The sequence below is a fragment of the Ruminococcoides bili genome (assembly GCF_040093295.1).
In the GTDB taxonomy this organism is placed as follows: domain Bacteria; phylum Bacillota; class Clostridia; order Oscillospirales; family Acutalibacteraceae; genus Ruminococcoides; species Ruminococcoides intestinale_A.
Genome location: NZ_JBBNJY010000002.1, coordinates 1 through 57,671, shown reverse-complemented (window position 1 = coordinate 57,671; position 57,671 = coordinate 1). Strand labels below are relative to the sequence as shown.

Genomic DNA, 57,671 nt, shown 5'->3' with positions numbered 1-57,671 from the left:
TTTTGAATACACATTCGGGATTTTGCCCCAAAAGTTTGGCAACGCTTATGCCGTCAACAGCGTCTTTTCCGTGCGGATATTCGTGTGCTGCATAATCTATTTTTGCTTTTTCGAGAATACGCATTACATTAGTTTTAAATTCTGACATAACAGCCTCCAAATTACAAATATATAATAATGATTATAATGTTTAATAATATACACATATAATTTTATTGTGGAAATTTGTGTATGTCAAGTATTGTTATAAATTAGATATAAAACTGTGTTTTTGCTCAAAATTTTAAAAATATTGATAGATATATATTGACTTAATCACTGCAATAAAGTACAATAGATTAAAAATAAATTGTATATTTTTCGTTTTTTCGCATTTATTGGGTATGTTTAATTGATAATTGCCACAGCACAAGGCTTTGGCTTAAAGAATTTTGCGGTATATATAAAGAAAATTACGGAAGGATGATTGGCAATGCTGACTAAAAGCGAAGAAGAGATTATGAATTTATTATGGGAGGTGGGCGAGCCTCTGGCAAGTTCTGAGATTGTAAGCAAATCTGTAAACAGAACATGGCGCAAAAGTTACATTAACCTTTTAATCAATTCATTGCTTAACAAGCAAATGATTGAGGTTGTGGGTGTAAAACAGATGACAAAGAATTATGCCCGCACTTTTCAGCCTACAATGTCAAAGTACGCTTATTCCGTAAAGCGGATTTTTTCTCAAAAAGGTTTTAAAGAAGAGAATATTCCCGACCTTTTTGCCGAGATAATCGCAAATACGGAAAATCCTCAAATTCTTGAAAAAATGCAAAGTCAGCTTGACGAAAGAAAGCGAGAACTTGCATCGGATAAGAATAACCGTGACAGTTACAGCGCATAATTAAAAAGTAAAAATTATTATTACAATTGCCGCTTCAGAGCGGCTTTTGTATTATAGATTTATAGATTATCGGGTATAAAAATTACAGCCATCAAACTTATTTTAGTCTGATGGCTGTTTGCCCTTTGATGTTAAAGTCTTACAGGAATATTTTTTTCGTTAAGATATTTTTTTAATGTGGGAATCGGAATTTCGCCGAAATGGAAGAGAGAGGCGGCAAGCACTGCGTCTGCTTTGCCCTCTGTGAATGCGTCATAGAAATGCTCAAGAGCGCCTGCGCCGCCGCTGGCGATTACGGGAATTGAAACTTTTTCCGAGATTGCTCTTGTAAGTGCGATGTCATAGCCTTTTTTCTGTCCGTCCTCGTCCATACTTGTAAGCAGAATTTCGCCTGCGCCGAGCTGTTCACATTTTACAGCCCATTCAACCGCGTCAAGGCCTACAGGAGTTCTTCCGCCATTCACATAAACTTCCCAACCGTTTTCTTTTCGCTTTGCGTCAATGGCGGCAACTACGCACTGACTGCCGAATTTATAAGCCGCCTCGCTGATAAGTTCAGGTCGATGAACGGCAGCGGAATTAACGGAAACTTTGTCTGCGCCTGCTCTTAAAAGTAAATTGAAATCGTCAACACTTCTTATACCGCCGCCTACGGTGAACGGAATGAAAATTGAATTTGCTACTTTTTCAACCATATCAATTGTAATATTTCTTGAATCGCTTGAAGCTGTAATGTCGAGAAATACAAGCTCGTCTGCGCCTTCTTTATCGTATTGCTTTGCACATTCCACGGGGTCGCCCGCATCTACAAGATTAACAAAGCTCATACCTTTTACAACTCTGCCGTTTTTTACATCAAGGCAGGGTATAATTCTTTTTGCATACATATCTTTTCTCCTTACTTTCCGTTTACCATATCGGCAAAGTTTTTAAGAATTTTTAATCCGACTTCACCGCTTTTTTCGGGGTGGAATTGCGTTGCGGAAACATTTTCCCATTCGATTGCCGCATCAATTTGAACTCCGTAGTTTGTCCTTGCGGCAACAATTTCAGGGTTCTTTGCCGTTAAAAAGTATGAGTGAACAAAATATACATAGGCATTGTCTTCTATACCTTTAAAAATGCCGTCCTTTTTTACAATATCAAGACTGTTCCAACCTATGTGCGGTATCTTTAAGCCTGTATTGGCAGGAATTTTTGTTATGCTGCCGTCAAAAACAGATAAACCTTTTTTATTAGGGCTTTCTTCGCTTTCGGGAAAAAGCAACTGCAATCCAAGGCAAATACCTAAGAAATGCTTTTTTGTCTTTATAAAATCAAGTACGGTGTCTTTAATGCCGTAGCTTTCCATGGTGTCCATTGTATCTCCGAATGAGCCTACGCCCGGCAAAACGGCACCGTCTGCCTTTAAAATCATATCTTTATCTCTTGTAACAACACAGTCACAGCCGATATATTTCAAAGCCTTGTTTACGCTCTGAATATTTCCTGCGCCGTAGTCAATTATAGCAATCATAATCTGTCCTCCCGATTACATTTCAGCATAGTAGTATATTAGCATATTTGCTCGTTTTTTGCAAGAAAAACAGTGCGATAATTCATTATTTCAAAAAATAAAAAATTAACCCGTTTTTCGGTTGAATTAAAATAACTTGTGTGCTACAATTAAATATGTATGTAAAATTAAGAAAAATCCTGCGTTTGCAGGTTGCTCATAATTACAGAATTTTTAAAAGAAGGTTATTTGATGATCACTCATTTATTGACAAGAATAGATTTGAGTATGCACTCGCTTTCAAAAGGTCAAAAGCGAATTGCACTTTATATAGAGGAGCATTATGACAAAGCGGCTTTTATGACTGCCTCAAAGCTCGGCGAAACCGTCGGCGTTTCGGAAAGTACGGTTGTAAGATTTGCCACAGAGCTTGGTTATGACGGCTACCCAAAGCTGCAGAAAGCCATGCAGGAAATGATAAGGGATAAGCTCACTTCTGTTCAGCGAATTGAGGTTACTTCAAGCAGAATCGGCAATGACGATGTTTTAAACAGCGTGCTGAATCAGGATATTGATAAAATCCGCAGAACCATTGAAGAAACCTCGCACGAGGATTTTGAAAGGGCTGTAGACAAAATCTGCAATGCCGACAGAATCTATATTTTCGGTGTTCGTTCAACTGCCGCAATCGCAAGTTTTCTCGGCTACTATTTTGAACTTATTTTCGATAATGTAAGAGTAATCGACTCTACAAGCCATACAACAACATATGAGAGAATTTTCAGAATGACCGACAAAGATGTTATGATAGGAATTTCATTCCCACGATACAGCACAATGGCTGTTGACGCTATGAACTATGCCCGTTCGCAGGGTGCGCACGCTATAGCAATTACCGACAGTATGGTGTCGCCGCTTGTTAAATCGGCAGACTCCGTACTTATTGCAAGAAGTGATATGGCGTCAATAGTCGATTCGCTTGTAGCCCCGTTAAGCCTTATAAATGCGCTTATTGTTGCGACTGTTCTTAAAAAGAAAGACGAAGTATCCGAAAACTTCCGCAGACTTGAAACCGTATGGAACAGAGAGGGAGTTTACGCAAGCGGAGAGAAGGACGAGGAAGAAAAGACGGAAGCGGGAAAGAAGAATGGAAAGTAAAAAGGTAGTTGTGGTCGGCGCAGGTGCGGCGGGTCTTATGGCTGCATCGGCAGCGGCAATGTACGGCGCAAGCGTAACATTAATAGAAAAAAACAAGCGTGTCGGCAGAAAAATTATGATTACGGGCAAAGGCAGATGTAATGTTTGCAATAACTGCGATGTCGAAACTTTTATAAGAAATGTTCCTACAAACGGAAAATTTCTTTATTCGGCAATCAACAAATTAACTCCCGAAGATACTGTTGCGTTCTTTGAGGGACTTGGACTTTCTCTTAAAACAGAGCGTGGCAACAGGGTTTTTCCGCAGTCCGACAAAGCTGTTGATGTGGTTGATACATTGTATAACTATGTAAAAAACTGCGGCTGTAAAATTGTGGAAGACACCGCCGAAGAACTTTTGCTTGAAAACGGTGAGGCAGTCGGAGTTAAGTGTAAGAACAAAACATATTATGCGGACAGTGTGATTATATGCTGCGGCGGTAAAAGCTATCCTCTCACAGGTTCTACAGGTGACGGATACACTCTCGCAAAGCAGGCGGGACATACAATAGTACCGCTAAAACCGTCGCTTGTTCCGCTCGAAAGCAAAAATCTCGACTGTAAATCAATGCAGGGCCTTGCACTTAAAAATGTGGGTCTTAAGATTGTTGATACACAGAGCGGTAAAACGGTTTACGATGATTTCGGAGAAATGCTTTTTACCCATTTCGGAATGAGCGGCCCTATGGTACTCTCCGCAAGCTCACATATCCGTGATATTTCGGACGGCAGATACAATGCCGTAATTGACATAAAACCTGCACTTTCTTATGAGCAGCTTGAAAAACGCTTACAGCGTGATTTTGACGAAAATCATAATAAAGATGTTTCTAATTCATTTACTAAGCTGCTGCCTAAAAAACTTGTTGTACCTGTTTTAAAGCGTTGGGGTATACCTTTTGATAAAAAATGCAATTCTGTTACTAAGGAAGAACGCAGAACTCTTTGCGAACTTTTAAAGGCTTTTACCGTAGAAATCAGCGGTTTTCGTCCTATTGAAGAGGCGATTATTACTTCGGGCGGCGTAAAAACCACTGAAATTAATCCGAAAACTATGGAAAGCCGACTTGTAAAAGGACTTTACTTTGCAGGCGAAGTAATAGATTGCGATGCCTATACGGGCGGCTTTAACTTACAGATAGCATGGAGTACAGGTAATCTTGCAGGCGAAAGCGCCGCTTATTAAGAAAGGAAGAATAAAATGTCTGTTGCAATAGCACTTGACGGCCCTGCCGGCGCAGGAAAATCCACAATAGCAAAAAGAGTTGCAAAGGCTCTTGACTATATATATGTTGATACAGGCGCACTTTACCGCACAATCGGACTTAGCGCCATGAGAAGAAATATCGAGCCTGTTGAGTCAAAAGAAGTGAGCGATATGCTTAAAGAAATTAAGGTTGAGCTTGCTTTTAACGATAATTCAGAGCAAATTGTATTGCTTGACGGCGAAGATGTTTCGTCACTTATCAGAACACCCGAAGTATCTATGACAGCGTCAAAAATTTCAGCAATTCCCGAAGTAAGAGCGTATTTGCTTGATTTGCAGAGAGATATGGCAAAGAAAAATAATGTGATTATGGACGGCAGGGATATCGGTACGGTTGTTCTTCCCGATGCAAAAGTAAAAATCTTTCTTACCGCATCTCCCGAGGCAAGAGCCGAAAGACGATACAAAGAACTTTTGGAAAAGGGAATGACTGTAAGTTACAACGATGTTCTTAAAGATGTAAACGAGCGTGATTACAATGACTCTCACCGCAAAACCGCTCCGCTCAAACCTGCAGAAGGCTGTGTGATTGTAGATACTACAGAACTTGATTTTGAACAGTCGGTAGATAAAATAATTTCCGTTATAAAGGAGAATGCTTGATGGGACAGTCAAAGGTGCTTTACAGAGTGGGTCAGGCGGTTTGCCGTCCGATTATGAAAGTGTTTTACAGATATAAATTTATAAATAACAACTCTATTCCGCATGAAGGAGCATATATAATTGCAAGCAATCATATGTCGTTTTCTGACCCTGTGCTTTTAGGTCTCGGTCAAAGGCGCAGACTTTTCTTTATGGCAAAGCAGGAACTTTTTAAAAACAAGTTTTTTGCAGGATTAATCCGTGCACTCGGTGCGTTTCCCGTTGAGCGTGGCGCAGGTGACGGCAAAGCTATAAAAACAGGTGAAGACCTCATAAAAGAGGGCAATGTAATGACTATCTTTATTGAGGGAGGCAGAACAAAGACAGGCGAATTTATGCGTCCGAGAAGCGGCTGCGCACTTGTTGCTCAACAAATGCAGGTGCCGGTTATTCCTGCGTGCATCACAATTACGGGTAACCCGAAGTACCGCTTTGCAAAGAGAGTAATTCATTTTGGCGATCCGCTTACTCCGCAGCAGCTCGGACTTACACCCGACGGCGACAGACGACAGCTTAAAAATGCCACAAATATGATTATGGACGAAATCAAGAAGATGAGGGAGCAGGACAGAAAATGAGCATAACCGTTGCAAAATCTGCCGGCTTTTGCTTTGGCGTAAACAGAGCAATAAATATTGTGAACAGTTTGCTTGACAAGAATGTAAAAGTATCTACTCTCGGACCTATCATTCATAATATGGAAGTCGTAAACGAACTTGAAAGCCGTGGCTGTAAAGCGGTTGATAATATTGACGAGGTAGAAAAAGACGCTACTCTTGTTATCCGTTCTCACGGTGTTCCAAAATATGTTATTGACAAATTAGATGAAAATGGTGTAAAATATGAAGATGCAACATGTCCTTTTGTCAAGAAGATTCACAACATAGTTGCAAATCCCGACAACAAGGACGGCATAGTTTTAATCGCAGGCAACAGCGTTCACCCCGAGGTTGAGGGCATTATAGGTCATTGCAGCACCGAATGTCACACCTTTAAAAACAGTGAAGAAATTGACGAGATTTACAATATTGTTCTAAAAAAGAATAATAAACAGGTTTTTGTTGTCGCACAGACCACATTTGACACAAAAGAATGGAAAAAGTGTGTAAAAAAGATTAAAAAACTATGTACAAATGCAAAAATATTTGATACAATATGTAATGCAACGTCAGTTAGACAGACCGAAGCTGACTTACTTGCGGCTCAATCCGATTTTATGGTAGTAATAGGCGACAGGCACAGCTCAAACACGGGCAAGCTTTTTGATATATGCAAAAGGCAGTGCGATAACACAGTTCTTATTGAAACAGCGGATGAGCTTGATGCTTTACAAGTCAGCGTTGCTGAAAAAATTGGCGTTACTGCCGGTGCATCTACTCCGGCAAGGATAATAAAGGAGGTACTGGATACAATGAGTGAAATTAAATCCGGTGTAACAAATGGTGAAGAATCTTTTGAGGCATTGCTTGAGGAATCCCTCAAAAACTTAAATACAAATGAGAGGGTAATGGGTACAGTGCTCAGCATTGCGCCTAACGAGGTTCAGGTTGATGTCGGCAGAAAGCAGACAGGCTTTATTCCTGCCAGTGAGCTTTCTAACGATCCTAACGCTAAGCCGGAGGATATCGTAAAGGTTGGCGACAAGATCGAGCTTCTTATTATGAAGACAAATGATCAGGAAGGCACAATTATGCTTTCTAAGCGCAGAGTAGACGCAGCTAAGGGCTGGGAAATTCTTGAGTCTAAGGTTGACTCACAGGAAGTTCTTACAGGTAAGGTTACAGAGGCTGTTAAGGGCGGTGTAATCGTTATCTACAACGATGTAAGAGTATTTATTCCTGCTTCGCAGGCAACTGCTACTCGTGACGAGAGCCTTGAGGATCTCGTAGGTAAAGAAGTACAGTTCAGACTTATTGAGGTTTCACAGCGTGGCAGAAGAAAGAGAGCTATCGGCTCAATCAGAAGCGTACTTAAGGAGCAGAGAGCTGCTCAGCGTGAGGAGTTCTGGAAGAACTGCGAAATTGGTAAGAAGTACACAGGTGTTGTTAAGTCACTTACAAGCTACGGTGCATTTGTTGACCTTGGCGGTGTATTTGGTATGATCCACATTTCAGAGCTTTCTTGGACACACATTAAGCACCCAAGTGAGGTTGTAAATGTTGGCGATACTGTAGAAGTATATGTAAAGGACATCAACGAGGAAACAAAGAAGATTTCTCTCGGCTTTAAGAACGCTGACGAGAATCCATGGGAGATCCTCAAGAACCAGTATCCGGTGGGCACAGTTGTTAAGGCTACAATCGTTGGTCTTACATCATTCGGTGCTTTTGCAAACATCATCCCGGGTATTGACGGTCTTATCCACATTTCTCAGATTGCTAACAAGAGAATTGAAAAGCCCGCTGATGTACTTTCAGTTGGCGAAACAGTAGAAGCTAAGATTACTGCTATTGACTTCGACAAGAAGCGTGTAAGCCTTTCAATGCGTGCACTCCTTCCTGAGGACGAGCAGGCTCCTGCTGAGGCTACTGAAGAGGTTGCTGAATAATTTGTTATTAAACAGGGCATTCCATTATAGGGATGCCCTTTTGTTCTATTTTATATAATAAACCGCAAAAGGAGCGATAAAAAATGACTCCAAAAGAAGAATTTATTGAGATTTATACAAAGTACATAACACGCAACGGTGCAGAAGAATTACTTGAATGGCTCAAGCGCACAGACTTTTTTACTGCTCCTGCAAGTACGAAATATCATTGTGCTTGCGAGGGCGGACTTGTAATGCACTCTGTCAGCGTGTTTAATACAATGATGGAAAAGCATTATGACGAAGAAACCGATAATATTGAAAGTTTTGCAATATGCGGACTTCTGCACGATTTATGCAAGGCGCAGTTTTACAAGGTTTCGTCAAGAAATGTAAAAAACGAGCAGACAGGCGTATGGGAAAAAGTGCCTTATTATGCAATTGACGACCAATTCCCGTACGGTCACGGCGAAAAATCGGTTTTTCTTATTGAGCGCAAAATGCACTTAAAGATTGATGAGGCAATGGCAATCCGTTGGCATATGGGAGAGTTTGGTGATAAAAACAGCAATTCAATTTCTCTTGCATACGAGCGTTATCCGCTTGCCGTAAAGCTCCACCTTGCAGACCTTGAATCAACATATTTGAAAGAAAAGGGCACTTCGGCCGTAAACAAGTAATTTTCATTTTTGCTTTATTTTTGGCATATAACACCGCTTGTTTTATGGAATGTTAAATAAGGATGATTTTATGGATATAATTTTGGCAGAACAAAGAATAAAAGAGCTCACAAAGACGATTGAGTATCACAATAATCGTTATTATAATCTCGATAATCCCGAAATTTCAGACTATGAGTACGATATGCTTTTGCGTGAGCTTGAAAACCTTGAAAACGATTTTCCTACACTCAAGTCACCGCTTTCGCCGACAAATAAAGTAGGCGGCGAGCGTGGAGAAAAATTCTCTCCCGTAACTCACACAGTGCCGATGGAAAGTTTGCACGACAGCTTTTCTCACTCGGAATTGTTTGATTTTGACAGAAGAGTGCGTGAGGTTGCTCCGAATGTAAAATATGTTGTTGAGCCAAAATTTGACGGTCTTTCCGTATCTTGCGAGTATCGCAACGGTGTATTTGTTCGAGGTTCGACAAGAGGTGACGGAACAGTCGGTGAAGATGTTACGGATAATCTTATGACAATCCGTTCACTTCCGAAAAAGATTGAAAATGCGCCTGCATTTTTAGAGGTGCGTGGTGAAGTTTATATGTCTTTTGACAGCTTTAACGAACTTGTCAAGGAACAGGAAGATAACGAAGAAAAGCCGTTTAAAAATCCGAGAAATGCCGCCGCAGGCTCATTAAGGCAAAAAAATTCTAAGATTACCGCAAAGCGCAAACTTGATATTTTTGTATTTAATATCCAACAAATCGAGGGCGTTGAAATTACAAGTCATCATCAGGGTTTGGATTACCTTACCGAGCTTGGATTTCCGACTGCGTTTTATAATATTTTCGAGGATATGCAAGAGGCTGTTGAAGAAATTGAGCGTATAGGAAATATGCGAGGTACATTTGATTATGCGATTGACGGTGCGGTTGTAAAGGTTGATGATTTTGCAACAAGAGAATTATTGGGCAGTACCGCAAAATATCCGAAATGGGCGGAGGCATATAAATATCCGCCCGAAGAAAAGGCGACAAAATTGCTTGAAGTTGAAATAAATGTCGGCAGAACAGGCGTGCTTACTCCTGTCGGAATTTTTGAACCTGTATTTCTTGCGGGTACGACAGTAAGCCGTGCAACGCTCCACAACAAAGATTTTATAGATGAAAAAGGTATTTGCGTAGGTGATACGGTAATTATCCGTAAAGCCGGAGAGATTATTCCGGAGGTTCTTTCTGTAAAAGAACACGGCGAAAATGCGGTGCCTTTTGAGTTTCCGAAACTTTGTCCGTCCTGTCACACTCCTGTTGTGCGTGACGAAAATGAGGCTGCTATTCGCTGTACAAACACCGATTGCCCTGCCCAGCTTATGCGACACCTTATCCATTTTGTAGGCAGAGATGCTATGGATATTGACGGCCTCGGACCTGCTGTGCTTGAACAGCTTGTGAATGAGGGACTGATAAAATCTCCTGCCGACCTTTACAGATTAACGGTTGACAGCATAACCGCCCTTGACAGAAAAGCCGAAAAATCTGCGCAAAATCTTATTAATTCAATTGAAAAATCAAAACACAATGAATTATATCGCCTTGTTTTTGCACTTGGCATCAGAAATATAGGTCTTAAAGCCGCAAAACTTTTATGCGAAAATTTTGCGAATATTGATGACCTTATGAATGCAAAAACAGAGGATATTTCCGCAATAGAGGGCTTTGGCCTGATTATGGCGGAAAGCGTAGTGAATTATTTTTCTGCCGAAAGCACAAAAAATCTGATTGACGAACTGAAAGAACTCGGACTTGAAATGAAACCGTCCGAACAGAAGAAAAAGGGCGGAATTCTTGAGGGCAAAACCTTTGTTCTTACAGGCACTCTGCCGACTATGAAAAGAAGTGAGGCAGGCAAACTGATTGAGCAGAACGGCGGAAAAACAAGCTCTTCCGTATCTAAAAAAACCGACTATGTGCTTGCGGGCGAAGACGCCGGAAGTAAACTGACAAAAGCACAGCAACTCGGTATTGCAATTATTTCGGAAGAAGAATTATTAAATATGCTTGCTGAATGAATTTAATAAGAAATGCGCTAACCTAAAAATAAATTAACTATAGCTATTATCACGGGGACTGCACTGTCCGCAAAATATATGACTATAACACAAAGGACTATCTTACATAAGTAGGATAGTTTTTTGTTTTTGCTTACAATCTATCATTCAAAAAATATTTAAACCTTGTTCTTTTTATGTGCTTGTCTGCATACATATTAACAAAGCCAAGGAAAGGACGATAAAAATGACAAGTCTTAATAATGAGGGCAGGTTTGTACTTGCCATACGCTCGCTAAGTCAGAATATTTATCAGAGAATTTTACCGCTGTCGCAAAAATTCTGCGATACTGCGCAGGAAATAAGATTGCGTGTAAACAGACCTGTAGCGGTTGTTTGCCCGGATACTACATATTTTCTTACGGAAAAGGGCGGGCTTACCAACACTATACTTGACGGCTCAATGCTCACAGTCAGCCGTGGCGACCTTACGGATACTTTTCACAACATTTGCAATTACTCGGTATATTCAAAACAAAGTGAAATTATAAACGGCTTTGTTTCAATGCACGGCGGTCACAGAGCGGGTATCTGCGGTACGGCAATTTGTGAGGGTGACAAGGTAATAAATATCCGTGATATTTCGTCAATTAACATCAGAATTGCAAGAGAGCATAAAGAGTGTTCAAGAGCTGTTATTGACACTCTTAATCCCGACTTTGGCGGCGTGCTTATTTGCGGTGCGCCATGCACGGGCAAAACCACGCTCTTAAGGGATATGGCAAGAATACTCTCGACCGAATACGGCAAGAGAATTTCTTTGATTGACGAAAGGGGAGAACTTGCGGGCACTTCCTCGGGTATCCTGCAAAATGACATCGGACTTTGTGATGTGTTTGACCTTTACGATAAGCCGAGCGGAATTATTCAGGCTATACGCAGTATGTCGCCCGATATTATTGTTTGCGACGAAATCGGTACGCAGAGAGATATTGACGCTGTGGAATATTCCGTGAATTCGGGTGTATCTTTTATTTCTACCTTGCATTGTTCAAGCGTTGACGAACTTAGAAGAAAAGATAATATCCGTAAACTCGTTTCCTGCGGCGGCTTTAAAACCCTTGTTTTCCTTGATAACAGAGCGTCTGCCGGCAGAGTGAGCAAGATTATGAGAGTCGGTGATGTATTTGGTAATTAAAATTATCGGCTGTATCTTGCTTGTGAGCGCAACAACTCTTATGGGATTTAAAAAAGCCCAACGGCTGTACAAACGCAGAGATTTTATAAATGACTTTTTGGTTTTCCTTGATACTCTTGCGACAAATATTCGCTACAGTACAGATGAACTTTCGATTATTTTTTCCAAAAGCGAAGACAGATTCGGAAAAGCAATATACGGTGCGTACGAAAAATACGACGGTACATTTTTTAAAAAATGGAAAAATGCGGTAGCGGATATTTCCGACGGTTACGCTTTAAAGCACGAGGATAAACAGCTTTTATGCTCATTCGGAGAAAAACTCGGCATAACCGATGTAGAGGGACAGCTCAAACATATTGAGCTTTACAAAGGGCTTGCGAACGCTCATCTTGATGACAGTAAAAATGAAATAAAACAAAAATCACGGCTTTACAAAACTATGGGATTTTTTGTCGGCACGGCAGCCGCACTTGTTATAATCTGAAAGGATAGCTATGGATGTTGAACTGATTTTTAAAATAGCTGCAATCGGTATAATTGTAGCCGTGTTGTGTCAGGTGCTCATACGCAGCGGCAGAGAAGAACAGGCAATGCTTACGACGCTTGCGGGTCTTATAGTTGTGCTTACTCTGATTGTCACGCAGATAAGCGCCTTGTTTAACACGATAAAGCAGTTATTCGGCTTTTAGGAATAAAGTATGAATATTATTACTATAGCCGCTGTCGCAATTGTATCTGCAATTTCTGCCGTAGCAATAAAAAAGCATAACGGTGAAATCTCGCTTATGCTTTCAATTGCCTGCGGTGTAATATTGCTTACAGCCGTAATTTCGTTTGCGGCTACGATTTTGCAGACGGTAAATAAAATTGCGGCAGCATCTGATATGAATATTGAGTATATAAAAATATTGCTCAAGGTAATAGGAATATGCATTGTAACAGAGCTTGCTGTCAGTGTATGTAAGGAGTCGGGACAGCAGGCAATAGCAACAAATGTTACGCTTGCAGGTGAAATATTGATTATGGTAACATCACTTCCGCTTTATACGGAAATTTTAAATACAGTGGTGTCACTTGTAGAAAACTCCTGAAGGAGTGTTGATGTTGAAAAAAACAGCGGTGTTTTTAGTTGTGATTGCGGTTGTTTTTCTGTCGCAGATTACTGTATTTGCAGCCGATACAACAGCCAAAACCGGAAGTACAACAAATGATATTAACAGCATTTACGATACTTCTGCTTTATATGACAGCCTGTCTGACGATGTAAAGCAGAGCCTTGAAAATATAGGGATAAACGGCATAGACAGCAATGAGCTTTCGCAGATTTCGTTCGGAGAAGTTGTGAATGAAATTGTAAAACTTGCGGGCGAAAACAGCGCAGGGCCGTTAAAAGCGGTAATCTCACTTACCGCACTCTTGCTTATATGCTCGCTTTTATCTTCGTACAAAAATTCGCTTTCAAGTGAACTTTCCTCCTCACTTGGCATAGCAGCCGTACTGTGTGCTACCTGTACGGCTGCACTCCCCGTAATTGAAGTAATTTCAGATATGTCAACGGTAGTAAAAACGGCATCAAGTTTTATGCTTGCATTTGTGCCTGTAATGGTTATGATTATGTCGAGCACGGGACACGCCGTAAGCGGTGCGTCATATTACGCAATGATGATCGGCGCAGGAGAGGGAGTGGGACAACTAAGCTCAAAGGTAATAGTTCCTTTTCTTAATATGTTTCTCGGTGTATCAGTAACGGCAAGCGTATGCTCGGAATCAAAACTTACGGGTATAACTTCAATAATTTCAAAAGCCGTAAAATGGGTACTCGGGTTTGTTATGACTGTATTTACAGCTGTACTTTCTTTTAAGCAGATGATAACTACCTCGGTTGACGATGTTTCTACACGAGCCGTGCGATTTACTTTAAATTCATTTATTCCGATAGTAGGCTCAGCGCTTTCAGATGCATACAAAACCGTACAGGGCAGTGTAAACTTGCTTAAATCGGGACTTGGAATTTTTGTTATAGTATCTATTGCTTTTGTGTTTCTGCCTATAATACTTAACAGCCTTTTGTGGATATTTACTTTATCGGCAGGAAAGTTACTTGCGGAGATACTCGGCATAAATCAGGTAAAAGATTTGCTTGAGGGTGTCGGTACCGTGCTTTCAACCTTGCTTGCAATTGTATTGTGCATTATGTCGGTTTACATAATTTCAACTGCACTTGTGCTTTTGATGGGAGGCGGCGGAATATGAGCGGTATGATTTCTGCGGTTATAACAGTTTGTGCCGGTGCTCTTATTTGCAGTCTGCTGTCGGCATTTGTACCCGAGGGTACTACCAAAAAAACCGTTGCCCTTGTAATCGGTGCGTTTATGGTATGCTGTCTTATTTCGCCGATAACCTCGGCAATTTCTTCTATAGATTTTGATGCCGAACCTGTTGATTACAGCGAAGATCAAGTTTCCACTTCCGACGAAGCCTACGCAAATGTTGTGATTAAACAGGCACAACAAAATCTTGAACAAAGCCTTACCGACCTGCTTGCTCAAAACAACATAAAAATATCCGAATGTAAAATCGTACTTGCAAAATCGCAGTCAAACAGCATAATTATCGGTGACATCAGCATATATATGAGTAATGAATATAAAAGCCGGAAAGATAAAATCGGCTCAATTGTTTTTGAAAGCTTCGGAGCATATCCGAGAATAACTTTTATTTAAGGGTGCAAAGCTATGGAAGAAAAAACAAACGGAATAAAAAAGCTGTTTGAAAGTGACAAAGCAAGAAAAATTATAGTAATTATCGGTATTATCGGAATAGCACTTATTTTTATTTCTTCAATTTCGGGAATTAATACCGATAAAAAAACGGAAACCGAGGGCTTTTCGGTTACTACCTACAGCACGGAGATTGAAAGCGATTTGCAAAAAATCCTTTCAAGTATCAGCGGCTGCGGAGAAACAAAGGTGCTTCTTACCATAGAAAACTCGGTCGAATATGTATATCTTGAGGACAGTACCACCAAGACAAAGGAAATTCAGCCTGTTATCCGCGGTGTGCTTGTTGTGTGCGAGGGCGGAGATGATCCCGTCGTAACACAAACGGTCACACAAGCGGTAACAAGGGCACTGGATATTTCATCGGCAAAGGTATGTGTTACAAAATTAACAGAACGAAGGTAGAGGTATTATGAAAATTCAGAAGAAACATATTGTAATGACATCACTTGTACTTGCTCTGGCAACGGCGGTTTACATAAACTATCAGATTTCGCAGGCTCGTACAACTTCACCTGCAAAGGAGCTGGGGGCAGCGTCATATGTAAATGCAACAGTCGGGGAAACAGCAACCTCCGACGAGGCGGCAGCTGCAATGGCACTATCGAAGGAGCAGCAGGATTTCTTTGCATCCGAACGCACTAAAAGGCAGAACACGCAAGACAAGGTAATTGACGATGCGGAGGAGATACTCGATTCCGACTCGAGTTCAGACACGGAACTTACCGAGGCGCAAGAAAATGTAGAGCGAATCATCAGCTTTTTTACAACGCAGGATACCATAGAAACCATTGTGAAAGCGAAAGGCTTTTCCGATTGCCTTTGCTGTATAACCGATATGGGTGTAACCGTTATAGTTCCGAAAAACGAGCTTAACGAAAACACCGTTTTGTCAATATACGATGCCGTAACAACGCACTATGAAATTGCAAGTGACGCAATATCTGTTGTAGGTGCGTGAATATAGTTTACAATCAAAATTTTATGTGATATAATTATCCTGATAATTTATTGTAAAGTTGGGATAATATGTCTGAAGAGATAAATGTAACTTCTCAGGAAGTAGAAGTAACAGAAGAAAATGAAAACGAAGCAGTACAGATTAAACTTACACGCTCCGAACAGCGTGAGCAGGTATTTATGCTTTTATTTTCAAAGTCATTTACAAACACATCTGTCGACAATATGGTGCAGGACAGCTCGGAACTCTTTATGGGCGGAGTAAGCGCACTTGCACAGGCAGAAGTTGAGGGTATTGTATCGGCTAAAGAAGAACTTGACGAGATTATTTCACGCTATCTAAAAAAAGGATGGACTCTTTCAAGAATTTCAAAGCCGTCGCTTGCAATCCTTGAACTTGCAGTGTATGAAATCAAGTATCTTGACAATGTTCCCGCAAGCGTAGCAATCAACGAGGCGGTAGAACTTGCAAAGAAGTACACTATTGACGAGAGCGGATTTGTCAACGGAATATTAGGCTCATTTGTAAGAGATAACGGAGAAAACTAATGAGCCTTTTCCTTGGTATAGATACCTCTAACTACACAACTTCGGTTGCGGTGTATAACAGCGAAAACGGCGAAATGCTGCAGCGAAAGCAGCTTTTGCCCGTAAAACAGGGACAGCTTGGCTTAAGACAGAGCGATGCGGTTTTTCATCACACACAACAGCTTCATACTCTTGTTGAGGACATTGCAAAGGAAGTTGACTTGTCGGGTGTGTCTGCATTAGGCGTATCAACACGCCCCCGTCCGGTTGACGGCTCATATATGCCGTGCTTTACGGTTGGAGAAAACACAGCAAGAATTATATCGGCAGTAATAAAAAAGCCTCTCCTGACATTTTCACATCAGGAGGGGCATATTGCCGCAGCACTGTTTTCAGCCGCAAGAGAAGATTTGCTTGAAAAAGAATTTTTAGCATTTCATATAAGCGGAGGCACAACGGAGGCGGTGCTCGCAAAGGGCAGTACAAGCTCGTTTGCCGTTAAAGAGGCTGCAAAAACACTTGACTTAAATGCCGGACAGGCAGTTGACAGAGTGGGGCTTATGCTCGGTTTAAAATTTCCGTGCGGTCCGCAGCTTGAACAGCTTGCGCTTAATAATACAGAAAAATTCAAAGTTCGTCCTACTCTCAAGGGCGCCGATTGCTGTTTGAGCGGACTTGAAAATCAGTGTAAAAAAATGCTTGATAACGGCGAAAGCAAAGAAAAAATCGCTGCTTTTTGCCTTGCTTTTATTCAGGCTACGCTTGAAAAAATGACTGAAAAATTGCTCGAGCAATACGGCAATTTGCCTGTGATTTTTGCGGGCGGAGTAATGTCAAATTCCATTATAAGAAATGCTCTGACCGAGAAATTCGGCGCTACATTTGCAAAACCCGAATATTCCGCCGATAACGCAGCGGGTATTGCGTATTTGGCATATATGAAATATACGGAAATCTAAGACGATTATAAGTGTAAAAATATTAAAATACTTCATCAGCGGGAGGTAAAGAGATGTATTCACCGCAGATTCAAAAGCCGAGAGTGCTTTCTGTTTCACAAATAAATTTTTATATAAAGTCAATTATCGAGAATGACGGCAGTTTGCAGTTTGTGCTTGTAACAGGTGAAATCTCTAATCTCACCGTGCACCAACGCAGCGGTCATATTTACCTTTCGCTTAAAGACAGCAATTCAGTTATAAGTGCCGTTATGTTTGCAGGCAACGCAAGACGACTTAAGTTCCGCCTTGAAAACGGAATGAAAGTAATTTGTCGTGGCAGAATTTCTGTATATGAGCCGAGCGGCAGGTATCAGCTTTATATTGAGGATATGCAGCCAGACGGTGTGGGTGCGCTTACGCTTGCTTTTGAACAGCTTAAAAAGAGCCTTGCTCAAAAAGGACTGTTTGACAATGCGCATAAAAAGCCACTGCCGAAATTTCCTAAAACAATCGGCGTCATAACTTCTCCCACGGGTGCGGCGGTTCAGGATATAACGAATATTATCAGACGAAGATTTCCGAGTGCGGATATAGTGCTCGCACCTGTGCTTGTTCAGGGAGAAAGTGCGCCCGAGCAGCTTGTGCGTGCCGTAAATAAATTCAGTGCAAGCAAGATTGCCGATGTGGTTATCATAGGCAGAGGCGGCGGTTCTGCCGAAGACTTATGGGCGTTTAATGACGAACAACTTGCGTATGCGGTCTATAATTGCGAAACTCCCATAATTTCGGGTGTGGGACACGAAACAGATTTTACTGTCTGTGACTTTGTCGCCGATGTTCGTGCCTCTACTCCGTCTGCTGCGGCAGAACTTGCCGTACCCGACAGGCAGGAGCTTATGTCTTACTATTTTAAGCAAAAGCAATATATATCCGCTATGCTTGACAGAAAGATAAAAACGGCGCAGTTAAGACTTGAAAATCAGCAGAGAAGAATGTCTGCATCATCGCCGAAGCTCAAAGCGGAACAGCTTGAAAAACAGCTTTCGGCAAAGAGCGAAAAGCTGACACGGTTTATGAATATTTATATTTCCGATAAAGAAAATAAACTTATTGCCGCAAAGGGCAAACTTGACGGTTTGAATCCGCTTAATGTATTGAATCGTGGTTATGCAATAGCCGAAAAGGACGAAAAAATCATTACCTCATCAAAACAGCTTAAAAACGGCGACGATTTCACTGTTATTTTGAGTGACGGTAAAATAAACGCAAAGGTATGTGGTGAATAACTATGGCTTTTACACATCTTCATAATCATACCGAATACAGCTTGCTTGACGGAGCAAGCAGAATAAACAAACTTGTGGAATCGGCAAAGGAAAAGGGACAAACCGCTCTTGCCATTACCGACCACGGTGTAATGTACGGCGTCATTGACTTTTACCGAGCCTGTAAAAAGCAGGGGATAAAGCCTGTTATCGGCTGTGAAGTTTATGTTGCGCCGCACTCTCGTTTTGACAAAACTTCGGCGTATGAAAAGTATTATCATATGGTGCTGCTTTGCGAAAATAACGAGGGCTATCAAAATTTAATTAAACTTGTTTCAAAAGGCTTTACCGAGGGCTTTTATTCAAAGCCGAGAATTGACGATGAGCTTTTGAAAGAATATCACAAGGGCCTAATCTGCCTTTCTGCCTGTCTTGCCGGTGAAATTCCGCAGAATCTGCTTGACGGAAACTATGACGGAGCAAAGCAGAAGGCTCTTTTTTATCAATCGCTTTTCGGTAAGGATAACTTTTTTATAGAACTTCAGGACCACGGCATAGAGGAGCAAAAACGAATTAATCCGCAGCTTATTCGCATTGCCGAAGAAATCGGCGCCGAACTTGTGGTTACAAACGACAGCCATTATATAGATAAAAAGGACAGCTTTACGCACAGTATTTTGCTTTGTATCCAGACCAATAAGACGGTAAATGATGTGGACAGAATGGAGTTTAAAACGAGCGAGTTTTACCTTAAAACAGAGGAAGAAATGCGCTCACTCTTTCCGAATCTGCCGCAGGCATATGATAATACACAGAAAATTGCCGACCGCTGTAATGTTGAGTTTGAGTTCGGCGTGCGTAAACTGCCACGATTTGATGTGCCGAATAACGAAGATCATTACGAGTATTTTCGCCGAAAATGCTATGAGGGTCTTTACAGACATTACGGAGAAAATCCCGATAAGTCTTTGATTGACCGACTTGAATACGAACTTGCAACTGTTTCAAAAATGGGTTTTGTCGATTATTACCTTATCGTAAATGATTTTGTACAGTATGCAAAGAGTGAAAAAATCCCTGTCGGACCCGGCAGAGGTTCGGGTGCAGGTTCGCTTTGCGCCTATTGCATAGGAATTACAGCGATAGATCCGATCAAGTATAATCTTCTTTTTGAAAGATTTTTAAACCCTGAGCGTGTAAGTATGCCCGACTTTGATGTCGATTTCTGTACCGAGCGCCGAGGAGAAGTAATTGACTATGTAGTGCGTAAATACGGCACGGACAGAGTTGCGCAGATTATATCATTCGGTACTATGGCGGCAAGAGGCGCTATAAGAGATGTCGGCAGAGTGCTTGCAATTCCGTATGCCACGGTTGACTCGGTTGCCAAACTTGTACCTATGGAATTAAAGGTTACTATAGATTCCGCACTCAAGGCAAGTCCCGAATTAAGACATCGCTATGAAGAGGACGAACAGACAAAGCAATTGCTTGATATTGCAAAGAGCATTGAGGGAATGCCAAGACACGCTACAATGCACGCCGCAGGTGTAGTAATTACCGACCGTCCCGTATCTGATTATGTTCCGCTTTCAAAAAATGATGACAATGTGGTAACACAGTTTACCATGACCACACTTGAGGAGCTCGGTTTGCTCAAAATGGACTTTCTCGGACTTCGCAATCTTACGGTAATTGACTATGCGGATAAACAGATACGAAAAAATCATCCCGAGTACAATCCCGATAATATAAACGATAAAGACGAAAAAGTTTTTGCTATGATTTCTCAAGGCAATACGGAGGGTGTGTTTCAGTTTGAAAGCCAGGGTATGAAAAATGTTCTTATGCGACTAAAGCCCGATTCGATCGAGGATTTAATCGCCGTGGTTTCGCTTTATCGACCCGGACCTATGGACAGTATTCCCCGTTACATCGACTGCCGCCACAATCCATCGCACATTACCTATAAGCACCCGTTATTAAAGCCTATACTTGAGGTTACCTACGGCTGTATTGTCTATCAGGAACAGGTAATGCAGATTTTAAGAGTGCTTGCAGGTTTCAGTCTTGGCAGAGCGGATATTGTTCGCCGTGCCATGAGTAAAAAGAAAGCCGCAGAAATGGCAAAGCAAAGAGAGATTTTTCTTCACGGCATTACAGATGAAAACGGCAAAGTAATTGTTGACGGTTGTATTCGCAGAGGTATTGACGAGAAAATTGCCAATTCAATTTATGACGAAATCGAAAGTTTTGCTTCTTATGCTTTCAATAAGTCACACGCAGCGGCATATTCTATGATTTCATACAAAACCGCATATTTAAAATGTCATTATCCGCAGGAGTATATGGCGGCATTGCTCACAAGTGTGCTTGATAACCAAAACAAACTTGCAGCATATATAGGCGAATGTCAGCGGCTCGGAATAAAAGTTTTGCCTCCGAGTGTAAACGAAAGCGATCTCGGCTTTACTGTCAGCGGTAACAATATACGCTACGGATTGCTTGCAATCAAAAATCTCGGCAGAGCTTTTATTGATCAGATAATTAAAGAGCGCAGATTAAAGCCTTATACAAGCCTTTACGATTTTTGTAAAAGACTTTGCGGCAAAAATATGAACAGCCGTGCTATAGAAAGTCTTATAAAGTGCGGTGCGCTTGACGGACTTGGCGCTAACCGCAGACAACTGCTTGCAATAAGCAAAACCGTGCTTGACGATGTTGAATATGAGGCTAAAAAGAATCAAGGCGGACAGCTTTCGTTTTTTGATATGGGTGACGACAGTACAAAGGCTACATCAGAACCCCAACTGCCTGATTTGAAAGAATTTTCGACTGATGAGCTTTTGAGAATGGAAAAGGAAATAGCAGGCATATACCTAAGCGGTCACCCTGCCGATAATTACAGCCTTTATTCCGAGCGAATGAAAGCCGACAGAATAGGCGAAATTATAAATGACGAAACAGGACGCTATCCCGATGGCAAGAAAGTGCTGATTGTAGGTATTATTTCCAAAGTGAAAACTCAACTTACCAAAAGCAACAAACTTATGGCTTTTATAAATGTAGAAGATAAGTACGGCATAATGGAAGCGGTTGTTTTTCCGAATGTGTATGAAAAAAGCACTATTCTTTTAAATGAAAACATACCCGTTATTATAAAAGGCACATTGAATTTTAAAGAAAACGAAGAACCGAAAATAATTTGCGACAGCATTGCAAAAGCCTTTAATAATGAGGAATGTAAAAATATGTCTGCCGCAAATTACGAACAAAACAGGGGAGTGGCAGAACATAAAAGCGCATATCAAAAGCCTTATGTACCGCAGGCACTTTATTTGAGAATTGATGACCTTAATACGGATATGTACCGTCGAGCAAAGAGAGTTACGGATATTTTCGACGGCAGAACACCGATTATTTTTTATCTTACCGATTCAAAACGCAAGGTAAAAGCCCCTGCAAATATGTGGGTGAGTCTTAATGATGTTATGATAAAAGAGCTTAAACATCAGCTTGGTGATGAAAATGTAGCGGTAAAATAAACAAATTCTTTATAAAATCACTATCGAAAACATATAAATTCACCTTTTAGCTATTGCAAAATTCGTTTAATAGGTATATAATACTATATATGATATTCACTTTAACGCATAAAAACTTTAAAGCATATGTTTGTTTAAGTACTAAAGTAAAAACGGGAGGACGAATTTTTATGAAAATGACAAAAAGAATTTTGGCAACCGCAACAGCAGCGCTTACAGTAACAGCTGCACTCGCAGGCTGTACAGGCGGTACTTCATCAACAACTTCAACAGCTGCTCCTTCACAGGCAGATGCAAACAAAGTATATAATATCGGTATTTGCCAGCTTGTTCAGCATGAGGCTCTTGACGCCGCAACTAAGGGCTTTAAAGACACTCTTACTGAAAAACTCGGCGCAGACAAGGTTAAGTTTGACGAGCAGAACGCACAGGGCGATTCGGCTACTTGCGCTACAATCTGTAACCAGTTTGTTTCTTCAAATTATGACCTTATTCTCGGTAATGGTACTGCGGCTCTTCAGGCTGCATACACGGCAACACCGTCTATTCCTATTCTCGGTACTTCGATTACAGACTACGGCACAGCTCTTGATATGGCAGAGTGGACAGGCGTTTCGGGTATGAATGTATCCGGTACAACAGACCTTGCTCCGCTTGACAAGCAGGCTGATATGCTCAAGGAACTTTTCCCTGACGCTAAAACAATCGGTATTCTCTATTGCTCGGCAGAGGCTAACTCAAAATATCAGAGCGATACAATCACACCTTTCTTTGAGAGTGCAGGCTACACTGTAAAGACATATTCATTTGCAGATTCAAACGATGTTGCGGCTGTAGCAAAGACAGCTTGTGACGAAAACGATGTTCTTTACATTCCTACAGATAACACAGCGGCTTCAAATACAGGTATTATCGACAATACGGCTACAGCTGCAAAAACTCCTATCATCGCAGGTGAAGAGGGTATTTGTAAAGGCTGCGGTGTTGCAACACTTTCTATCAGCTACTATGAACTTGGTCAGAAAACAGGCGAGATGGCTTATGATATTCTTGTAAACGGTGCCGATATAACTTCTTTAAAAGTTGAGTCAGCTCCTAATGTTACCAAGAAATATGTAAAGAGCCGTTGCGATGCTTACGGAATTACAATTCCTGACGATTACGAGGCTATTGAGGAGTAATAATCCTTAATTTATAAATTAAAAAACGGTGGGGTGCCGTGAAAGCGACACCCCAATCTTTTATGTATTGGTGGTTTTTATGGAATTTTTAGCAGAATACTTCGGTTCTCTTAATCCTGCAAACTTTCTTGCGGCTTTGCCGGGTAATATTGCGCAGGGTATTATCTGGGGACTTATGGGTCTTGGTGTTTTTATTACCTACAAACTTTTGAATTTTGCCGACCTTAGCGTTGACGGTTCTTTTGCAACAGGCGGTGCGGTTACCGCTGTTATGCTTATTAACGGCTGTTCTGTATGGGTAGCGCTTATAGTTGCTATTCTTGCGGGCATTGCGGCAGGTCTTATAACGGGACTTTTACATACTTTGCTCGGTATTCCCGATATTCTTGCAGGTATTCTTACGCAGATTGCGCTTTATTCAATCAACTTGAACATTATGGGAAGGTCAAATCTTCCTATCAGCTACAGAAACTATGCGCTTGTAATTTCCGCAAGCGATATTAATTTATCAATTATCATCGCCCTCGGAATTGCGGCTATTGTTATTGCGGCTATGTATTGGTATTTCGGAACAGAACAGGGCTCTACAATCCGTTCAACAGGTTCAAACCCTGCTATGAGTAAGGCACAGGGCATTAATATCAATGTCGCAAAAGTAATTGCACTTGCGCTTTCAAACGGTCTTGTTGCTCTTGCAGGCTCACTTTTTGCACAGTACCAGGGTTTTGCCGACATCAATATGGGCAGAGGTGCTATCGTAATCGGTCTTGCCGCAGTTATTATCGGTGAAGTCCTCGGCGAGGCTATCTTCCGTAAGCGTATGAACTTTGTTGTAAAAATGCTCTTCGTTATTGTGGGCGGTATTCTTTATTATATTGCAATGGGTATTGTTCTTTGGCTCAAGATGCCGACAGACGATACAAAGCTCTTCACAGCAATTATAGTTGCAATCTTCCTTGCAGTACCTTATTTACAAAAGAAGAGTAAAACCTCCTTTAAAAAGGTAGCTAAAATGAATTTAAAGGCTAACAAGGCAAACGGAGGCAGTGAAAATGCTTGATATTATTAATATTCACAAAACCTTTAATAAAGGCACAATAAATGAGAAGGTCGCACTTGACGGTGTGACACTTCACTTAAACGAAGGCGATTTCTGTACAATAATCGGCGGCAACGGTGCTGGTAAGTCAACTACACTTAATGCCGTCGCCGGTGTATGGCCTGTTGACAGCGGTCAGATTCTTATTGACGGCGTAGATGTAACGGGACTTCCCGAGCATAAAAGGGCAAAGTATCTCGGCAGAGTTTTCCAAGACCCTATGACAGGTACTGTTGCCGATATGGAAATTTTGGAAAACCTTGCTCTTGCGGCAAGAAGAGGCAAGAAAAGAGGTCTTAGCTGGGGCGTTAAGAAATCCGAAAAAGAAGAATACAGAGCACTTTTAAAGCAGTTTGAACTCGGTCTTGAGGACAGAATGACATCAAAGGTAGGTCTTCTTTCGGGCGGACAGCGTCAGGCAATCACCCTTTTAATGGCTACAATCAAGAAGCCTAAACTTTTGCTTCTTGACGAGCATACAGCGGCGCTTGACCCTAAGACTGCGGCAAAGGTGCTTGAACTGAGCGATAAGATTATTGCCGAAAATAACCTTACAGCCCTTATGGTTACACATAATATGCACGATGCGATTGTGCACGGTAACCGCCTTATTATGATGGGCAACGGAAAGGTTATACTTGATATTTCAGGTGAAGAAAAGAAAAAACTCACCGTTGACGACCTCTTGCAGAAGTTTGAAAAGGCGAGCGGTTCTAAACTTGAAAATGACAGAATGCTTTTGAGCAAAGGCGAAGAATAAGATTTTGCTTTTGTCAAATTTGATTAAATTTTTATTTCACAGCAACGGGGCTGTTTCATCTTCACAAATGAAACAGCCTTTTTGTAAATACTTTATAATTTTCATCATTTTTTAATTTTTATGTAACTATTTTGCGATACAAGAATTGTAATTGTCGAAATTAATAAAAAAATATATTATAATTCCTTTATGTAAATTAGAATACTCCGAAATCTTGTAAAATATGATGTTGAAGATAAGTGACTGAGGTGATAAGGTTATGAAAAAAGCTTTAATTATTTCTCACTCTGTGCAAAGTGCCGAGGCTCTTTCACAGCTGCTTAAAATTGAGTATTTTACGCAGATTTCTATTGCTGATAATTCTAAAACAGCAAAAAAACTTGTTGAGAACGATGAGTTTGACCTTATCTGTATTAATGCACCTCTTGCAGAGGAAAGCGGTATTGAGCTTTCCATGCATTTTGCGAGAGTAACCCGTTCAAGCGTGGTTATTATTGTTCCTCAAAAAAACGCAGACGATGTAAACGATGCTTTGACCGAGCACGGTGTGCTTGTAATAGCCAAACCTATTAATAAGCATTTGTTTCATCACTATTTGCAGTTTACGGAATGTTTCAGAATGAGAATGTTGACCGTAAACGAGGAAAATGAAAAGCTCCGCCATATTGTGGAGGATATGAAGATAATAAACAGAGCCAAGCTTCTGCTTATTACCTGCCTTAATATGACAGAACAGGAAGCACATCGCTACCTTGAAAAACAGGCGATGGATATGAGAATGAGCAAAATGCAGATTGCAATGCAGGTTATTAAAACTTACGAAAACTAATTATGCAAAATTTCTGAAAGGAATGTGTATTTATGAGCCGTAAAGCATATTTGATACTTGAAAACGGAACTGTTTTTGAGGGCAAATCATTTGGTGCAGAAAAAGAAACTATGGGAGAATTGGTTTTTACTACAGCTATGACCGGTTATCTTGAAACACTCACCGACCCTTCTTATTACGGTCAGGTGGTTATTCAGACTTTCCCTTTAATCGGTAACTATGGTGTAATTCCCTCTGATTTCGAGAGCAAAGTGCCCTCACTTAGAGGTTATATTGTAAGAGAATGGTGCCAAGCTCCCTCTAACTTCCGTTGCGAGGGCGATCTTGACACCTTTTTAAAAGAGTCGGATATTCCGGGCATCTACGGACTCGACACCAGAGCGCTTACAAGAATTGTTCGTGAGTATGGTGTGCTTAACTGCAAAATCGCTTATTCGGGCGAAGTTACCGAAGAAGAGCTTGCAGAGATTAAGGCTTATAAAATCGAACAGGCTGTAGAGAGCACAACAATCAGCGAAAAAGAAGAATTCAAAGCTGAAAACGGCGACCTCAATGTTGTTCTTATGGATTTCGGTGCAAAGCACAACATAGGCAGAGAGCTTGTTAAGCGTGGTTGCAATGTTACAGTAGTACCTGCTCATACAACAGCAGAGCAGATTAAAGCTATGAATCCTGACGGCATTATGCTTTCAAACGGTCCGGGAGATCCATCGGACAACACTGCAATTATTGCCGAGCTTAAAAAGCTTTGCGAATATAAAATTCCTACATTCGGTATCTGCTTAGGACATCAGCTTTTGGCACTTAGCCAGGGCGCTAAGACAGAAAAACTTAAATACGGCCACAGAGGAGCTAACCAACCTGCAAAAGAGGTTGAAACAGGCAGAGTTTACATTACTTCACAGAACCACGGCTATGCTGTTGTAAGCGACAGTATGCCTGAAAATGCTGTAGAGAGTTTTGTAAACGGCAATGATGATACTTGTGAGGGTGTTAAGTATACAAATATGCCTGCCTTCTCTGTTCAGTTCCACCCGGAGGCTTGCGGCGGTCCGCACGACACAGCGTTTTTGTTTGACCGTTTCATTGATTTGATGAAAAACAACAAATAAAACTATCCATAATTTATATACGAATTTGATTTTTAAATAAGGATAAGGAATGATTTTATGCCACTTAAAAGCAACATTAAAAGAGTTATGGTAATCGGTTCGGGTCCGATTGTAATCGGTCAGGCTGCTGAATTTGACTACGCAGGCACACAGGCTTGCCGTGCGCTTAAGGAAGAGGGACTTGAGGTTATTCTCGTAAACTCTAACCCTGCTACCATTATGACAGATAATGCAATGGCTGATAAAATTTATATCGAGCCGCTTACACTTGAAACAGTTAAAAGAATTATTAAAAAAGAGCGTCCCGACAGCCTTCTTTCCACACTCGGCGGTCAGACAGGTCTTACACTTTCTATGCAGCTTGCAAAGGAAGGTTTCCTCGATAAATACGGAGTTCAGCTCCTCGGCGCTAATCCTGAAACAATTGACAAGGCAGAGGACAGACAGATGTTCAAGGACACAATGCTTGAAATCGGACAGCCTGTTATTCCGTCACTCGTTGTAAACGATGTTGAGTCTGCCGTAAAATTTGCAGATGAAATCGGCTACCCTGTAATTATTCGTCCTGCATTTACACTCGGCGGTACAGGCGGTGGTATCGTAAATGATGAGGAAGAATTAAGAGAGATTACTTCAAACGGTCTTGAGCTTTCACCGATTACACAGGTTCTTGTAGAGAAATGTATTTCGGGTTGGAAAGAAATAGAGTTTGAGGTAATGCGTGACAGCGACGGCAATGTTATTACTGTCTGCTCAATGGAGAACTTTGACCCTGTCGGCGTACATACAGGCGACAGTATCGTTATTGCTCCTACCGTTACTCTTGCAGATAAAGAGTATCAGATGCTCAGAAGTGCGGCGCTTGATATTATCTCTGCCTTAAAGGTAGAGGGTGGCTGTAACTGCCAGTTCGCACTTAATCCGGAAACATTTGAGTATGCCGTAATCGAGGTAAACCCAAGAGTTTCCCGTTCATCTGCTCTTGCGTCAAAGGCAACAGGTTATCCTATTGCAAAGGTAGCGGCTAAGATTGCTATCGGCTACACACTTAATGAAATCAAGAATGCCGTAACGGGTACAACATACGCTTGCTTTGAGCCTGCTCTTGACTATGTTGTAGTTAAATTCCCAAAATGGCCGTTCGATAAATTTGTATATGCAAACCGCACACTCGGTACTCAGATGAAAGCAACAGGCGAGGTTATGGCTATTGCTCCTACATTTGAGCAGGCTATTATGAAGGCTGTAAGAGGTGCAGAGATTTCTCACGATACACTCGATGATAAGGAATTTGCTCAACTTTCAAATGCGTCTGTTTACGACAGATTAAGCGTTTGCGATGATAAGAGAATTTTCTGCGTATATGAGGCACTCAAGAGAGGCATTACTGTAGAGCAGATTCACGAAGTTACACTTATTGACGAGTGGTTCTTGGAGAAACTCAAGAATATCATTGCTGTTGAGAATGAGCTTAAAAACAGCGAGCTTACAGATGACCTCTACTACAGAGCAAAGAAAATGGGATTTCTCAACAGAACTATTGAGGCTATTACAGGTAAGAAATGCGAAAAGAACCTTTTGCCTGTATATAAAATGGTTGATACCTGCGCCGCTGAATTTGAGGCACAGACACCTTACTTCTACTCAACCTTTGATAAGGAAAACGAGGCAGAAGAGTTTATTAAAAATAATAAATCAGATAAAAAGACAGTAATCGTATTTGGTTCAGGCCCTATCAGAATCGGTCAGGGTATCGAATTTGACTATGCGTCGGTTCACTGCGTATGGGCACTTAAAAAGGCAGGCTATGATGTTGTTATCGTAAACAACAACCCTGAAACCGTATCTACCGACTTCGACACTGCCGACAGACTTTACTTTGAGCCGCTTACAACAGAAGATGTTATGGGTATCATCAATACAGAAAAGCCATACGGTGTTGTAGTAGCATTCGGCGGTCAGACAGCTATCAAACTTACAAAGCATATGAGCGACTGCGGTGTTAATATTCTCGGTACTTCATATGATGCTATTGATATGGCAGAGGACAGAGAGCGTTTTGACGAACTCCTTGAGAAATACCACATTAAGCGTCCGAGAGGCGTAACGGTTATGACAACCGATGAGGCTCTTGAGGTTGCCGAGACAATCGGCTATCCTGTACTTCTCCGTCCGTCTTATGTACTTGGCGGTCAGAATATGATTATCGCATTTAACGAGGCTGATGTTAAGGAGTATATGGCTATTATTCTTGCACAGAATATAGAGAACCCAATCCTTATTGATAAATACTTACAGGGTACAGAACTTGAAGTTGACGCTATATGTGACGGTGAGGATATTCTCATTCCGGGTATTATGGAGCATATTGAGAGAGCCGGTATCCATTCCGGTGACTCAATCGCTGTATATCCTGCTTGGAATATTTCTGACAAGATGACACAGACAATCATTGAAAGTTCTAAGAACCTTGCTATTGAGTTACAGACAAAGGGTCTTGTAAATATTCAGTACCTTATCTATAATGATGAGCTTTATGTAATTGAGGTAAATCCCCGTTCATCAAGAACAATTCCTTATATCAGTAAGGTTACAGGCGTACCTATGGTTGACCTCGCTACAAGAGCAATGCTCGGCGAAAAGCTCAAGGATATGGGTTACGGCACAGGTCTTTACAGAAAGAGCCCTTACATTGCAGTAAAAGTTCCGGTATTCAGCTTTGAAAAACTTATCAATGTTGATAACCACCTCGGACCTGAAATGAAGTCAACAGGTGAAGTTCTCGGTGTTGCAGGCACTCTTGAAGAGGCTCTTTATAAGGGACTTATCGGTGCAGGTTACAAGATGAAGAAAAACGGCGGTGTATTTATTACTGTTCGTAATTCCGATAAGGCAGAAATCGGCGAAATTGCCAAGAAGTATTATGACCTCGGCTTTAAGATTTATGCTACAGAGGGTACAGCAGCCGTACTTAAGAAATACGGTATTGACGCTGTTGCCGTAAAGAAGATTCACGAGTGCAAGACAGACAACACACTCACACTTATTGAGTCGGGTAAGATTCAGTATGTAATTTCAACTTCCGCAAAGGGCAGAATTCCGTCAAGAGATTCTGTTAAAATCCGCAGAAAGACAGTTGAGAGAAACATTCCTTGTCTTACAGCTCTTGATACCGCAAACGCACTTGCGGATTGCCTTAAGAGCCATTATTCACAGCACAGTACAGAGCTTATAGATATTAACCATATGAGGGATGAAAAAGAAATGCTTAAATTTACAAAGATGCAGGGCATCGGTAATGACTATATTTATTTCAGCACTTTTGATCAGGAAATCAACAATCCGGAGGCTCTCTCTGTAAGACTTTCAGACAGACACTTCGGTATCGGCGGCGATGGTATTATTCTTGTTTGCCCATCTAAGGTTGCTGACGCTAAGATGAAGATGTACAACCTTGACGGTTCAGAGGGTAAGATGTGCGGTAACGGTATCCGTTGCGTGGGTAAGTTCCTCTATGACCACGGTATGGTTGATTACAAGGAGAAGGACGAAATCACAATTGAAACCCTTTCAGGTATCAAGAGCCTTAAGGCTTACACAACCAACGGTGAGGTAACAAGCCTTAGAGTAGATATGGGCAAGGCAATTCTTGATCCAAAGGAAATCCCTGTTGCTATGAATAAGGACAAGATTGTAAACGAGCCTGTTACAATCGGCGACAAGGAATACAACATTACCTGCGTATCTATGGGTAATCCACACTGCGTTGTATTTATGGATGACATTGACAATCTTGACATTGAAAAGATTGGTCCTATGTTTGAAAACGATAAACTCTTCCCGGAGAGAGTTAATACAGAATTTGTTACAGTTCTTGACGACCATACAATCAAGATGAGAGTATGGGAGAGAGGTTCTGGCGAAACATGGGCTTGCGGTACAGGCGCTTGTGCGGTAGCTGTTGCGGCTTGTGAAAACGGCTTCTGCAAAAAGGGCGAAGATATTAAAATCAAGCTCAAGGGCGGTGACCTTGTCATCAATTACACAGACGAAACCGTATATATGACAGGTAACGCCGAAAAAGTATTTGAAGGAGAGATTGAGGTATAATTTATGGCTAATCATACTGAAAAAAAAGCTAAAAAATATATATTTGTAACAGGCGGCGTAGTATCCGGTCTTGGTAAGGGTATTACAGCAGCTTCTCTCGGCAGACTCCTTAAGGCAAGAGGCCTTAAGGTAGTCGCTCAAAAACTTGATCCGTACATCAATGTTGACCCGGGTACAATGAGCCCGTATCAGCACGGCGAGGTTTATGTAACTGAGGACGGCGCAGAAACCGACCTCGACCTCGGTCACTATGAGCGTTTTATTGACGAAGACCTCAACAAGTATTCAAATCTTACAACAGGTAAGGTTTATTCAAATGTACTTGAAAAAGAGCGTCACGGCGATTACCTCGGCAAAACAGTACAGGTAATCCCACACATTACAAATGAAATTAAGTCTTTTATTTACAATGTAGGTGAAAAGACTGACGCCGATATTGTAATTACAGAAATCGGCGGTACAGTAGGCGATATTGAAAGCCAGCCTTTCCTTGAGTCAATCCGTCAGGTTTCGCTTGAAGTCGGCAGAGAAAACAGTATTTTCATTCATGTTACACTTGTTCCGTACATTAAGGGCAGTGAAGAGCATAAATCAAAGCCGACACAGCATTCGGTTAAGGAACTCCGTTCACTCGGTATCAACCCTGATATTATTGTTCTTCGTTGTGACGAACCGCTTGAAGAGAGTATCTTTAAGAAAATTGCTTTGTTCTGTAATGTAAAGCCTGACTGTGTAATTGAGAACATTACACTTCCGACTCTTTATCAGGCACCGCTTATGCTTGAAGAGAGCAACTTCTCAAATGTAGTTTGCCGTGAACTTAACATAGCTACAGACAAAACACCTGACCTTACAGAGTGGAAAGAAATGCTGGAAAGAATCAATAACCGTTCAAAGAAATGCAAAATTGCTCTTTGCGGTAAATATGTTGCACTTCACGACGCATACCTTTCAGTAGCCGAGGCACTTCGTCACGCAGGTTACGAAAATTCCGCTGATGTTGAAATCAAGTGGGTTGACTGTGAGCTTATCACAAAGTATTCGGCAGATGACCTTTTAGGCGATGTTGACGGTATTCTTGTTCCGGGCGGCTTTGGCAACAGAGGTGTTGAAGGTAAGGTAATGGCTGCCAAATATGCTCGTGAGCACGATATTCCGTACCTCGGTATCTGCCTTGGTATGCAGACAGCAGTAATTGAATTTGCTAAGCATGTACTCGGATATGAGGATGCAAACAGCGGTGAGTTTGCTCCGGAGGGCAAGCACAATGTAATCGACCTTATGCCCGAACAGCTCGGTATTGAAGATATGGGCGGAACAATGCGCCTCGGTGCTTATCCTTGCGTTATCAAGAAAGGCTCAATTATGGAAAGAGCTTACGGTAAGCCTGAAGTACAGGAGCGCCACCGTCATCGTTATGAATTTAATAATGATTACAGAGAAGAAATTGAAAAGGCAGGTATGATTATTACAGGTACATCACCTAACGGTATGCTTGTTGAGGCAGTTGAAATTCCTGCCAATAAGTTCTACATCGGTGTTCAGTATCACCCTGAATTTAAGTCCCGTCCTAACAGAGCACATCCGCTTTTCAGAGAGTTTATTAAGGCTTCGCTTGATAAGTGATTTCGGAATTTTCTTGGTTTTGGCAATTATTTGTCACTAACCTTTTGCCCATATATCAGAAAAGGATTGATAATAATGCAGATTAACAGAAATTTTGACAACCTCGTGCCAAACTATCTTTTTGCAGAGGTTGCATCAAGAACAAATAAGTATATGCAGGAACACCCTGACAAGAAGGTAATTAAGCTCGGTATCGGCGATGTAACACTTCCGCTTGCTCCTGTTGTAATTGAGGCTATGAAGAAAGGTGCGGAAGACCTTGCACATAAGGATACTTTCAAGGGCTATCCTGATTATGAGGGCTATGCATTCCTCAGAGAGGCTATTTCTAACTATTATGCAGGTTTTGGCGTAACAGTAGATGCAAACGAAATCTTTGTGTCCGATGGCGCAAAGTCAGACTGCGGCAACATCGGTGACATTTTCGGCAAGGATAATGTTGTTCTCGTTACCGACCCTGTTTACCCTGTATATGTTGACTCAAACATTATGGCTGGCAGAAAGATTGTTTATGCTAACTCAAACCGTGAGAATAACTTTGCGGCTCTCCCTGATGAGAATGTAAAGGCTGACATCATCTATCTCTGTTCACCTAATAACCCAACAGGTTCAGCCTATACAGCTGACGAGTTAAAGCAGTGGGTTGACTATGCAATCAAGAATGATGCTATCATTCTCTATGATGCAGCATATGAGGCATTTATTACAGAGGATCTCCCTCGTTCAATTTTCGCAATTGAGGGTGCAAGAAAGTGCGCAATTGAGATGTGCTCACTTTCAAAGACTGCAGGCTTTACAGGTACAAGATGCGGCTACACAATCATTCCGAGAGAGCTTGAGCGTGACGGTCACAACATCTACAATACTTGGTATCGCCGTCAGGCAACTAAGTTTAACGGCGTTTCTTGGCCTGTACAGTGTGCAGCTGCCGCTGTATTCAGTGAAGAGGGTCAGAAGCAGATTAAGGAGAATATTTCTTACTACCAGGATAATGCAAAAATTATCTCATCAGCTATGGATGAACTCGGCATTTATTATACAGGCGGTAAGAACTCACCGTATATTTGGCTCAAGTGTCCTAATGATATGGGCAGCTGGGAATTCTTTGACCTCCTTCTTAACGAGGCTAATGTAGTAGGTACTCCGGGTGAGGGCTTTGGTAAGAACGGCGCAGGTTACTTCCGTCTTACTTCATTCGGTGACAGAGAAAACACAATTGAGGCAGTTGAAAGAATTAAGAAGTTGCTTTCTAAGTAATTTTATTTCTGCCAAAGTATAGTGATTATTTGAATTTTAAAGGTGCTGTAAAAAAACAGCCCAAATAAAAAATGACTGCATTCTAACCGAAAGGTAGGAATGCAGTCATTTTTCTGTAATGGAATATCTTTGAGTTTGACTTGTCCTTTTTCATAAATATATACACTGCCTCTGTAATAAGGGCATCGGATTGACTGCGTTGACCTTACGCTCTCCGGAAACAGTACGCTTTTATTCTTTATTAGGGCTGATTCCTATATGTGTTCTTGAAATCCTTTACTTTAAAATTCGACTTTGATGTCATCTAAAAAGAGCATAGGTTTCTCTCCTCTGTTGTTTGTCTTGTCAACTGCAATTCTGGAGCTTCCTATGCTCTTTTTCAATATTTACTTTTGATTATCCCACATTTTTTGCTATTTATTTGTTTTGATGTTTATTTTTATTTAATACTTTCCCTACCACCAAACTGCTCAAAAAAGCCGCAAGCAAAATCCATGGAAGAATTCTTGCGTCGAAGCAGAGTAGGAGAAGTACGGTTACTGCAAGAGGTTTTCGCATTGTAACACCGAGCAGTGCTGCGGTAATTACTGCTGCGCAAAATGCGGTATCAAGTCCCATAAGTAGGGCTACACCAAAGCCGATACTCACTCCGCAGAAAATAACGGGGAAGAAATGACCGCCTTTCCACCCTGATTTAATGCAAACATTTGTTATTACAAGTTTTAATAATCCTGAAATTATCAGTATCCACGGCGCAAATTCTCCGATACCGCTATTTATCTCGTTAATGCTGTCTTCACCCGAAAACATTACAAGCGGAAGGTATGTACCGAAAATTCCAAGAATAATTCCGCCGAGTGTGGTGCTTATTATTATTCCTAAACTGCTCTGAATTTTATCAAATAAAATTTTGAGCAGTTTTTCTGATATTATAAATAAAAGTCCAGCTAAAGTGCCGAGAAGTGCAAGAGGAATACCCCATAGTCTTTCAGTATTTGTAATGTTGTATTCGCCTATTCTCGGTAATCCCATACTGCCGCCGAAAGCTTGATTCAGTAAAAATATTGTTCCTGTTGCAAACAGCACAGCTACGATATTTGAAATTAATTTGCCTGTGCGTATATCGGTTGCTTTGTCTTGGGTATCTAATTGTTCTTCATTTGCTGCGGCAAGACCGAAAAGTGGTGCATAAAAAATAGCCGTTAATGTGGCGCTCACACCTGTTTGCATAAGTTCGGGTATCTTACTTTGTGCATTTTTCATATGATTGCCTGCCCAGTAACAAAGTCCGACAATAACTCCTGTAAGTCCTGCTTCCGGTCCGATACTGCCGCCGAAAAGCAGTGGAATGAGTGCGGAAATACAAAGCAACAGCACTTTATTGTACGGATAAAATTTATCTCGCTTAACTTTTTTCATTACTTCTTCAAGCTCGTCGGGGACTGCTTTTGAGATTTTTTGATATATTCCAAGAAGTATTCCGCCGATTGTACAAACCGCAAGAGGATAATATGTAAAATTAATATTTGACGGAACAGTTTCCCATATAAAGCTGATTCCAAGGCTCATTAATTTAAGAAATAGCCATACTATACAGGCTATTACCGCACCGCTGAACCCGCAAAAAAGATAATAGATGAAATTGTTGGCAAGTGTACTTTTTTTCATATGTTGCCCTCCGTATTAAAATTATATGATTTCTTTTGAGTGTTGTAATACGCAATTGTGTCTATATTGTCAAGTATAAATTGTTGGACATTGCTGTCATATAAAACGACTTTATATGAACCGTACATACCCAAGCGTTCCTGTGTTGTGATGCCGAGTTGAATACCGTTTTCAGTTGGGATTTTATGATTTTTACCGTTTTCGTCGGCAAGATATTCAAGCATATTAATTTTTATAAGCCAATTAGTTATGCTTGTTGTTTTAATTCCTTTCATTTCTTCGGTATCAATCAAACTGTTAAGCTTTTTGGTAATTTCGGTAACTGTAATTGGGTTATCATCAAAAACATAATCTGCTAATTGCTGCGGTGTAACAGAAAAGGGAATTTTACTGTTTTTCTTTTTTGCGGATTGTTGTTATTTTCAATTAAATTTCTAAGTACATCGGAAACATAAAAAAGACATCTTGAAATATGTATATTATTTATAGTATCGTTTTCTGACGCCAATTCATTGGTTATTGGATTTATTCCGTTGGCGAGTTTGTCAAGATATGATTTTGCTTTTAAAAGTTTTTCGCTTTCGTTCAAGTTAATCACCTACTGCAGTTTTTATTAGGTAGTATGTATTTAAAATTATACCATATTGATATAGAATATTGCAATTAATTAGAGAAAAAATATCGAAAATTTAGCTAATATGTTATATTAAAGTGCTGAAAGAAACTTTGTCGTGAAACTATATAATAGCTATTATTGGTGATGAAAGTGCAATTCAGCCTAAGTGTTTTGTTTATTAGGTCGAGAGATGTATTGCAAATTGAGATAAGCAAATATTTAAACATAATTATATTTTATTAGATAACTATGATAAAACGGTTGCCGAGATCGGATAGTGGTATAGACTATGATTTATAGCATTTATATAAGATTTTTATATCGCAATAATTTAATATAATATAAAATAATATTGTAGATGATATGACCCCTAAAAATATTAATAAATTTTAAAAGCACTCTATGATTTGCAGAACTCCTGATTGGTTGGTATTTGTTTTCACTCTCTTATGGGCAAGGATAGCTGCTGTTTTTGCAAATAAAGCTGAACCCAAAATTTTGTGTACTATAATCAAATTTAATTGTAGGTTTTCTTGCAAATTAACAATGATTTTGTAAAAAAATGCAAAATAGTCAAATTTGTATTGGTTAATATGCATATATTAAAGAAAAGTGCCAATTTATTAGTTATATTAATCTTAAATAAGCTTTTTTGTTGATATATTGAACTTTATGTGATATAATTATGAAAAAGTGTAGTGTGTAAGTGTGTGCATATATTAAGAGGTATTAATTATGAACAGAGAAAAAACAATTTACAATAGAATAATTAAGAGAGTTTTAGATGTTATATGCTCTTTTATAGCAATTGTATTTCTCTCAATAGTTTATTTACCGATTTGTGTAGTTATAAAATGTACAAGTAAAGGCCCGATTTTCTTTAAGCAAAAGAGAATCGGAAAAGATAAAAAATATTTTAATATACTTAAATTCAGAACAATGAGAATTGATACTCCGAAAGATTGTCCTACTCATTTGTTAAAAAATCCGGAACAATATATCACTAAAGTTGGCAAATTTCTAAGAAAAACAAGTTTAGATGAATTGCCGCAAATTTTTAATATATTTAAAGGTGATATGAGTGTTATAGGACCTAGACCTGCACTGTGGAATCAAGATGATTTAATAGCTGAAAGAGATGAATATAACATTAATAATTTAACCCCAGGGTTGACCGGTTGGGCTCAGATTAACGGAAGAGATGAACTTCCTATACCTGAAAAAGTACAGATGGACAAGGTTTATTATGATAATTTGAGCTTTGCGTTTGATGTTAAGTGTTTGTTTATGACAGTTGTCAGCGTATTTAAACATGAGGGAGTAGTAGAAGGCGGAACAGGAGCTATGAGTGATGAGCAATAAGAAAAAGAAAATTTTGATTCTGACTAACCATTCATATATGCTTTATCGTTTCAGGAAAGAGTTAATTGAAGAGTTGATGAAGAATAATGAGGTAATATTAAGTATGCCTTTTGTCGGTCATCATGAAGATTTTATGAATATGGGTTTGTACTGTATAGAAACAAAAATGGAGCGAAGAGGTATAAATCCTTTTACCGATCTTTCTTTAATGAATTTTTATAAGAAAATGCTAAAAGAAGAAAAACCCGATTTAGTTATAACATATTCAATTAAGCCTAATATTTATGGTGGACTAATGTGTTCTAAGCTAAAAATTCCTTTTTATGCTAATGTTCAGGGCTTAGGAACAGCTTTTCAAACAAAAGGTCTTGCCCAATTTGTTACTTTATTGTATAAAACCGCTTTTAAAAAAGTACAAACTGTATTTTTTGAAAATCAGGTTAATGCTGATGAATTTACAAGCAGAAAAATCATACAACCTGAAAAAGAAACCGTATTAAACGGTGCAGGCATAAATTTAGAAATATATAATTACCAACCATATCCGCATAATAAACCGCCAAGATTTTTATATCTTGGCAGAATTATGAAAGAAAAGGGTATGGATGAACTTTTTGAGGCATCGGAGAAACTGCACAATAACGGCGAGAAATTTATTCTGGATTTAGTTGGCTTTTTTGAAGATGAGTATAAAGAAAAAGTTGACCGACTTGTTGAGAAAGGCATTGTTGCATTTCACGGCTTCCAGGAAGAACCTCGACCTTATTATGCAAAAGCAGACTGTGTAGTGATGCCCAGTTATCATGAGGGAATGAGTAATGTCAATCTTGAGGCTTCTGCTACCGGCAGACCGGTAATTACCACAAATATTCCCGGATGCAGAGAATCTGTGGAAGACGGAATTACAGGCTGGCTGTGTGAATCGAAAAATGCAGATAATCTTTACGAAAAGATGAAAATGTTTTTAAATACAAATATTACTACTCGTGAAGAAATGGGAAAGAAAGTTCGTAAAAAAATGGAAAAAGAGTTTGACAAAAATTCGATTGTGAAACAAACTATAGCCGCATTAGATTTAAATTAAATGTTTAATATAGATTGTTGGAAGGATTAGTATGATAAGAGTATTACAAATTGTAACATATATGGGCAGAGGCGGTCTTGAAACTATGATAATGAACTATTATAGAAATATTGATCGCAATAAAGTTCAGTTTGACTTTCTTGTTCATCGTCAGGAAGAAGCTGATTATGATAAAGAAATAGTTGCTTTGGGCGGTAAAATTTATCATATGCCAATGTTAAATCCTTTTTCAAAATCTTATTTTAATGCTTTGGATTCATTTTTTAAAGAACATAAATATGATATTGTACATTGTCATTTAGATTGTATGAGCGCATACCCTTTAAAAATAGCCCAAAAAAATGGTGTAAGAGTTAGGATTGCTCATTCACATTCAAAAAGTCAAGACAAAAATATTAAGTATCCTATTAAATTATATTCCAAAAGATTGATACCTCAATATGCTACTCATTTGTTTTCTTGCGGAAAGGAAGCGGGTGATTGGATGTTTTGCGGTCATGAATATACTATAATAAACAATGCAATTGATGCACAAAAATATCTTTTTAATAGAGATGTTGCTAAAAAAGTAAGAACTGAATTAAATATTAATGACGATGCTCTCGTTGTGGGTCATGTGGGGCGATTTAATCCGCCTAAGAATCATGATTTCATTATAGATGTCTTTAATAAGATTTATCAAAAAAATAATACAGCAAAATTGATTCTCGTTGGCGCGGGTAATGGTCAACAGAATATTATAGATAAGGTTAAAAATCTTGCATTATCTGATAGTGTTTTATTTTTAGGTAACCGAACCGATGTAAATAAAATTTTACAGGCTATGGATGTATTTCTTTTTCCGTCACTTTACGAGGGTTTGCCGCTTTCTATAATTGAAGCTCAAGCTGCCGGATTACCATGCGTTATATCCGATAATGTTCCACCGGAGTGTATAAAAACAGATAGAGTTTTTCATTATAGTTTAGAAAAACCTTTAGATTTTTGGGCGAATAAAATAATAGAGGCTGCAAAAATTGAGAAAAATGATACATATGATGAAATTGTAGCTTCTGGATTTGATATTAAAAATAATGCAAATAAACTGCAAAACTTTTACACTTCGTTTTGTTATGGAGAATGAAAATGGCAACTTTAACTGTATTTACACCATTATATAATAGAATAAATACTTTAAAAAGAACTTATGAAAGTTTAAAAAGACAAACATCCAAGGATTTTGTTTGGCTGATTATTGATGACGGTTCTACTGATAATCCATATGAGATTATAAAGGAATGGATTAAAATTAATAATGGCTTTGAAATAAGGTATGTTTACAAAAAAAATGGCGGAATGCATACAGCGCATAATACGGCTTACGAAAATATTGATACCGAACTTAATGTTTGTGTAGATTCGGATGATTATATGCCGGATAATGCGGTGCAATTGATTATTGATTGTTGGAATAAAAACAAAAATAAAGGTTATGCCGGTATAATTGCACTCGATTTTGCCGATTCAACAAAAAAAGTAATTGGCAAAGAATTGCCAACAGACAAAGAAAGCACAACCCTTATGGGGTATTATAATAATGGTGGCTTTGGTGATAAAAAACTAATTTACAGGACAGATATAATAAAACAAACGCCTCCGTATCCTGTGTTTGACAATGAGAAATATGTTGCACTTGCATATAAGTATCATCTGATTGATGAAAAATATGAATTAAAAATACTTAATGAATGTGTTTGTATTGTTGATTATCAAATGGACGGTTCGAGTACAAATATGTACAGACAATATGTAAGGAATCCAAAAGGATTTGCTTTTTGGAGAAAAGAACAAATGAAACACAGTATAAATACCAAACAAAAGATAAAGGCTTGTATTCACTATGTTTCAAGTTCTTTAATAGCTAAAAATAAACACTTTATAAAAGAATCACCGGAAAAGTTTTTAACAGTATTAAGCGTTCCGCTTGGATTTCTGTTAAAGATAATCGTTGTAAAAAAATCAAAATCTTCTTATATGAAGGTTGAAGGGATTTAGTTAATGAATGTATTTGTATATACAACAGTATTAGTATTAATATTGTTTTATGTTGGCAGAAAACCGCTTGATAAAAATATTACAATTGAAACCGAAAAGACTAAGATAAGAGATACAAATACATTATTTTTTATTTTAGGAACATTGTTATTAGTGTATGTAACAGGACAAAGATTTGATTTTGGTGATACTATAGCATATTGGGAAATCTTTACTAAAGCTATGCCAATTGATGAGTGCATATCCTCCTTTTCAATTGGAAACGAATGGTTGTTTCAGTTTTATATGTCGTTCATACATACTTATATATCTACTGACCCGAGAGCTTTTATTGAAATTACTTCATTAATAACTATTTTCCCTTTAATGTATTTTTTATATAATTATAGCGGTGATTTAAAATTTGCTTTTTATATTTTTATAATGTCCGGTTGTTGGGAACATTCAATGAATGGACTGAGACAGTATTTGGCTACTGCAATAATAGTTGCGGGATTTCAACTTTTAGCGAACAGAAAATGGTATTTGTTTTTACCGTTAGTATTTATTGTTGCTCAAATACATACATCGGCATATATTTTTTTGCTTTTGTATTTTATAACAAATACAGAAGCTTGCGGTAAAATGACAAAATTTATTTTAGCTATTTCAATATTAATTGTAATTACATCCCCATTGACAGGAGGATTTGTTGATAACCTGTTATCGGGATTGGATTATGGTGATAGATATTCAGGACAAGAATGGAATTCCAGCATAAATATCTTCAGAGTATTGGTAAGTGTTGTGCCGATTGTTTTAGCTTTTTTCAATAAAGATCTAATGAAAAATAAATATAAATATTACAACACTGTATTTAATATGGCTCTGTTTTTCACTGTATTTACAATGGCAGGAGTGTTTTCATCTGTGTATGCCAGATTTAATATATATTTCGAAGTATTTTCTGTATTGCTATTGGTATGGAATGTTAACGAGATGGTAGTTAATTCAAAAATTCCGTGGATAAAAAATGCGGCATATATCTGCTATACATTATATTTTATATATCAAATCGTATTTACTTATGGTATGGGATGGCATACTAATTACCAATTTTTTACTAACAGCTATGGACAAGTATCTTGGATATAAATTTTTAAAAGGTGCAGCTTATGAATGAGATTTTTAAATATGATTACTATAGAATGACAGGTAATAGCTATTCTTTTTCTTTTAAAGCTAAATTTAGTTTATTTTTATATCATCAACTTAAATTTATGTATTTATGGAGAAAATTAAAAGTAAAAAATAACTATATTAACAGAGCAAGATTATATAGATTGACTAAAAATATGGTTTAGAAATTTCACTGTCAGCCACAATTGGAAAAGGGTTATATTTAGGACATCCATACAATATTACTGTGGCATCAGATGTTATAATCGGTGATAATGTTAATTTACATAAAGGATGTACTATAGGCAGAGAAAATAGAGGAGATAGAGCAGGTGTTCCTAAAATTGGTAATAATGTTTCGGTTGGTATAAATTCTACTATTGTCGGTAAAGTCAATATAGGAAATGATGTTATGATTGCACCAAACAGCTTTATTAATTTTGATGTACCTGATCATTCGGTAGTATTGGGAAATCCTGCAAAAATTCATTCAAAGGAATATGCTACAAAATGTTATGTGAACTTTTTAGTTTAGTGTTTTAATACAAATGGAGAATAAAATGATACCTAAAAAAATACATTATTGTTGGTTTGGCAGAGGAGAGAAATCAAAAAAAATCAAAAAATGCATTGAAAGTTGGAGAAAATATTGTCCGGACTATGAAATTGTCGAATGGAATGAAGATAACTTTGATGTGTATCAAAACGCTTATACTAAATATTGCTATGATAATAAGAAATATGCGTTTTTGAGCGATTATGCCAGATTGTTGATTGTATATTATGAAGGCGGTATCTATTATGATACTGATGTTGAGGTAATAAAACCAATTAACGATTTATTAAAAAATAAAGCTTTTGTCGGCTTTGAAGTTAATGAATATATTAATACCGGTATTGGTTTTGGAGCAGAGAAAGACAGTTCTGCAATAAAATTAATGATAAATGAATATGATAAACTTTTGGATGGAAAAAGCGGTACAGTAGGTTGTCCTATTTTAAATACAGAAGCTATAAAAAAGTTAGGATTGCAGCTTAATGGAAAAACTCAATATTTAAATGGTATAACCGTATATGCTTCGGACTATTTTAATCCTTATGATGCTCCCACAGGAATATTAGAAAAAACAAGTAATACTTATTCGATTCATTGGTTTTCAGCTTCTTGGATGAGTAAAAATAAAAGGTTAAGATGTGATATTATGAAACCAATACATAGAATGTTAAGGAAAATTAGATGAAACCATATTTAAAAGTAATTATTAATAAAATTAAATTAACTTATATAAAAGTTATTAAATGTAAACAATTAAAATTATTCGGATATCAATTGTTTTCGTATAATTCAAAGCTTTTGTTTTCAAAAAAATCCAGTGTTTATTTAGGTGATAAAATTATTAATGACGGTCGTATTACAATAATTGTAGATGACAATGCAAAATTAATAATCGGTAATAATGTTTATTTTAATGAAAATAATATGATTAGTGTTAAATCATCTGTGGAAATAGGTGATGGATGCCAGTTTGGTCCAAATGTGAAGATTTTTGATAATAATCATATGTTTACTTCTAATGAAGGAGTGCTGCCGTTACATAAATCATCACCAATAAAAATTGGTAAAAAATGTTGGATTTCCTCTGATGTTATTATTTTAAAAGGGGTGTCTATAGGTGATAATTGCGTAATAGGTGCCGGGTGTATTATTAAGGACGATATACCGTCTAAATCTATAGTAACATTACAAAATAATTTGAAAATAAGACATATTGAGGATAAAGCATGAAAAAAAGAATTCTTTTTACTATGCCTTCTATGTTTATGGGAGGCGCCGAGAGAAGTTTATTGGGATTACTCGACGCTATTGATTATAATAAGTATGATGTTGAACTTTTTTTATATAGACACGAAGGAGAATTTTTAGAATTTATTAATCCTAAAGTGACAATTATACCGGAAATAAATAAATATAAAACATTTGATGTTCCTATAGTTAGTTTAATAAAAAGTAAATTGTATTTATTTGGCATTTCGAGGATTATAAGCAAAATATTTTTAAAATTACATTGTTTAATGTCTAAAGAAAAAGAGGGAGTATGGATGCATATGCAATATACTTCTCGTTTTTTACAGTGGATTTTACCTAATATACCCGGTGAATATGATTGTGCTATCTCTTTTTTGGGCGTTCCAGATGTTTTGGTTAACAAAATTAATGCTAAAAAAAAAATCGCCTGGATTCATACAGACTATGATACACTAAATCCATCAAGAAGATATGATAGATTAGTTTATTCAAAGATAGATTATATCGCAAATGTGTCAGATGATTGTACAAGAAAATTTTTGAAATATTATCCGGAATTTATTTCTAAGTCAATAACAATAGAGAATATCTTAAGTTCTAAATTTTTGGAATTTCAATCAAAAGAAAAAATAACGGATTTTAAAGAAAATTCAATTATAATACTCTCAATCGGTAGATTTTGTGAAGCTAAAAATTTTGATAATGTCCCTGCGATATGTAAACTTATACGAGAAAAAGGGTTAAATATAAAATGGTATTTAATTGGTTATGGCACAGATGAGGAAATTATCAGAAGTAAAATAAAAGAATTTGATATGGAAGATAATGTTATTATTCTTGGCAAAAAAATAAATCCATATCCATACATAAAAAATTGTGATTTATATGTACAGCCGTCAAGATATGAGGGAAAAGCTGTAACTGTTCGTGAAGCTCAAATGCTTTGCAAACCGGTTGTTATTACAAAATTTGCTACATCATCAAGTCAATTGAAAGACGGTTATGATGGTATTATAGTTCCTATGGATAATCAAGGATGTGCAGATGGCATAGCAAAGTTATTAAATAATAAAGTACTTATGCAACAGCTTTCTGAAAATTGTGCTGAAAATGATTATTCAAATTCTCAAGAAATAAATAAAATATATGAAATTATTGAAAATAGTTAATTATGTGTTAGGATATTTTTATGAATAAAGTTAAAGTTAGTGTTGTAGTTCCTGTATACAAAGTTGAAAAATATTTAGAGAGATGTGTCAATTCTATTATTAAGCAATCTCTCAGTGAACTTGAAATAATTTTAGTAGATGATGGTTCTCCTGATAATTGCGGAATAATGTGCGATTCATTTGCTGATAAAGATAATAGAATTAAAGTTGTACATAAAGCAAATGGTGGTTTAAGCAGTGCAAGAAATGCAGGCTTGAAGATAGCTACAGGTGAATATATTGGTTTTGTGGACTCTGATGATGATATTGAAATTGATATGTATGAAAAAATGTATAATGCAGCGCTTAAATATAAAGTTGACTTTGTTATGTGCGATTATCAAAGAATTAATAGTAACAGTACTAATTTCAACAAAACACTTGATATTGATTCCGGTTTTTATGATAAAGAAAAAATCAGAAGCGATATTTTTCCTGCGTTGATTATGGGAAGTAATATTGACTATGGACCATTACTTTCGGTTTGGCATTGCCTATATAAGCGTCAGTTTTTAGCTGATAATTCTATTACTTTCGCAAATGATGTAAAATGGTCAGAAGATAATTTGTTTAGTGCTATTGTCGGATATAAATGTAATAGCTTTTATTATTTAAAAACCGAATATTTATATCATTATTATTCCAATCCGGGAACTATCACAACTTCATATAGAGCGGGAGCATGGAATGTTTACTGCAAAATGAATGAGTATTTACATAATTTTTTTGATCAAATTTCTGATTATGATTTTTCTGAACAACTTAAAATCCATATGATATATTATGCATGTAATTGTTTAGGTATGGCTTCTAAGTTGTCTGAAGAAGATGCTTTATATGAAATGAATATGATATTAAATTCACAAGAGTTAAAAACAGCTTTTAAAAATTTGCACTTATCAGATATTTCCATAAAATTAAGATTTCAATTATATCTAATGAAACATAAGAAAACCAAAGTATTATATAAAATATATAATAAAAAAGGATGAAAAAATGACTTTACTTTCGATTATTATGCCTGTATATAATAAAGAAGAATATATAGACAGGGCTATACAATCAATTATCGGTCAAAGTTTTAAAGAATGGGAATTAATAATTGTAGATGACGGTTCAATAGATAAGTCGCTTAGCTTATGTAAAAAGTATGAAAATGAAAAAATAAAAGTTATAAGTATTGAAAATAACGGTGTTTCTAATGCAAGAAACATTGGTTTGAATATGTCTTGTGGCGATTTTGTAACTTTTATTGATGCTGATGATTATGTAGCAAGTGATTATTTGGAAAATTTGTATCAGCCACAGTATGATTTTATAATTTCAGGTTTATCAAAAGTAAGTAAGAACAGTGAACTGATAGATACAATTAAACCTCTTAACAATGGTGTAATCAAAATAGATGATATATGTAAAAATTTTTATAAAGAACAGATGGACACCGGTATTTATGGATTTGTGGCAGGTAAATGTATTAGAAAAAGTATTATAACCGATAATAGTATTTCATTTGACAAAAGTATAAACTTATCAGAGGATTATGATTTTTTCCTTAAAATTTATAATAAATTAGATAGTATACTATTTTTAGATTATTCCGGATATTTTTATTTAATCGGTACAGACAATTCCGCCATTGGTATGTCTGATAAAAAAATTGATTTTATAAAGCAAATTGAATTACAAAATAAAACAAGAACTTTTTTGGAAAATCACAACTCTTTTGGAGAAAATGAAAAAAATCTATATATGAAAAGAGTTGCCGGATACATATACACAATATTAATTAATTGTAACTGTAATTCATATAAATCATATTTATTTGATTATAAACGATTAAAAAATACTATCCAAAGAGTTAATCCCAAAGAAGTAAATTCAATATTAATAAAAGTTATTTTATGTTTATATAATAAAAACAAATATAGTCTTATTTTTATCTTATTAAAAATAAGAAGAAAACTGGGTAGATAATATGAAAATAGTAATGTATGTCCATGGCGGGAGTAAAAACCATGGTTGTGAAGCTATAGTAAGATCGACTGCACAATTGCTTAAATTAGATTTAAATCAATCTATACTTTTGTCATATAATTGCAGTGAAGATCTTCAGTATGGTTTAGATTCTGTTGTACAATTGCGACAGGAGATAAATACAATTAATCGAAAGTCTTTAGATTTTGTTAAAGCATATTTTATGCAGAAAATTTTTAATAAATCTATTTATATGGACGCTTTACTTCATAAGCAATCAATTAATCAAATTAATAATATGGATATTGGCTTATTTGTAGGAGGAGATAATTATTGCTACTCTGATGCAGAAGTGTATCCTATTGTGAATAACTTAATAAGAAAAAAAGTCAAAAAACTTGTGCTGTGGGGTACATCTGTTGAACCTTCTGTATTAGAAAATAATAGAATAAGAAAAGACATTAAAAAATTCGATTTAATTATTGCAAGAGAAAGTATATCTTATAATGCTATAAAGCAAGTAAATCCTAATACAATATTATTGCCTGATCCCGCATTTTTTCTTAATATTGAAAAGACAGAGTTACCCAAAAACTTTGTAAAAGGTAACACAATAGGTATTAATATCAGTCCGATGATTTTAGATTATGAAAAGAACCGTGGAAAAACATTTGAAAACTATGAATGTTTAATTGATTATATCATTGAACAAACTGATTATAATATTGCATTAATTCCGCATGTGATATGGGATTCTAATGATGACAGAAAAGTATTGCAACAATTATATAAAAAAATATCAGACAAAAATAGAATTTCTATTGTAGATGATCATAATTGTAGGCAGCAAAAATATATTATAAGTCAATGTGCTTATTTTATTGGTGCCAGAACGCATTCAACCATTGCTGCGTATTCTACCGGCGTACCAACTTTAGTTGTAGGATATTCTGTGAAAGCAAAAGGAATTGCTAAAGATTTGTTTGGTACATATGATAATTATGTTATTCCTGTGCAGGATTTGAATCAGAAAAACAATTTATTAAATTCTTTTTTATGGCTTGAAAAAAATACAGATAGAATAAAAATTACATTAAACGATAAGATTAAAGAGTATTCTGAACTTAAAGAAGAGTACTTGAAACGATTAATTAATGGTTAAAACATAAAACTGCAAAGCTCTTGTGTCTGTTATAATACCCGTTTATAATGTTGAAAATAATATTTCATATTGTATAGAATCAGTATTAAGACAAACATATAAAAATCTTGAAATATTGATTATAGATGATGGTTCAACTGATAACAGTTACAATATATGTAAAAAGTATGCTAATAACGATAATCGAATAAAAGTAATACATCAAGAAAATCATGGTATTTCATAAGTTCGTAATTTCGGAGTAAAATTAGCTAAAGGTAATTACATATTCTGGATAGATAGTGATGATTATATAAAAGAAAATATAATTGAAAAGCTGTATGAAAATTTAATTAAATGTGACGCAGATATTTCTATATGCAATTTTATAAAAGGCAGTGAAACAGACTATATATTTCCAGATAGTAATAATTTTACCGTTGAGTGTTTTGATAATAAAAGAGGTTTAGAATTAATTTATAAAAATAATCATTATTCTTTTATTATGGCTGCCTCTTGGGCTAAGCTTATTAAAAAGGATTTATATAACGGATTACAATATCCTGACGGTAAAATTTTTGAAGATATTTATATGAGCCATCATCTAATTAATAAATGTAAGAAAATTGTATTTACAAATGAAGTGATGTACTATTATTATCAGTGGCCGGAAAGCATTCTCGGAAAATAATTCAGTTATGGAGTATGAGCTTAATTCAAATGCTGCTTTTGAATATAAGACAGTTTTAAATAAATTATATTATGGTGAAACATATCCACTGAATCGTAAAAAGCTAATTAAGTAAATACAGAAAAGTGGCAGAAATACTAATCCATTAAAGATATTTTTTAACTCGGTATTAAGGAGACTGCATAATGAAAGTTAATCAACTTCGTGTGGGTGCGTTACTATCGTACGTCAATCTTGCAATAGGTAGTATTATACCTATGATATATACCCCAATTATGTTAAGAATACTTGGTCAAGCTGAGTATGGCTTATACAGTTTGTCAAACTCTATTGTTGGATATTTATCATTATTGAATTTTGGATTTGGCAGTACAATTATTAGATATATATGTAAGTATAGAGCCGAAGGCAAGAAAGAACAAGTAAGAAGCATATTTGGTTTATTTTTGATAATATACGGGATAGTATCTGTTTTAGTAATTATCGGCGGATTTATATTAATGTTATGTACTGATTCATGTTTTTCTAAGGGCCTTACGCAACAGGAAGTAGATAAACTTAAAATATTGATTGTTATGATGGCATTTAACACAGCCATTGCCTTTCCAATTAGTGTTTTTTCATCAATTATTACTGCATATGAAAGATTCATATTTAGAAGAGTTATTGATATTTTTTCTACAGTTTTAGCTCCAGTTGCTAACATTATACTATTATATTGTGGATTTGGCTCAATCGGTATGACATTCTCAGGACTCCTACTTAATTTTATTGCCTGCCCTGTCAATATATACTATTGCTTTAAGGTTTTAAAAATAATACCAAAATTTGTACGATTTGAAAGTGTATTTATTAAAGAACTGCTCGTATTTTCAGTGTACATGTTTATAGGAACTTTGGTAGATATGCTGTTTTGGAGCACAGATAAGGTTATTTTAGGTGCGTTGGTAGGAACTGCAGTTGTTGCAATTTATAATGTTGGCTCGACATTTAATAATATATTGATGCAGTTGTCGCAAGCTGTATCCGGTGTAATTGGTCCTAAAATCAATTCAATGGTTACTTTGGATGGAGAAAATACTCAAGCTTTGTCCGAGGTTTTTATTAGAGTCGGAAGATTAGAGTATCTTTTATTGGCATTAGTAGTTTCGGGTTTTATAGCTTTAGGTCACCCATTTTTAATTATGTGGGCAGGTGAAAATTATGGAGAATCTTACTATATAGCACTGGTAACAATGATACCTTTGGTAATTCCGTATATTCAAAATACCGGACTAACAATTGTAATAGCTCAAAATAAGCATAAATTTCGTTCTTTGGTTTATTTAGCAATAGCCATATTAAATGCAGTATCCACATATTTTATAGTACCTTATTTGGGTGGTATCGGAGCTGCACTGTGTTCTTGTGTATCCTATATTTTAGGTCAAGGAATAATAATGAATATATATTATTACAAAGTTACTAAAATCAATATTCCTTTGTTTTGGAAGAATATTTTATGTATGTCATGGATTCCTACACTATTATGTGTAATGACATTTATAGTGTCAAATTTTGTGAATTTTTATTCCTGGAGTGTATTTTTATTTACTGTTTTGATATATGTAGTATTATATTCAGTTGGTAGTTGGTTCTTCTCCATGAATGATTATGAGAAGGATGTTATTCGTGTGCCAATTAATAACCTACTGAATAAATTAAAAAAGCGAAAGGCGTAATTAAAATGAAAACAGCTGTAGCCGGAATATGATATGTTGGCTTATCTATTGCCACTTTGCTTGCTCAACACAATGAAGTTATTGTTGTTGATATTATTCCAAAAAAGTTAAACTGATCAATGACATATTATCTCCGATAAAAGATGAATATATTAAAAAATATTTTAAGAAAGAAAACTTAAATCTATATGCTACCTTAGATTATCAAAATGCATACAAGGATGCTGATTTTGTTGTAATAGCAACACCAACAAACTATGATTCTGATAAAAACTATTTTGATACATCAGCTGTTGAAGATGTTATCAAACAAGTAATAAAAATCAAATCTAAAGCTATCATTGTTATTAAATCAACAGTACCTGTTGGTAATACTAAGTATATAAGAGAAAAGTTAGGCTTTGATAATATAATTTTAGTCCTGAGTTTTTACGCGAATCAAAGGCTTTATATGATAATCTTTATCCTTCTAGAATTATTGTTGGTACGGATTTATAAAATAACAAAATTCTTGAGGCAGCAAACTTATTTGCCCAATTATTAAAACAAGTTTCTCTTGCTGACAATATACATATATTGATTATGGGTTCTACGGAGGCAGAAGCGGTTAAGCTGTTTGCTAATACATATCTTGCCCTTAGAGTTTCGTATTTTAATGAATTAGATACTTATGCCGAAATGAAGAACCTTGACACTAAAGCTATCATTGATGGTGTATGTCTTGATCCAAGAATTGGCAGTCATTATAATAATCCAAGCTTTGGATATGGCGGTTATTGTTTGCCAAAAGATACTAAACAGCTTTTGGCAAATACCCAGGTTCTTTGCACATTCAACTTGTGTAAGATCAGGGTGCTCTTTGCGATAGTCGATAGCATCCAACTTGAATTGCTTGGTGTGATGAGTTTTTTGTCGTGACATAATGAATTCCTCCTCTTTTTTATTATACAACACTTAAAGGGGATATCTCATTTTGTTTTGTACTATTTAGATGCTAACACTAATATAACAAAGAGGCATTATTATGAGTTTAGTAAATAAAATAAAATTCTTTAATCAAATTTCATTATCAAAATATATTTATTACAATTATTTTTGCAGTAATGTAAATCGAAAAGGCAATGGTCGTATAATCCCTTATAAAGGCGCTGTAGTAGACATTTCAAAAAATGCAGTAATCAACCTTTTTGACGGAGATTTAGAGATAGGTTGTAATAAATTAAAAAAATCAAAGGCAGAAACTTATTTAAGGCTGCGAAGTAACGCTGTTTGGAATGTATTTAAAAGTTGTTGTATTTCATATGGCAGCACAATAGAATTACTTAATGCGGCTACAATTAATTCAAAATATTTTACAGTTAATAGCAATTCTGTGATAGTTATATCTAAACAACTAACTATTGAAAATGATGTAATGATTGGTCGAAATGTTACTGTATATGACAGTGATTTTCATTCAATAAACAATAATACATCTGACAATTATTCATCTCCGATTTATATTGGAAATCATGTTTGGATTGCATCAAACAGTACAATTTTAAAAGGTGTAAAATTAAGTGATGGTTGTGTAGTTGCAGCAAATGCTGTAATTTTAAATGATATTCACGAAAAGCAACTTGTTGGTAATAATATTGTTCAAAAGGTAATTAAGAATAATATTGAATGGAAAAGGTAGTAATACTAAAATGAAAAAGATATTAAGAAAAATTGTATATAGATAAGGAATCAAAAAATGCCTAATTTATCCAAAGTTGAAGAGTGCAGAGCAAGAGAAGTAAAAATAGGTAATAATGTTGATTGGTCCTGTGTCAAGATTTAGCACAAAATAAAATGAGAAGTTCTGCCAACTAAGCTGCTGGCAGAGAAGATACCCTCTCAAACAATTTTTCAAAATCATTAGGAGACATATAGTTGCAGTGGCTGTGAATCCTAACGGTATTATAAAAGGTTTCAATATACTCAAATACAAGCCTATAGGCATGTTTGTAGTTAATGATATGAAATCTGTTAAGCCATTCTCTTTTGATTAAGGAATAGAAAGATTCGATGCAGGCATTATCGTAAGGATAACCACTATGAGAATAGCTTTGCTGCATCTTTTCAGTGGCTTCACGCCACGCATTTGAAACATACTGGTTGACACGATCTGAATGGATAATAAGTGGTAAATCAGTATTACGACAGGCTTTTGCCTTGTTGATTGTTTCGATAACTGTAGATACTTCCATAGTGTCTGCAAGAGTCCAGGCAATGATTTTTCTGGCATACAAGTCCATAACGCAGTTAAGGTATACAAAACCATCCTGCGTCCAGATATAAGTTATATCTGTGCACCAGACAGCGTTAGGACGTTAATGATTAAACTGTTCGTTGAGAATGTTGTGGAGTTCTTTGCTAAAATCAGAATCTTTGGTGGTAGTAGTCCACGGTTTAGTCCACTGGGCACGAATGCCCATTTCACGCATGTATTTACCTACGGTGCGTTGACTGATGGTTTTGCCAGATTTACGTAGTTTCTGTGCAATTTTAGGGGCGCCATAATTCTGTTTAGAATTATCATATATTTTCTGGATTTCCTTTTTAACGGCATTTTTTCGCTGACGAGTAGGAGATACCTTTCGATTAAGGAAGGATCTGTATCCAGAGCGAGACACGCCTAAAATTTTCAGCATTCCGGAGATAGAGACGCGGCGTCCAGTTACTTTGGCAGCCTCCACCTTTGCAGAAACTTCAGTATAGATAGCTTCTGTTAATCTTTTCCCAGAATGCCGATGGCTTTTTTTAACACATCAAGTGCATCCTGTACATCACGCAGCTCACGCTTAAGGCGGGCGATTTCCTTCGCTTCATCAGAAGCGTAACTGCCGGAACCGATAACGGGAATATCACCGTCATTATCTCTGAACTGGGCTTCCCAGCTAGCAAGAGTACTGACACCGATACCCAGGTTCTTTGCACATTCAACCTGTGTAAGATCAGGGTGCTCTTTGCGATAGTTGATAGCATCCAACTTGAATTGCTTGGTGTGATGAGTTTTTTGTCGTGACATAATGAATTCCTCCTCTTTTTTATTATACAACACTTAAAGGGGATATCTCATTTTGTTTTGTACTATTTAGATGCTAATACTATTATGAGATTTGTTGCTTGATGAGACTGCATAAAATTAAAATCATTGGCTAAGCTAATGGTTCTGAGTAAATAGTTGGAGAAAATATATGAACGAAATAAAATTGATTGAAGAAATAGAAGATGCGATACATAATAAAAAATATGATGAACTTTTATATAAAGTAGAATTAAAATTGAAAAAATTGTTTTATAAATATACTACAGAAGATGTGCTGACTTTGATAAATAGGACTATTATATTTCACAATTATAATATCAATTGTAAGGAAGAAAATTATTCCGAATATCAAAGAGATAAGCATGTTTCATTGAAAATTCTATTATCATTGCCAGAGTATTATTACAAAAATATATCAGAAAGAGGAAAAGACTCTATATATGATTATAAAAGTGTCATTGACGAACTGGTTGGGATAATAGCAGAACTTGAATATGTATATTATTATTATCCGTATAAAAACAAAAAAGATTTTATGCTTAATAATGAAAATCAATTTTATATGAATTATTTTAAATCATACTACTTTGATTATCCGGCTATAGAGATAAGAGATTTTTTGGAATTTTTTAAATCTAATATTAATTTATGTGAGGAAGTGTTAGATGATAATAATTTTAAAGAATCACTCGAGTTAATGCTATATTTACAGGAATTTGAAAGTAACTTAAGAAAAGAGAAACTTTCACTAAATTTATTATTTGATAAGGATATAAGAAGAATAATTAATTCTGAAAATATATATATTCTTTATCCGCTAAGAACTGTAAAGAAAATATGTCGTAAAAAGAAAATTAACTTTAAAACTTTTATGAAAAATTATGCATTTGATTTAGAAGATAATGAAAAGAAAGAAAGTAATTTAATAGATATACTTGCTAAGTCTAAGGATAAACGTTTTATGTTCATAACTTCGAAATTTCTTTTCTTTCCTAGAAATTATTATTGGATGTACAAAATGTATGACATAGTATGGAGAAGTGCTAATATTTCAAAAAAAATAGATTATGGAAAAACAATAAAAAGTTTGATGCATGAAAATACGATTTTTGAATTGTTAAAAGAATATTTTGGAGAAAATAATGTTTATGCAAATGTGTATTTAAAGAGAACAGGACGCCAATATGCAGAAAAAGATTTTGTTATTTTTTATCAAAATAAAATTTTATCCTTTGAAGCAAAATCTAATTTGTTGCCTAAACCAGAATTAGATGATAGTATTGATAATGTAAAATTAAAGTGTGAGGAATGTATTAGAAAAGCATATGCCCAGAGTTTAGAAGTGAAGCAGAAGGTTATGAGTGGTACAGCTGTATTTTATGATGGCTCAAATAAGAAAAATAATGTAGTATTAGACTTGAGAAATTCAAAAGTTGATGAATGTTTACAGATAATAGTGATGTATGAAGAATATTTGGGAATTGAAACTAATATTGAACATATATGTCCAGATTTTGATGCATGGATAATTGATATTAAAAACTTGAAATTTATTCTTGCGGATACAATTGGAAAAGGAAAATTTGAGAGATTAATTGATTATGCAAAAAAAAGAAAAAATGCATATGGTCTAGTTAAAGTTCAATCAGGTGAAGAATTAAAAGTTTATAATTTATATAAAAGTATGCCCGTTTTCTTTGAATATGATTGTAAAGATAGAGGAATAAGTGTACATATATAATATTTTGAATATTAAGCCTATCATAAATTTATGTAAATTATAAAAAAATAATAAATTGCAGAAAATTTAAAGTTGAATGAAAAATAAGGTTTGAGTATTTTTGTATCAGTTAATTATAATTAAAATGATGTAATTTCATTTTGTAGTAGTAAAAGAACTTGTAAGCCACCAGAACTACACACGATAATGGAAAAATGCAATGGTACTGGATTGGTACTAAGAATATGTGAAGCGAAGAATAACGTGTGGAAAAAGTATGAGTTATCAATACAAAACGGTATAGATAACTGCACTGAAATAATCAAAATCAAACCAGACTTTGCGAGTGGGAATGATATCAAGAGTTGCTTAAACCCGCATAAACACTGGGGTTTCGACTCTCAAATTCCCGATTTGATAGCAAAATGATAGCAAATTGTAAAACGCCATTATTCGAAGTGTTCTATCGTTTTGCAGGTACAATTATCTTAATACTATAAAAGGCATTACTGACTTTTGCAGTCGGTAATGCCTTTTTTTCGGTTTGCCCAGAATGGGCAGTAACTATGTGGTGAAAGTCCACTACAGGCTTGGCAGTAGGAACTGTTAGCTGAGGGCAAGTGCGTCCATCGTGAGGTGGAGTATGAAGTAAGCCTAAAGCAAACTCTCGGTCTGACGAACAGAAATCACATATAAGGCATATGCAGAGCGGACGAGCTTACCGAACAATAATAGTCTTGAAAACGAAAGGACGGCGGAGCAATGCAAAGACCACAGAAAACGGCGAAAGTCGGCTACCCTTGCGAGGGTATGTTGGAAACAGATAGTAACAAGGGAGCGTGTAGCGTTGCACAGCTTGAAACGGAAAGACAAGACGGTGCAGAAAATTTACTGGAAGCTATACTTGACAGGAATAACCTGAACAAGGCATATCTGAAAGTAAAAAGAAACGGAGGCTCGGCAGGAATAGACGGTATGACAGTAGATGAAATGTTGCCGTATCTAAAAGAACATCGTGAAGAATTGCTCACAGCATTGAGAAGCGGAAAGTATAAGCCAAAAGCAGACAGGCGAGTAGAAATACCAAAGCCTGACGGAGGAAAGAGAAAGCTTGGAGTACCAACGGTAATAGACCGAATGATACAACAGGCGATAGTTCAGGTTATGCAACCAATATATGAACCAATCTTTTCCGACAACAGCTACGGTTTCAGACCTAAAAGAAGTGCACATCAGGCAATCAGCAAAGCGTTGGAGTATTACAACGAGGGATATACACAAGTAGTAGATTTAGACCTTGCAAAGTATTTTGACACTGTAAATCACGATATGCTGATAGATATGCTTAGAGAGCAGATAAAGGACGAAAGGGTCATAACATTAATTCGTAAGTATCTAAAAAGCGGAGTAATGATAAACGGCTTGATAAGCCCGACAACAGAGGGAACACCGCAAGGAGGAAATCTGTCACCGCTGCTTAGCAACATATATCTGACGGCATTTGATAAACTGCTTGAAAGCAGAGGACATAAGTATGTGAGATATGCAGACGACTGTAACATATATGTCAAAAGCCGAAGAGCTGCCGAAAGAGTAATGACAACCTGCGTAAAATTTCTTGAGGGAAAGCTGAAACTGAAAGTAAATCAGCAGAAAAGTCAAGTAGGAAGTCCCTTGAAACTTAAATTTCTCGGGTTTTCACTATATAAAACAAGGAAGAAAGCAGGAATACGCCCACACGGTAAAAGTATCAAGCGGTTCAAGGATAAAATCCGAGAATTGACAAGTCGAAAACAAGCAAGGTCAGTTGAGAATATTCTCAAAAGAATAAATAGATATACAACAGGCTGGCTTGGATATTATTCCATTGCGAATATGGAAAGCAAAATTAAAAGTCTTAACGAATGGTTGAGGCGAAGAATACGGCAAATCTACTGGAAACAATGGAAGAGGATAAAGACTAAGCACGATAATCTCGTCAGGCTTGGGATAAACAATTCAAAGGCTTGGGAGTGGGCGAACAGCAGAAAGGGTTATTGGATAATATCCAACAGCCATATTTTGCATAAGTCATTAACAAGCGAATACCTTGCATCAGTGGGATATGATGACATACTACACAGATACAAGGTACTGCACTCAAATTATTGAACCGCCGTGTACTGAACGGTACGCACGGTGGTGTGAGAGGTCGGCTACTCAACAAATGGGTAGCCTCCTACTCGATTGATATAATTTACTATCAACGAAAAACCATATCAACAAGGTACATAAAACTAAAAAGTTTTCTACATTAAAGGTGCTTGGCTTTGCACCTTTTCGAGTTATGCCCAAATTTTAAACATTTTTAACATTCTTCATATTTTCATATCATATTTTTATACAATTTCAAGAATGCAAGCAAAAAATCACCGAGGCTCACTTTTTCGTGAATCTCGGCTTTTTGATATGCTGTTTTTTACAGCACCTATCGTCAGATTGCATAAACGGAAAGTAG

At 37.0% G+C, this 57,671-nt stretch carries 52 protein-coding genes and 3 pseudogenes (1 of these 55 running past the window's edge); 46 read left to right on the top strand and 9 right to left on the bottom strand.

What is annotated here, in order from left to right; translation table 11 throughout:
- Window positions 1-148, bottom strand: partial view of a Cys-tRNA(Pro) deacylase gene (gene ybaK / locus AAAY30_RS00995; protein ID WP_022235491.1) — the 5' end (the start) only. It extends 329 nt beyond the left edge of the window; 148 of the gene's 477 nt are visible here — the first part of the coding sequence; its start codon is at window positions 146-148; the stop codon falls past the left edge of the window.
- A 324-nt stretch (window positions 149-472) separates the two neighbouring features.
- On the opposite strand from ybaK, the gene AAAY30_RS00990 reads away from it, so the two are divergent.
- On the top strand, window positions 473-883 hold the full coding sequence (locus AAAY30_RS00990; RefSeq protein WP_022235492.1) for a BlaI/MecI/CopY family transcriptional regulator: 411 nt from the start codon (window positions 473-475) through the stop codon (window positions 881-883).
- A gap of 131 nt (window positions 884-1,014) precedes the next feature.
- Here AAAY30_RS00990 and hisF read toward each other — a convergent pair whose 3' ends face one another.
- Window positions 1,015-1,770, bottom strand: coding sequence for an imidazole glycerol phosphate synthase subunit HisF (gene hisF / locus AAAY30_RS00985; RefSeq protein ID WP_022235493.1), 756 nt, complete (start codon window positions 1,768-1,770; stop codon window positions 1,015-1,017).
- An 11-nt stretch (window positions 1,771-1,781) separates the two neighbouring features.
- Window positions 1,782-2,399, bottom strand: a complete 618-nt coding sequence (gene hisH, locus AAAY30_RS00980; protein WP_499215658.1) for an imidazole glycerol phosphate synthase subunit HisH — start codon at window positions 2,397-2,399, stop codon at window positions 1,782-1,784.
- A gap of 231 nt (window positions 2,400-2,630) precedes the next feature.
- Here hisH and AAAY30_RS00975 point away from each other — a divergent pair, with 231 nt between their 5' ends.
- From AAAY30_RS00975 to AAAY30_RS00845, 27 genes are all read left to right on the top strand, one after another.
- Window positions 2,631-3,536: a MurR/RpiR family transcriptional regulator gene (locus AAAY30_RS00975; RefSeq protein WP_294383862.1), complete on the top strand. Its 906-nt coding sequence runs from the start codon at window positions 2,631-2,633 to the stop codon at window positions 3,534-3,536.
- On the top strand, window positions 3,445-4,761 hold the full coding sequence (locus AAAY30_RS00970) for a BaiN/RdsA family NAD(P)/FAD-dependent oxidoreductase (RefSeq protein WP_375792793.1): 1,317 nt from the start codon (window positions 3,445-3,447) through the stop codon (window positions 4,759-4,761). The genes AAAY30_RS00975 and AAAY30_RS00970 overlap by 92 nt, the downstream gene beginning before the upstream one ends.
- Before the next feature lie 15 nt (window positions 4,762-4,776).
- The gene (gene cmk, locus AAAY30_RS00965; protein WP_499215659.1) at window positions 4,777-5,445 is read left to right on the top strand and encodes a (d)CMP kinase; all 669 of its coding nucleotides are present in this window, start codon (window positions 4,777-4,779) and stop codon (window positions 5,443-5,445) included.
- Entirely contained in the window at window positions 5,445-6,062 is a 618-nt protein-coding gene (locus tag AAAY30_RS00960; RefSeq protein ID WP_022235498.1) for a lysophospholipid acyltransferase family protein, read from the top strand. The genes cmk and AAAY30_RS00960 overlap by 1 nt, the downstream gene beginning before the upstream one ends.
- The gene (locus tag AAAY30_RS00955) at window positions 6,059-8,032 is read left to right on the top strand and encodes a bifunctional 4-hydroxy-3-methylbut-2-enyl diphosphate reductase/30S ribosomal protein S1 (protein ID WP_296151340.1); all 1,974 of its coding nucleotides are present in this window, start codon (window positions 6,059-6,061) and stop codon (window positions 8,030-8,032) included. Before AAAY30_RS00960 ends, AAAY30_RS00955 begins: the two co-directional genes overlap by 4 nt.
- An 83-nt stretch (window positions 8,033-8,115) precedes the next feature.
- The gene (locus AAAY30_RS00950; RefSeq protein ID WP_022235500.1) at window positions 8,116-8,691 is read left to right on the top strand and encodes a hypothetical protein; all 576 of its coding nucleotides are present in this window, start codon (window positions 8,116-8,118) and stop codon (window positions 8,689-8,691) included.
- A gap of 70 nt (window positions 8,692-8,761) precedes the next feature.
- A complete protein-coding gene (gene ligA, locus AAAY30_RS00945) occupies window positions 8,762-10,744 on the top strand; it encodes an NAD-dependent DNA ligase LigA (RefSeq protein ID WP_499215660.1) in 1,983 nt (660 codons plus the stop codon).
- Window positions 10,745-10,970: 226 nt separating this feature from the next.
- Window positions 10,971-11,921: an ATPase, T2SS/T4P/T4SS family gene (locus AAAY30_RS00940; RefSeq protein ID WP_195410042.1), complete on the top strand. Its 951-nt coding sequence runs from the start codon at window positions 10,971-10,973 to the stop codon at window positions 11,919-11,921.
- Window positions 11,911-12,408, top strand: coding sequence for a stage III sporulation protein AB (locus tag AAAY30_RS00935; protein ID WP_252559875.1), 498 nt, complete (start codon window positions 11,911-11,913; stop codon window positions 12,406-12,408). Before AAAY30_RS00940 ends, AAAY30_RS00935 begins: the two co-directional genes overlap by 11 nt.
- 10 nt (window positions 12,409-12,418) lie before the next feature.
- A complete protein-coding gene (spoIIIAC, locus tag AAAY30_RS00930) occupies window positions 12,419-12,613 on the top strand; it encodes a stage III sporulation protein AC (protein ID WP_022235504.1) in 195 nt (64 codons plus the stop codon).
- Window positions 12,614-12,622: 9 nt separating this feature from the next.
- Window positions 12,623-13,015 carry a stage III sporulation AC/AD family protein gene (locus tag AAAY30_RS00925; protein WP_252559874.1) on the top strand — a complete coding sequence of 131 codons (393 nt, stop codon included), beginning with the start codon at window positions 12,623-12,625 and terminating at the stop codon, window positions 13,013-13,015.
- 13 nt (window positions 13,016-13,028) lie between these two features.
- Window positions 13,029-14,177, top strand: a complete 1,149-nt coding sequence (locus AAAY30_RS00920) for a stage III sporulation protein AE (RefSeq protein ID WP_302751422.1) — start codon at window positions 13,029-13,031, stop codon at window positions 14,175-14,177.
- Complete coding sequence (locus AAAY30_RS00915) at window positions 14,174-14,647, top strand: stage III sporulation protein AF (protein ID WP_022235507.1); 474 nt, start codon at window positions 14,174-14,176, stop codon at window positions 14,645-14,647. Before AAAY30_RS00920 ends, AAAY30_RS00915 begins: the two co-directional genes overlap by 4 nt.
- Window positions 14,648-14,659: 12 nt before the next feature.
- The gene (locus AAAY30_RS00910) at window positions 14,660-15,109 is read left to right on the top strand and encodes a SpoIIIAG-related protein (protein WP_022235508.1); all 450 of its coding nucleotides are present in this window, start codon (window positions 14,660-14,662) and stop codon (window positions 15,107-15,109) included.
- Between the two features lie 7 nt (window positions 15,110-15,116).
- The gene (locus tag AAAY30_RS00905; protein WP_301954149.1) at window positions 15,117-15,665 is read left to right on the top strand and encodes a SpoIIIAH-like family protein; all 549 of its coding nucleotides are present in this window, start codon (window positions 15,117-15,119) and stop codon (window positions 15,663-15,665) included.
- A gap of 68 nt (window positions 15,666-15,733) precedes the next feature.
- Window positions 15,734-16,213, top strand: coding sequence for a transcription antitermination factor NusB (gene nusB, locus AAAY30_RS00900; protein ID WP_412249888.1), 480 nt, complete (start codon window positions 15,734-15,736; stop codon window positions 16,211-16,213).
- A complete protein-coding gene (locus AAAY30_RS00895) occupies window positions 16,213-17,151 on the top strand; it encodes a Kae1-like domain-containing protein (protein ID WP_499215661.1) in 939 nt (312 codons plus the stop codon). The genes nusB and AAAY30_RS00895 overlap by 1 nt, the downstream gene beginning before the upstream one ends.
- A 53-nt stretch (window positions 17,152-17,204) precedes the next feature.
- Entirely contained in the window at window positions 17,205-18,419 is a 1,215-nt protein-coding gene (gene xseA / locus AAAY30_RS00890; protein ID WP_302703575.1) for an exodeoxyribonuclease VII large subunit, read from the top strand.
- 2 nt (window positions 18,420-18,421) lie between these two features.
- On the top strand, window positions 18,422-21,943 hold the full coding sequence (locus AAAY30_RS00885; protein WP_337781493.1) for a DNA polymerase III subunit alpha: 3,522 nt from the start codon (window positions 18,422-18,424) through the stop codon (window positions 21,941-21,943).
- Window positions 21,944-22,113: 170 nt separating this feature from the next.
- Complete coding sequence (locus tag AAAY30_RS00880; protein WP_249376067.1) at window positions 22,114-23,124, top strand: ABC transporter substrate-binding protein; 1,011 nt, start codon at window positions 22,114-22,116, stop codon at window positions 23,122-23,124.
- Between the two features lie 79 nt (window positions 23,125-23,203).
- Window positions 23,204-24,184: an ABC transporter permease gene (locus tag AAAY30_RS00875; RefSeq protein ID WP_195410035.1), complete on the top strand. Its 981-nt coding sequence runs from the start codon at window positions 23,204-23,206 to the stop codon at window positions 24,182-24,184.
- On the top strand, window positions 24,177-24,983 hold the full coding sequence (locus AAAY30_RS00870) for an ABC transporter ATP-binding protein (protein WP_337781492.1): 807 nt from the start codon (window positions 24,177-24,179) through the stop codon (window positions 24,981-24,983). The genes AAAY30_RS00875 and AAAY30_RS00870 overlap by 8 nt, the downstream gene beginning before the upstream one ends.
- A 259-nt stretch (window positions 24,984-25,242) precedes the next feature.
- Entirely contained in the window at window positions 25,243-25,812 is a 570-nt protein-coding gene (locus AAAY30_RS00865) for an ANTAR domain-containing response regulator (protein WP_195410034.1), read from the top strand.
- A 32-nt stretch (window positions 25,813-25,844) separates the two neighbouring features.
- The gene (locus AAAY30_RS00860) at window positions 25,845-26,924 is read left to right on the top strand and encodes a carbamoyl phosphate synthase small subunit (RefSeq protein ID WP_295056592.1); all 1,080 of its coding nucleotides are present in this window, start codon (window positions 25,845-25,847) and stop codon (window positions 26,922-26,924) included.
- 57 nt (window positions 26,925-26,981) lie between these two features.
- Complete coding sequence (gene carB, locus AAAY30_RS00855; protein ID WP_337781491.1) at window positions 26,982-31,034, top strand: carbamoyl-phosphate synthase large subunit; 4,053 nt, start codon at window positions 26,982-26,984, stop codon at window positions 31,032-31,034.
- Window positions 31,035-31,037: 3 nt separating this feature from the next.
- Window positions 31,038-32,660: a CTP synthase gene (gene pyrG / locus AAAY30_RS00850; protein ID WP_022235519.1), complete on the top strand. Its 1,623-nt coding sequence runs from the start codon at window positions 31,038-31,040 to the stop codon at window positions 32,658-32,660.
- A gap of 75 nt (window positions 32,661-32,735) precedes the next feature.
- Window positions 32,736-33,917, top strand: a complete 1,182-nt coding sequence (locus tag AAAY30_RS00845; protein WP_252559864.1) for an LL-diaminopimelate aminotransferase — start codon at window positions 32,736-32,738, stop codon at window positions 33,915-33,917.
- A gap of 417 nt (window positions 33,918-34,334) precedes the next feature.
- Here AAAY30_RS00845 and AAAY30_RS00840 read toward each other — a convergent pair whose 3' ends face one another.
- From AAAY30_RS00840 to AAAY30_RS00830, 3 genes are all read right to left on the bottom strand, one after another.
- Window positions 34,335-35,585, bottom strand: a complete 1,251-nt coding sequence (locus AAAY30_RS00840) for a chloride channel protein (protein ID WP_337781490.1) — start codon at window positions 35,583-35,585, stop codon at window positions 34,335-34,337.
- A complete protein-coding gene (locus AAAY30_RS00835; RefSeq protein ID WP_302196399.1) occupies window positions 35,582-35,860 on the bottom strand; it encodes a hypothetical protein in 279 nt (92 codons plus the stop codon). Before AAAY30_RS00835 ends, AAAY30_RS00840 begins: the two co-directional genes overlap by 4 nt.
- An 80-nt stretch (window positions 35,861-35,940) precedes the next feature.
- Window positions 35,941-36,174 carry a hypothetical protein gene (locus tag AAAY30_RS00830; RefSeq protein WP_337781489.1) on the bottom strand — a complete coding sequence of 78 codons (234 nt, stop codon included), beginning with the start codon at window positions 36,172-36,174 and terminating at the stop codon, window positions 35,941-35,943.
- A gap of 762 nt (window positions 36,175-36,936) precedes the next feature.
- On the opposite strand from AAAY30_RS00830, the gene AAAY30_RS00825 reads away from it, so the two are divergent.
- The 16 genes and pseudogenes from AAAY30_RS00825 to AAAY30_RS00750 all read left to right on the top strand — a co-directional run bounded on the left by AAAY30_RS00825 (window position 36,937) and on the right by AAAY30_RS00750 (window position 52,059).
- A complete protein-coding gene (locus AAAY30_RS00825) occupies window positions 36,937-37,563 on the top strand; it encodes a sugar transferase (protein ID WP_337781488.1) in 627 nt (208 codons plus the stop codon).
- A complete protein-coding gene (locus AAAY30_RS00820; RefSeq protein ID WP_499215662.1) occupies window positions 37,553-38,647 on the top strand; it encodes a glycosyltransferase family 4 protein in 1,095 nt (364 codons plus the stop codon). The genes AAAY30_RS00825 and AAAY30_RS00820 overlap by 11 nt, the downstream gene beginning before the upstream one ends.
- A 31-nt stretch (window positions 38,648-38,678) precedes the next feature.
- A complete protein-coding gene (locus tag AAAY30_RS00815) occupies window positions 38,679-39,770 on the top strand; it encodes a glycosyltransferase family 1 protein (protein ID WP_186934671.1) in 1,092 nt (363 codons plus the stop codon).
- Between the two features lie 2 nt (window positions 39,771-39,772).
- On the top strand, window positions 39,773-40,681 hold the full coding sequence (locus AAAY30_RS00810) for a glycosyltransferase family 2 protein (protein WP_302190625.1): 909 nt from the start codon (window positions 39,773-39,775) through the stop codon (window positions 40,679-40,681).
- A gap of 3 nt (window positions 40,682-40,684) precedes the next feature.
- A complete protein-coding gene (locus AAAY30_RS00805; RefSeq protein WP_499215663.1) occupies window positions 40,685-41,815 on the top strand; it encodes an EpsG family protein in 1,131 nt (376 codons plus the stop codon).
- Between the two features lie 271 nt (window positions 41,816-42,086).
- The gene (locus tag AAAY30_RS00800) at window positions 42,087-42,374 is read left to right on the top strand and encodes a hypothetical protein (protein WP_443711530.1); all 288 of its coding nucleotides are present in this window, start codon (window positions 42,087-42,089) and stop codon (window positions 42,372-42,374) included.
- 25 nt (window positions 42,375-42,399) lie between these two features.
- Window positions 42,400-43,080, top strand: a complete 681-nt coding sequence (locus AAAY30_RS00795; RefSeq protein WP_443711531.1) for a glycosyltransferase family 32 protein — start codon at window positions 42,400-42,402, stop codon at window positions 43,078-43,080.
- A complete protein-coding gene (locus tag AAAY30_RS00790; RefSeq protein WP_195410022.1) occupies window positions 43,077-43,625 on the top strand; it encodes an acyltransferase in 549 nt (182 codons plus the stop codon). Before AAAY30_RS00795 ends, AAAY30_RS00790 begins: the two co-directional genes overlap by 4 nt.
- On the top strand, window positions 43,622-44,815 hold the full coding sequence (locus AAAY30_RS00785) for a glycosyltransferase (RefSeq protein ID WP_337565743.1): 1,194 nt from the start codon (window positions 43,622-43,624) through the stop codon (window positions 44,813-44,815). The genes AAAY30_RS00790 and AAAY30_RS00785 overlap by 4 nt, the downstream gene beginning before the upstream one ends.
- Window positions 44,816-44,835: 20 nt before the next feature.
- Window positions 44,836-45,846: a glycosyltransferase gene (locus AAAY30_RS00780; protein WP_443711532.1), complete on the top strand. Its 1,011-nt coding sequence runs from the start codon at window positions 44,836-44,838 to the stop codon at window positions 45,844-45,846.
- A 4-nt stretch (window positions 45,847-45,850) separates the two neighbouring features.
- A complete protein-coding gene (locus AAAY30_RS00775) occupies window positions 45,851-46,828 on the top strand; it encodes a glycosyltransferase family 2 protein (RefSeq protein WP_303248324.1) in 978 nt (325 codons plus the stop codon).
- Between the two features lies 1 nt (window position 46,829).
- Window positions 46,830-47,990 (top strand): polysaccharide pyruvyl transferase family protein, encoded by a 1,161-nt coding sequence (locus tag AAAY30_RS00770; RefSeq protein ID WP_443711533.1) that lies wholly within the window; start codon window positions 46,830-46,832, stop codon window positions 47,988-47,990.
- Window positions 47,991-48,012: 22 nt separating this feature from the next.
- Window positions 48,013-48,660, top strand: a pseudogene (locus AAAY30_RS00765) (glycosyltransferase family 2 protein).
- A 185-nt stretch (window positions 48,661-48,845) separates the two neighbouring features.
- Window positions 48,846-50,381, top strand: a complete 1,536-nt coding sequence (locus tag AAAY30_RS00760; protein WP_499215664.1) for a lipopolysaccharide biosynthesis protein — start codon at window positions 48,846-48,848, stop codon at window positions 50,379-50,381.
- 47 nt (window positions 50,382-50,428) lie between these two features.
- Window positions 50,429-51,194: pseudogene (locus tag AAAY30_RS00755) on the top strand (nucleotide sugar dehydrogenase); the annotation flags it as partial.
- A 211-nt stretch (window positions 51,195-51,405) separates the two neighbouring features.
- Complete coding sequence (locus AAAY30_RS00750; protein ID WP_302484031.1) at window positions 51,406-52,059, top strand: acyltransferase; 654 nt, start codon at window positions 51,406-51,408, stop codon at window positions 52,057-52,059.
- Window positions 52,060-52,231: 172 nt separating this feature from the next.
- Here the strand turns inward: AAAY30_RS00750 and AAAY30_RS00745 are convergent.
- The 3 genes and pseudogenes from AAAY30_RS00745 to AAAY30_RS00735 all read right to left on the bottom strand — a co-directional run.
- Window positions 52,232-52,723: pseudogene (locus AAAY30_RS00745) on the bottom strand (IS3 family transposase); the annotation flags it as partial.
- Window positions 52,724-52,735: 12 nt separating this feature from the next.
- Window positions 52,736-53,101, bottom strand: a complete 366-nt coding sequence (locus tag AAAY30_RS00740; protein WP_499215665.1) for an IS3 family transposase — start codon at window positions 53,099-53,101, stop codon at window positions 52,736-52,738.
- Window positions 53,102-53,133: 32 nt separating this feature from the next.
- Complete coding sequence (locus AAAY30_RS00735) at window positions 53,134-53,433, bottom strand: transposase (RefSeq protein WP_302190636.1); 300 nt, start codon at window positions 53,431-53,433, stop codon at window positions 53,134-53,136.
- A 169-nt stretch (window positions 53,434-53,602) separates the two neighbouring features.
- On the opposite strand from AAAY30_RS00735, the gene AAAY30_RS00730 reads away from it, so the two are divergent.
- Together AAAY30_RS00730 and ltrA are read left to right on the top strand one after the other, a co-directional pair.
- The gene (locus AAAY30_RS00730; protein ID WP_302190637.1) at window positions 53,603-55,195 is read left to right on the top strand and encodes a hypothetical protein; all 1,593 of its coding nucleotides are present in this window, start codon (window positions 53,603-53,605) and stop codon (window positions 55,193-55,195) included.
- A 741-nt stretch (window positions 55,196-55,936) separates the two neighbouring features.
- Window positions 55,937-57,325 (top strand): group II intron reverse transcriptase/maturase, encoded by a 1,389-nt coding sequence (gene ltrA, locus AAAY30_RS00725; RefSeq protein WP_337781825.1) that lies wholly within the window; start codon window positions 55,937-55,939, stop codon window positions 57,323-57,325.
- Window positions 57,326-57,671: the final 346 nt, after the last annotated feature.

Bases quoted from the DNA above. Each gene is read 5' to 3' on its own strand.
- AAAY30_RS00950 (WP_022235500.1), top strand. From the start codon at position 8,116: ATGACTCCAAAAGAAGAATTTATTGAGATTTATACAAAGTACATAACA.
- AAAY30_RS00915 (WP_022235507.1), top strand. From the start codon at position 14,174: ATGAGCGGTATGATTTCTGCGGTTATAACAGTTTGTGCCGGTGCTCTT.
- AAAY30_RS00865 (WP_195410034.1), top strand. From the start codon at position 25,243: ATGAAAAAAGCTTTAATTATTTCTCACTCTGTGCAAAGTGCCGAGGCT.
- AAAY30_RS00840 (WP_337781490.1), bottom strand. From the start codon at position 35,585: ATGAAAAAAAGTACACTTGCCAACAATTTCATCTATTATCTTTTTTGC.
- AAAY30_RS00955 (WP_296151340.1), top strand. From the start codon at position 6,059: ATGAGCATAACCGTTGCAAAATCTGCCGGCTTTTGCTTTGGCGTAAAC.
- xseA (WP_302703575.1), top strand. From the start codon at position 17,205: ATGTATTCACCGCAGATTCAAAAGCCGAGAGTGCTTTCTGTTTCACAA.
- ltrA (WP_337781825.1), top strand. From the start codon at position 55,937: ATGCAAAGACCACAGAAAACGGCGAAAGTCGGCTACCCTTGCGAGGGT.
- AAAY30_RS00770 (WP_443711533.1), top strand. From the start codon at position 46,830: ATGAAAATAGTAATGTATGTCCATGGCGGGAGTAAAAACCATGGTTGT.
- AAAY30_RS00845 (WP_252559864.1), top strand. From the start codon at position 32,736: ATGCAGATTAACAGAAATTTTGACAACCTCGTGCCAAACTATCTTTTT.
- AAAY30_RS00805 (WP_499215663.1), top strand. From the start codon at position 40,685: ATGAATGTATTTGTATATACAACAGTATTAGTATTAATATTGTTTTAT.
- AAAY30_RS00975 (WP_294383862.1), top strand. From the start codon at position 2,631: ATGATCACTCATTTATTGACAAGAATAGATTTGAGTATGCACTCGCTT.
- AAAY30_RS00795 (WP_443711531.1), top strand. From the start codon at position 42,400: ATGATACCTAAAAAAATACATTATTGTTGGTTTGGCAGAGGAGAGAAA.
- AAAY30_RS00775 (WP_303248324.1), top strand. From the start codon at position 45,851: ATGACTTTACTTTCGATTATTATGCCTGTATATAATAAAGAAGAATAT.
- hisH (WP_499215658.1), bottom strand. From the start codon at position 2,399: ATGATTGCTATAATTGACTACGGCGCAGGAAATATTCAGAGCGTAAAC.
- AAAY30_RS00825 (WP_337781488.1), top strand. From the start codon at position 36,937: ATGAACAGAGAAAAAACAATTTACAATAGAATAATTAAGAGAGTTTTA.
- AAAY30_RS00750 (WP_302484031.1), top strand. From the start codon at position 51,406: ATGAGTTTAGTAAATAAAATAAAATTCTTTAATCAAATTTCATTATCA.
- nusB (WP_412249888.1), top strand. From the start codon at position 15,734: ATGTCTGAAGAGATAAATGTAACTTCTCAGGAAGTAGAAGTAACAGAA.
- AAAY30_RS00785 (WP_337565743.1), top strand. From the start codon at position 43,622: ATGAAAAAAAGAATTCTTTTTACTATGCCTTCTATGTTTATGGGAGGC.
- AAAY30_RS00860 (WP_295056592.1), top strand. From the start codon at position 25,845: ATGAGCCGTAAAGCATATTTGATACTTGAAAACGGAACTGTTTTTGAG.
- AAAY30_RS00880 (WP_249376067.1), top strand. From the start codon at position 22,114: ATGAAAATGACAAAAAGAATTTTGGCAACCGCAACAGCAGCGCTTACA.
- AAAY30_RS00790 (WP_195410022.1), top strand. From the start codon at position 43,077: ATGAAACCATATTTAAAAGTAATTATTAATAAAATTAAATTAACTTAT.
- AAAY30_RS00835 (WP_302196399.1), bottom strand. From the start codon at position 35,860: ATGAAAGGAATTAAAACAACAAGCATAACTAATTGGCTTATAAAAATT.
- AAAY30_RS00730 (WP_302190637.1), top strand. From the start codon at position 53,603: ATGAACGAAATAAAATTGATTGAAGAAATAGAAGATGCGATACATAAT.
- hisF (WP_022235493.1), bottom strand. From the start codon at position 1,770: ATGTATGCAAAAAGAATTATACCCTGCCTTGATGTAAAAAACGGCAGA.
- AAAY30_RS00870 (WP_337781492.1), top strand. From the start codon at position 24,177: ATGCTTGATATTATTAATATTCACAAAACCTTTAATAAAGGCACAATA.
- AAAY30_RS00960 (WP_022235498.1), top strand. From the start codon at position 5,445: ATGGGACAGTCAAAGGTGCTTTACAGAGTGGGTCAGGCGGTTTGCCGT.
- carB (WP_337781491.1), top strand. From the start codon at position 26,982: ATGCCACTTAAAAGCAACATTAAAAGAGTTATGGTAATCGGTTCGGGT.
- cmk (WP_499215659.1), top strand. From the start codon at position 4,777: ATGTCTGTTGCAATAGCACTTGACGGCCCTGCCGGCGCAGGAAAATCC.
- AAAY30_RS00990 (WP_022235492.1), top strand. From the start codon at position 473: ATGCTGACTAAAAGCGAAGAAGAGATTATGAATTTATTATGGGAGGTG.
- AAAY30_RS00885 (WP_337781493.1), top strand. From the start codon at position 18,422: ATGGCTTTTACACATCTTCATAATCATACCGAATACAGCTTGCTTGAC.
- pyrG (WP_022235519.1), top strand. From the start codon at position 31,038: ATGGCTAATCATACTGAAAAAAAAGCTAAAAAATATATATTTGTAACA.
- AAAY30_RS00875 (WP_195410035.1), top strand. From the start codon at position 23,204: ATGGAATTTTTAGCAGAATACTTCGGTTCTCTTAATCCTGCAAACTTT.
- AAAY30_RS00735 (WP_302190636.1), bottom strand. From the start codon at position 53,433: ATGTCACGACAAAAAACTCATCACACCAAGCAATTCAAGTTGGATGCT.
- spoIIIAC (WP_022235504.1), top strand. From the start codon at position 12,419: ATGGATGTTGAACTGATTTTTAAAATAGCTGCAATCGGTATAATTGTA.
- AAAY30_RS00810 (WP_302190625.1), top strand. From the start codon at position 39,773: ATGGCAACTTTAACTGTATTTACACCATTATATAATAGAATAAATACT.
- AAAY30_RS00820 (WP_499215662.1), top strand. From the start codon at position 37,553: ATGAGCAATAAGAAAAAGAAAATTTTGATTCTGACTAACCATTCATAT.
- AAAY30_RS00910 (WP_022235508.1), top strand. From the start codon at position 14,660: ATGGAAGAAAAAACAAACGGAATAAAAAAGCTGTTTGAAAGTGACAAA.
- AAAY30_RS00815 (WP_186934671.1), top strand. From the start codon at position 38,679: ATGATAAGAGTATTACAAATTGTAACATATATGGGCAGAGGCGGTCTT.
- AAAY30_RS00895 (WP_499215661.1), top strand. From the start codon at position 16,213: ATGAGCCTTTTCCTTGGTATAGATACCTCTAACTACACAACTTCGGTT.
- AAAY30_RS00760 (WP_499215664.1), top strand. From the start codon at position 48,846: ATGAAAGTTAATCAACTTCGTGTGGGTGCGTTACTATCGTACGTCAAT.
- AAAY30_RS00940 (WP_195410042.1), top strand. From the start codon at position 10,971: ATGACAAGTCTTAATAATGAGGGCAGGTTTGTACTTGCCATACGCTCG.
- AAAY30_RS00925 (WP_252559874.1), top strand. From the start codon at position 12,623: ATGAATATTATTACTATAGCCGCTGTCGCAATTGTATCTGCAATTTCT.
- AAAY30_RS00905 (WP_301954149.1), top strand. From the start codon at position 15,117: ATGAAAATTCAGAAGAAACATATTGTAATGACATCACTTGTACTTGCT.
- ligA (WP_499215660.1), top strand. From the start codon at position 8,762: ATGGATATAATTTTGGCAGAACAAAGAATAAAAGAGCTCACAAAGACG.
- AAAY30_RS00780 (WP_443711532.1), top strand. From the start codon at position 44,836: ATGAATAAAGTTAAAGTTAGTGTTGTAGTTCCTGTATACAAAGTTGAA.